General features: G+C 65.2%; 43 protein-coding genes (1 of these 43 running past the window's edge). 19 read left to right on the top strand and 24 right to left on the bottom strand.

Annotated features, from left to right (window positions below; translation table 11 throughout):
• Nucleotides 1–161 precede the first annotated feature (161 nt).
• The 9 genes from U1H99_RS27430 to U1H99_RS27390 all read left to right on the top strand — a co-directional run bounded on the left by U1H99_RS27430 (nucleotide 162) and on the right by U1H99_RS27390 (nucleotide 8830).
• On the top strand, nucleotides 162–1079 hold the full coding sequence (locus U1H99_RS27430) for an alpha/beta fold hydrolase (RefSeq protein ID WP_323144804.1): 918 nt from the start codon (nucleotides 162–164) through the stop codon (nucleotides 1077–1079).
• Between the two features lie 30 nt (nucleotides 1080–1109).
• Nucleotides 1110–2306, top strand: coding sequence for a substrate-binding domain-containing protein (locus U1H99_RS27425; protein WP_323144803.1), 1197 nt, complete (start codon nucleotides 1110–1112; stop codon nucleotides 2304–2306).
• Nucleotide 2307: 1 nt separating this feature from the next.
• On the top strand, nucleotides 2308–3090 hold the full coding sequence (locus U1H99_RS27420) for an ABC transporter ATP-binding protein (protein WP_323144802.1): 783 nt from the start codon (nucleotides 2308–2310) through the stop codon (nucleotides 3088–3090).
• A 1-nt stretch (nucleotide 3091) separates the two neighbouring features.
• Complete coding sequence (locus tag U1H99_RS27415; protein ID WP_375341660.1) at nucleotides 3092–3832, top strand: ABC transporter ATP-binding protein; 741 nt, start codon at nucleotides 3092–3094, stop codon at nucleotides 3830–3832.
• A 1-nt stretch (nucleotide 3833) separates the two neighbouring features.
• On the top strand, nucleotides 3834–4886 hold the full coding sequence (locus tag U1H99_RS27410; RefSeq protein ID WP_375341657.1) for a branched-chain amino acid ABC transporter permease: 1053 nt from the start codon (nucleotides 3834–3836) through the stop codon (nucleotides 4884–4886).
• Nucleotide 4887: 1 nt separating this feature from the next.
• Nucleotides 4888–5967 carry a branched-chain amino acid ABC transporter permease gene (locus U1H99_RS27405; RefSeq protein WP_323144800.1) on the top strand — a complete coding sequence of 360 codons (1080 nt, stop codon included), beginning with the start codon at nucleotides 4888–4890 and terminating at the stop codon, nucleotides 5965–5967.
• Nucleotides 5968–6206: 239 nt separating this feature from the next.
• Entirely contained in the window at nucleotides 6207–6869 is a 663-nt protein-coding gene (locus U1H99_RS27400) for a choice-of-anchor J family PEP-CTERM protein (protein ID WP_323144799.1), read from the top strand.
• Between the two features lie 13 nt (nucleotides 6870–6882).
• Nucleotides 6883–7329 carry a post-PEP-CTERM-1 domain-containing protein gene (locus U1H99_RS27395; RefSeq protein ID WP_323144798.1) on the top strand — a complete coding sequence of 149 codons (447 nt, stop codon included), beginning with the start codon at nucleotides 6883–6885 and terminating at the stop codon, nucleotides 7327–7329.
• Nucleotides 7316–8830, top strand: a complete 1515-nt coding sequence (locus U1H99_RS27390; RefSeq protein ID WP_323144797.1) for a PA domain-containing protein — start codon at nucleotides 7316–7318, stop codon at nucleotides 8828–8830. Before U1H99_RS27395 ends, U1H99_RS27390 begins: the two co-directional genes overlap by 14 nt.
• Nucleotides 8831–8951: 121 nt before the next feature.
• Here the strand turns inward: U1H99_RS27390 and ppa are convergent, their stop codons facing one another.
• The 6 genes from ppa to U1H99_RS27360 form a co-directional block, all read right to left on the bottom strand.
• Nucleotides 8952–9488: an inorganic diphosphatase gene (ppa, locus tag U1H99_RS27385; RefSeq protein WP_323144796.1), complete on the bottom strand. Its 537-nt coding sequence runs from the start codon at nucleotides 9486–9488 to the stop codon at nucleotides 8952–8954.
• Nucleotides 9489–9628: 140 nt separating this feature from the next.
• Nucleotides 9629–10825 (bottom strand): heme biosynthesis protein HemY, encoded by a 1197-nt coding sequence (locus U1H99_RS27380; protein ID WP_323144795.1) that lies wholly within the window; start codon nucleotides 10823–10825, stop codon nucleotides 9629–9631.
• A 9-nt stretch (nucleotides 10826–10834) separates the two neighbouring features.
• The gene (locus U1H99_RS27375; protein WP_375341659.1) at nucleotides 10835–12031 is read right to left on the bottom strand and encodes a uroporphyrinogen-III C-methyltransferase; all 1197 of its coding nucleotides are present in this window, start codon (nucleotides 12029–12031) and stop codon (nucleotides 10835–10837) included.
• A gap of 2 nt (nucleotides 12032–12033) precedes the next feature.
• On the bottom strand, nucleotides 12034–12936 hold the full coding sequence (locus tag U1H99_RS27370; RefSeq protein WP_323144793.1) for a uroporphyrinogen-III synthase: 903 nt from the start codon (nucleotides 12934–12936) through the stop codon (nucleotides 12034–12036).
• Complete coding sequence (gene hemC / locus U1H99_RS27365) at nucleotides 12878–13861, bottom strand: hydroxymethylbilane synthase (protein WP_323144792.1); 984 nt, start codon at nucleotides 13859–13861, stop codon at nucleotides 12878–12880. Before hemC ends, U1H99_RS27370 begins: the two co-directional genes overlap by 59 nt.
• Nucleotides 13806–14021: a hypothetical protein gene (locus tag U1H99_RS27360; RefSeq protein WP_323144818.1), complete on the bottom strand. Its 216-nt coding sequence runs from the start codon at nucleotides 14019–14021 to the stop codon at nucleotides 13806–13808. Before U1H99_RS27360 ends, hemC begins: the two co-directional genes overlap by 56 nt.
• Here U1H99_RS27360 and ppc point away from each other — a divergent pair.
• Nucleotides 14014–16857, top strand: a complete 2844-nt coding sequence (ppc, locus tag U1H99_RS27355) for a phosphoenolpyruvate carboxylase (protein WP_323144791.1) — start codon at nucleotides 14014–14016, stop codon at nucleotides 16855–16857. The genes U1H99_RS27360 and ppc overlap by 8 nt on opposite strands.
• 48 nt (nucleotides 16858–16905) lie before the next feature.
• Here ppc and U1H99_RS27350 read toward each other — a convergent pair whose 3' ends face one another.
• The 5 genes from U1H99_RS27350 to rpoD all read right to left on the bottom strand — a co-directional run bounded on the left by U1H99_RS27350 (nucleotide 16906) and on the right by rpoD (nucleotide 24808).
• Nucleotides 16906–17712 carry a transporter gene (locus U1H99_RS27350; RefSeq protein ID WP_323144790.1) on the bottom strand — a complete coding sequence of 269 codons (807 nt, stop codon included), beginning with the start codon at nucleotides 17710–17712 and terminating at the stop codon, nucleotides 16906–16908.
• A 111-nt stretch (nucleotides 17713–17823) separates the two neighbouring features.
• On the bottom strand, nucleotides 17824–19197 hold the full coding sequence (locus U1H99_RS27345) for a c-type cytochrome (RefSeq protein ID WP_375341658.1): 1374 nt from the start codon (nucleotides 19195–19197) through the stop codon (nucleotides 17824–17826).
• A gap of 38 nt (nucleotides 19198–19235) precedes the next feature.
• Nucleotides 19236–21011, bottom strand: a complete 1776-nt coding sequence (locus tag U1H99_RS27340; protein ID WP_323144788.1) for a GMC family oxidoreductase — start codon at nucleotides 21009–21011, stop codon at nucleotides 19236–19238.
• Between the two features lie 19 nt (nucleotides 21012–21030).
• Nucleotides 21031–21759: a gluconate 2-dehydrogenase subunit 3 family protein gene (locus U1H99_RS27335; RefSeq protein WP_323144787.1), complete on the bottom strand. Its 729-nt coding sequence runs from the start codon at nucleotides 21757–21759 to the stop codon at nucleotides 21031–21033.
• Nucleotides 21760–21985: 226 nt separating this feature from the next.
• Nucleotides 21986–24808, bottom strand: coding sequence for an RNA polymerase sigma factor RpoD (gene rpoD / locus U1H99_RS27330; protein WP_323144786.1), 2823 nt, complete (start codon nucleotides 24806–24808; stop codon nucleotides 21986–21988).
• A 608-nt stretch (nucleotides 24809–25416) separates the two neighbouring features.
• Between rpoD and U1H99_RS27325 the strand changes: the two genes are divergently transcribed.
• Both U1H99_RS27325 and U1H99_RS27320 read left to right on the top strand, forming a co-directional pair.
• On the top strand, nucleotides 25417–25989 hold the full coding sequence (locus tag U1H99_RS27325; protein WP_375341656.1) for a ProQ/FINO family protein: 573 nt from the start codon (nucleotides 25417–25419) through the stop codon (nucleotides 25987–25989).
• 22 nt (nucleotides 25990–26011) lie between these two features.
• The gene (locus tag U1H99_RS27320; RefSeq protein WP_323144784.1) at nucleotides 26012–26665 is read left to right on the top strand and encodes a 3'-5' exonuclease; all 654 of its coding nucleotides are present in this window, start codon (nucleotides 26012–26014) and stop codon (nucleotides 26663–26665) included.
• Between the two features lie 69 nt (nucleotides 26666–26734).
• Here U1H99_RS27320 and U1H99_RS27315 read toward each other — a convergent pair whose 3' ends face one another.
• The 7 genes from U1H99_RS27315 to U1H99_RS27285 form a co-directional block, all read right to left on the bottom strand.
• On the bottom strand, nucleotides 26735–27286 hold the full coding sequence (locus tag U1H99_RS27315) for a DUF7674 family protein (protein ID WP_323144783.1): 552 nt from the start codon (nucleotides 27284–27286) through the stop codon (nucleotides 26735–26737).
• The gene (locus tag U1H99_RS27310; RefSeq protein WP_323144782.1) at nucleotides 27261–27617 is read right to left on the bottom strand and encodes a hypothetical protein; all 357 of its coding nucleotides are present in this window, start codon (nucleotides 27615–27617) and stop codon (nucleotides 27261–27263) included. Before U1H99_RS27310 ends, U1H99_RS27315 begins: the two co-directional genes overlap by 26 nt.
• A gap of 160 nt (nucleotides 27618–27777) precedes the next feature.
• Nucleotides 27778–28575 (bottom strand): ATP-grasp domain-containing protein, encoded by a 798-nt coding sequence (locus tag U1H99_RS27305; RefSeq protein WP_323144781.1) that lies wholly within the window; start codon nucleotides 28573–28575, stop codon nucleotides 27778–27780.
• An 80-nt stretch (nucleotides 28576–28655) separates the two neighbouring features.
• On the bottom strand, nucleotides 28656–29114 hold the full coding sequence (locus U1H99_RS27300) for a hypothetical protein (protein ID WP_323144780.1): 459 nt from the start codon (nucleotides 29112–29114) through the stop codon (nucleotides 28656–28658).
• 111 nt (nucleotides 29115–29225) lie between these two features.
• Nucleotides 29226–29462: a hypothetical protein gene (locus U1H99_RS27295; RefSeq protein WP_323144779.1), complete on the bottom strand. Its 237-nt coding sequence runs from the start codon at nucleotides 29460–29462 to the stop codon at nucleotides 29226–29228.
• A gap of 153 nt (nucleotides 29463–29615) precedes the next feature.
• Nucleotides 29616–29984: a VOC family protein gene (locus U1H99_RS27290; protein ID WP_323144778.1), complete on the bottom strand. Its 369-nt coding sequence runs from the start codon at nucleotides 29982–29984 to the stop codon at nucleotides 29616–29618.
• A gap of 292 nt (nucleotides 29985–30276) precedes the next feature.
• The gene (locus tag U1H99_RS27285; RefSeq protein WP_323144777.1) at nucleotides 30277–30750 is read right to left on the bottom strand and encodes a hypothetical protein; all 474 of its coding nucleotides are present in this window, start codon (nucleotides 30748–30750) and stop codon (nucleotides 30277–30279) included.
• Between the two features lie 230 nt (nucleotides 30751–30980).
• Here U1H99_RS27285 and U1H99_RS27280 point away from each other — a divergent pair, with 230 nt between their 5' ends.
• From U1H99_RS27280 to U1H99_RS27265, 4 genes are all read left to right on the top strand, one after another.
• Nucleotides 30981–31121 carry a hypothetical protein gene (locus U1H99_RS27280; protein ID WP_323144776.1) on the top strand — a complete coding sequence of 47 codons (141 nt, stop codon included), beginning with the start codon at nucleotides 30981–30983 and terminating at the stop codon, nucleotides 31119–31121.
• A 181-nt stretch (nucleotides 31122–31302) separates the two neighbouring features.
• On the top strand, nucleotides 31303–31659 hold the full coding sequence (locus tag U1H99_RS27275) for a c-type cytochrome (protein ID WP_323144775.1): 357 nt from the start codon (nucleotides 31303–31305) through the stop codon (nucleotides 31657–31659).
• Between the two features lie 54 nt (nucleotides 31660–31713).
• Nucleotides 31714–32511, top strand: a complete 798-nt coding sequence (locus tag U1H99_RS27270; protein ID WP_323144774.1) for a c-type cytochrome — start codon at nucleotides 31714–31716, stop codon at nucleotides 32509–32511.
• A complete protein-coding gene (locus U1H99_RS27265) occupies nucleotides 32508–33785 on the top strand; it encodes a c-type cytochrome (RefSeq protein ID WP_323144773.1) in 1278 nt (425 codons plus the stop codon). The genes U1H99_RS27270 and U1H99_RS27265 overlap by 4 nt, the downstream gene beginning before the upstream one ends.
• A 78-nt stretch (nucleotides 33786–33863) precedes the next feature.
• On the opposite strand, the gene asnB is transcribed toward U1H99_RS27265, so the two are convergent.
• The 3 genes from asnB to U1H99_RS27250 form a co-directional block, all read right to left on the bottom strand.
• Nucleotides 33864–35783 (bottom strand): asparagine synthase (glutamine-hydrolyzing), encoded by a 1920-nt coding sequence (gene asnB / locus U1H99_RS27260; protein ID WP_323144772.1) that lies wholly within the window; start codon nucleotides 35781–35783, stop codon nucleotides 33864–33866.
• Between the two features lie 174 nt (nucleotides 35784–35957).
• Entirely contained in the window at nucleotides 35958–37079 is a 1122-nt protein-coding gene (locus U1H99_RS27255) for a type IV pilus twitching motility protein PilT (RefSeq protein WP_323144816.1), read from the bottom strand.
• A 179-nt stretch (nucleotides 37080–37258) separates the two neighbouring features.
• Complete coding sequence (locus U1H99_RS27250) at nucleotides 37259–37966, bottom strand: DNA-binding protein (protein WP_323144771.1); 708 nt, start codon at nucleotides 37964–37966, stop codon at nucleotides 37259–37261.
• A 182-nt stretch (nucleotides 37967–38148) separates the two neighbouring features.
• Between U1H99_RS27250 and U1H99_RS27245 the strand changes: the two genes are divergently transcribed.
• Complete coding sequence (locus U1H99_RS27245) at nucleotides 38149–38925, top strand: head GIN domain-containing protein (protein WP_323144770.1); 777 nt, start codon at nucleotides 38149–38151, stop codon at nucleotides 38923–38925.
• Nucleotides 38926–38970: 45 nt separating this feature from the next.
• Here the strand turns inward: U1H99_RS27245 and U1H99_RS27240 are convergent, their stop codons facing one another.
• From U1H99_RS27240 to purU, 3 genes are all read right to left on the bottom strand, one after another.
• Entirely contained in the window at nucleotides 38971–39426 is a 456-nt protein-coding gene (locus U1H99_RS27240; RefSeq protein ID WP_323144769.1) for a copper chaperone PCu(A)C, read from the bottom strand.
• Nucleotides 39427–39620: 194 nt separating this feature from the next.
• Nucleotides 39621–40163: a YaeQ family protein gene (locus U1H99_RS27235; protein WP_323144768.1), complete on the bottom strand. Its 543-nt coding sequence runs from the start codon at nucleotides 40161–40163 to the stop codon at nucleotides 39621–39623.
• Between the two features lie 31 nt (nucleotides 40164–40194).
• The gene (gene purU / locus U1H99_RS27230; RefSeq protein WP_323144767.1) at nucleotides 40195–41064 is read right to left on the bottom strand and encodes a formyltetrahydrofolate deformylase; all 870 of its coding nucleotides are present in this window, start codon (nucleotides 41062–41064) and stop codon (nucleotides 40195–40197) included.
• 214 nt (nucleotides 41065–41278) lie between these two features.
• Here purU and U1H99_RS27225 point away from each other — a divergent pair, with 214 nt between their 5' ends.
• Nucleotides 41279–41617 (top strand): KGG domain-containing protein, encoded by a 339-nt coding sequence (locus U1H99_RS27225; protein WP_323144766.1) that lies wholly within the window; start codon nucleotides 41279–41281, stop codon nucleotides 41615–41617.
• 175 nt (nucleotides 41618–41792) lie between these two features.
• Nucleotides 41793–41959, top strand: the start of a protein-coding gene (locus U1H99_RS27220) for a YgjP-like metallopeptidase domain-containing protein (RefSeq protein WP_323144765.1). 352 nt of this gene lie beyond the right edge of the window; the window shows 167 of its 519 coding nt (coding positions 1–167); its start codon is at nucleotides 41793–41795; its stop codon lies off the right edge, out of view.

Raw genomic sequence — 41959 nt, 5'->3', positions numbered from 1 at the left:
CCCCGCGCACGGTGCCGGCGACGGTCGAGTACCGCTTCTCAAGCCCCGGCCTTGAAGCGGCGTCCCGCCGGGTGCCGTGGGGCACGGGGCGGGACCCTGTGTGCCCGAGATTTGAACCGGTGGCCTTGCACGCAGGGCCGCCATCGAAGGATTGTTTGAGCGTGCCTAATTTCATACCGATCCGTTACACCAGTGCCGACGGCCTGGCGCTGTATGCCCGTGACTACCCGGCGGGCGGAGGCACCGCGCCCGTGGCAGCGATGGGGCAGATGCAGGCGCAGCCTGTCGCGGCCCGCCTCCCCGTCATTTGCATCCACGGCCTGACGCGCAATTCGGCCGACTTCGACGAATTCGCCCCGGCCATCGCGGCGCTGGGCCGGCGCGTGCTGGCGCTCGACGTGCGCGGCCGCGGCCACTCCGAGCGCGACCCCGATCCGTCGAACTACACCCCGCAGGTGTATGCGGACGACGTGGTCAAGCTGATGGCCGACCTCGGCATCGCGCGTGCCGTCTTCGTCGGCACCTCGATGGGCGGCCTGATCACGATCGCGCTGGCGGCGCGCCACATCGGCCTGATCGCGGCGGCGGTCCTGAACGACGTCGGCCCGGTCCTGTCGGAACGCGGTCTGGCGCGCATCGCCGGCTACACCGGCAAGGCCGTCGCGCCGGCCTCGTGGCACGATGCGGCCTGCTACGTCAGGGACATCAACGCCTGCGCCTTCCCCGACTACCAGGAACAGGAATGGGACAAGTGGGCGCGGCGCGCCTTCGAACCCGATGCCAGCGGCCGGCTGGCGCCGCGCTACGATCCGAACATTGCCATTGCGCTGCAAACCGGTAGACTCAGAACCACCTCGCTGGCCTCGCGCATGGCGTTCCGGCGCCTGGCGCGCGAGCGCCCGGTGCTGCTGGTGCGCGGCGCCCTGTCCGACCTCCTGGAAACCAGGCAGGCCGACTGGATGCGGCATGCGGCGCCGTTGATGCAGTATGTCGAGGTGCCGAACGTCGGACATGCGCCGATGCTGACCGAAGCGCCGGCGCTGCAGGCGATCGAACGCTTCCTGGCCAGCGTGCCATGAGCAAAAAAAATCAGAAACAAGGAGACCAGCATGACCCGTATTAAATCGATGCCGGCAGCCTTCCTGGCTGCCTTCGCCGCCGCCCTGTCCGCCGGTAGCGCCTGCGCCGCGCCGGACCTGAAGGTCGCCCTCATCGCCGGCAAGACCGGCGCCCTCGAAGCCTATGCCAAGGAAACCGAGACCGGCTTCATGATGGGCCTGGAGTACCTTACCGGCGGCAAAATGGAAATCAACGGCCGCAAGATCAAGGTGATCGTCAAGGACGACCAGGGCAAGCCCGACCTCGGGCGCACGCTGCTGGCGGAAGCCTATGGCGACGACAAGGTCGACATCGCGGTCGGCACCACCTCGTCCGGCTCGGCGCTGGCGATGCTGCCGGTGGCCAAGGAATACAAGAAGGTGTTGATCGTCGAACCGGCCGTGGCCGACGAGATCACCGGCAGCAAGTGGAACAAGTACATCTTCCGCACCGCGCGCAGCTCGATGCAGGATGCCCTGGCGGCCGCCTCCACCTTCAAGCAAGGCAGCGTCGGCTTCCTGACCCAGGACTATGCATTCGGGCGCGACGCCGTCAAGGCCGCCAAGGAAGCGCTGGCCGCCACCGGCAGCAAGGCCGTCGTCGTGCACGAGGAATACGCGCCGGCCGCCTCCACCGACTTCACGGCGCCGACCCAGCGCATCTTCGACGCCCTGAAGGACAAGCCGCAGCCGCGCGTGCTGCAGATCGTGTGGGCCGGCCCGAATCCGCTGACCAAGGTCGCCAACATGAAGCCGGAGCGCTATGGCATCGCGGTCGCTCCCGGCGGCAACATCCTGCCCGTCATGAAGACCTGGAAGGCCTACGCCGGCACCGAAGGTACCATCTTCTATTACTACGGCTTCCCGAAAAACAAGATGAACGACTGGCTGGTCGCCGAGCACATCAAGCGCTACAAGATGCCGCCCGACATGTTCACCGCCGGCGGCATGGCGGCGGCCGGCGCCGTGGTCGCGGCGCTGCAGAAAGTCCCGAACGCCAACGGCGACCAGATGGCGGCGGCGATGGAAGGCATGAGCTTCGAGACCCCGAAAGGCACTATGAGCTTCCGCAAGGAAGATCACCAGGCGTTGCAGACGATGTACCACTTCCGCATCAAGAAAGACCAGAAGAACGAGTGGGACTTGCTGGAACTGGTGCGCGAGATTCCGGTTGCCGACATGCCGCTGCCGGTCAAGAACAAGCGCTGACATGGACACGCCGTCGAGCAAGCCAGGGCAGCCTTCGCTGTCCACGCGCGACCTGAGCATCCGCTTCGGCGGCCACGTCGCGGTGAATGCGGTATCGGCCGATTTTTATCCCGGTACGCTGACCGTGATCGTGGGTCCGAACGGGGCCGGCAAGACCACCTATTTCAACCTGGTGTCGGGCCAGCTGCAGGCCACGTCAGGCCGCGTGTTCCTGCGCGGCCAGGACATCACCGGCTCCGGACCGGCGCGCCGCACCCGCCTGGGCATCGGCCGGGCGTTCCAGCTGACCAACCTGTTCCCGCACTTGACGGTGCTGGAAAACGTGCGGCTGGCGGTGCAGAGCCGGGCCGGCATCGGCCTGTCGATGCTGTCGCTGTGGTCCGGGCACCGCGACGTGATCGCGCGCGCCGAACACTACCTCGAGCGGGTGGCGATGGCGGGCAAGCGCAACGCCTGGGTCGGCACGCTGTCGCACGGCGACCAGCGCAAGCTCGAAGTCGCGATCCTGCTGGCGCTGGAACCCGAGATCATGATGTTCGACGAACCGACCGCCGGCATGAGCGTGGACGAGGTGCCGGTGGTGCTCGACCTGATCCACCAGGTGAAAGCCGAGCGCCGGCGCACCGTGCTGCTGGTCGAGCACAAGATGGACGTGGTGCGCGCGCTGGCCGACCGCATCGTCGTGCTGCACAACGGCACCCTGGTGGCGGACGGCGAACCGGCCACCGTGATGCAGTCGCAGATCGTACAGGAGGCCTATCTTGGCACACCCGAACCTGCGTGACGTGAACGCGGCGCCGGCCGCCGACTCGATCCTGACCCTGTCCGGCGTCCACACCCACATCGGCCAGTACCATATCCTGCAGGGCGTGGACCTGGTGGTGCCGCGCGGCGGCCTGGCGGTGCTGCTGGGCCGCAACGGCGCCGGCAAGACCACCACGCTGCGCACCATCATGGGCCTGTGGAAGGCCAGCCGCGGATCGATCATGTTCGACGGCCGCGACATCAGCAAGATGACGACGCCCGACATCGCGCGCGCCGGCATCGCCTATGTCCCGGAAAGCATGGCGGTGTTCTCGGAACTGACGGTACGTGAGAACCTCTACCTGGCGGCGCGCACGGGCCCGCTGGACGCGGCGCGGGTCGACTGGATCTGCGCCTTCTTCCCGGCCCTGAAGCGCTTCTGGAACACCCCGGCCGGCAATCTGTCGGGCGGGCAGAAGCAAATGGTCGCGATCGCGCGCGCGATCGTGGAACCGCGCCAGCTGCTGCTGGTCGACGAGCCGACCAAGGGCCTGGCGCCGGCCATCGTCCAGAGCCTGATGGCGGCCTTCCGCGAGCTGAAGGATACCCGCACCACGATCCTGCTGGTCGAGCAGAACTTCAACTTCGTCAGGAGCCTGGGCGACAGCGTGAGCGTGATGGACGACGGCCGCGTCGTGCATGCCGGCCTGATGCACGACCTGGCCGGCGACGAGGCACTCCAGCAGCGGCTGCTGGGCCTGTCGCTCGACTCCCACCAATGACATGAAACCGACTACCGTGACCGCTCCACTCCCGCTCCCCCAGGCCGCCCCGGCCCTGCAGGCCGAGACGCCCCTGCCGGCGGCCCGGCGCGACATCGCGCCGCTGCTGCTGGTGCCGCTGCTGATGCTGGCCGTCCTGCCCTTCGTCAGCTTCCCGACCTGGATCACGCTGACCGTGGCCGGGCTGGCAATGGGCATGATGATCTTTATCATGGCCAGCGGCCTGACCCTGGTGTTCGGCCTGATGAACGTGCTGAACTTCGGCCATGGCGCCTTCGTCTCGGTCGGCGCCTTCAGCGCCACGCTGGTGCTGCTGCCGATGCGCAACTGGCTGGAAGCCGATTCGCTGGCAGCCAACCTCGGCGCGCTCGGCCTGGCCGTGCTGCTGGCGATGGGCGTCACATTTCTACTCGGTTTGGTCTTCGAGCGCGTGCTGATCATGCCGGTGTATGGCCAGCACCTGAAGCAGATCCTGATCACGATGGGCGGCATGATCGTCTCGGAACAATTGATTAACGTGATCTGGGGCGCTGAGCAATTGCCGCTCCCCCTGCCGGCAGCCCTGCACGGCGCCCTGTTCCTGGGCGATGCCGCCATCGAGAAATACCGGCTGGTGGCGGTCGTGGTCGGGGTGGTGGTGTTCGCAGCGATGTTCCTCACGCTCAACCGGACCCGCATCGGCCTCCTGATCCGCGCCGGCGTCGAGAACGGCGACATGGTCGAGGCGCTCGGCTACCGGATCCGCCGCCTGTTCGTCGCCGTGTTCGCGGCGGGGTCGGCGCTGGCCGGCCTGGGCGGCGTGATGTGGGGACTGTACAAGGAAACCCTGTCGGCCTCGATGGGCGCCGACATCACCGTGATGATCTTTATCGTCATCATCATCGGCGGACTGGGGTCCGTCGGCGGCTGCTTCATCGGCGCGCTGCTGATGGCGCTGGCCGGCAACTACGCCGGCTTCCTGGCACCCAAGGTCGCGCTGGTGTCGAACATCATCCTGATGATCGCCATCCTGCTGTGGCGCCCGGCCGGCCTGTATTCCAAATCGCGGAGCTGAGATGCTGGTCAAATTCCTTTCCAACGACCTGCCGCGCAGCCGCCTGCTGGCCGCCGTGCTGGTCGCCATCGTGCTCGGGCTGCTGCTGGCGCCCTTCCTGTTCAGCGGCGCGCGTCCGCTCAACACCGCGGCCACCATCTGCATCTACATCGTGCTGGTGGCATCCTACGACCTGCTGCTGGGCTATACCGGCATCGTCTCGTTCGCCCACACCATGTTCTACGGGATCGGTGCCTACGGCATCGGCATTGCCCTGGCGCGCGTCGACGAGCCGACCTGGGGCGTGGCCTTGGGCGGGCTGGCGCTGGCGCTGCTGCTGACGGTGGCGCTGGCGCTGGTGATCGGCCTGTTCGCGCTGCGCGTGCGGGCGATCTTCTACGCCATGATCACGCTGGCGGTGGCGTCCTCGTTCGCGGTGCTGGCTTCGCAGTTGTCCGATTTCACCGGCGGCGAGGATGGCCGCACCTTCGGCGTGCCGGAACTGCTCACGCCCGGCTTCACGCTATTTGAAAACGATGTGCTCGGCCGCGCCATCGACGGCAAGGTCATCACTTACTACATCGTGTTCTTCGGCTGCGTGCTGCTGTTCCTGTTCTTGCTGCGGCTGGTCAATTCGCCGTTCGGGCGGGTGCTGCAGGCGATCCGCGAGAACGAATTCCGCGCCGAAGCGCTCGGCTACCGCACCGTGGTCTACCGGGTCTGGGCCAACGTGCTGGCGGCGCTGGTGGCGGCGCTGGCTGGCGCCCTGATGGCCCTGTGGCTGCGCTACGTCGGCCCCAAGACCTCGCTTGGTTTCGAGGTGATGACCGACATCCTGCTGATCGTCGTGATCGGCGGCATGGGCACCATGTACGGCGCGGTGGTCGGCGCCACGCTGTTCATCCTGGCGCAGAACTACCTCAAGACGCTGATGGGACAAGCCTCGGATGCGCTCGCCGGCACGCCGCTGCTGGCGGCGGCGCTGCATCCGGACCGCTGGATGCTGTGGCTGGGGGTGCTGTTCATCCTGTCGATCTATTTCTTCCCGATCGGGATCGTCGGCAAGCTGCGCCTGCGCCGCTTCCTTGCGCCCCAGCGCTGATCCTTCCAGCAGGCACCTTCCTGTCTCCTTCACGTGCAGCGTCCGAGCGGGCGCTGCCACGATCCGTCCCACGCCCCCGCAAGTCCCGCCAGACGATACGTCGTTTGTCCAGCCCAGCCATTAGCTAAAGATCAAGGTTTGTTGTCGTTCAACTCATAAGATTAGCCCATCAATGGTCTCGTCGATGAGCCAGCGCGAGCAGTCCACCATCCTACTGGCTTCCTTGAAAGGGCTTTCCAATGAAACATGCGAAAACCTTGTGTGCGGCAGTGGCACTGTCGCTGGCGGCAATCGGCTCCGCGGCAGCGCAGACGTCGCGCGTACAGGTCCTGAACGAAGGCTTCGAGAACATCGGCGGCCTGACCGGATGGACGCAGGTAAACAATAGCGCCCCGGTTGGCAACGCCTGGTTCCAGGGCAATGCTGGTATCTTCCCGGCGCAGGCGGGCGCGGCCGATTCCTATGCCGGCGTCAACTTCCTCAGCGCCGCCGGCGGCAGCGGCAACATCGACAACTGGCTGATCACCCCCTCCCTCACCCTGTCCGGCCTCACCGACATCAGTTTTTATACGCGCCACGCCGCGGATCCTGGCTTCAGCGAGCTGCTGGAAGTACGCTTTGCCTACGGCGACAGCAGCAATCCGGCGGACTTCAATACGCTGATCACCACCATCGGCAACACCGGCGGCTACCCGACCGAGTGGGCGCTGTTCGACACCAGCCTCGCGCTCGAGGGCCCGGGCCGCTTTGCCTTCCGCTACGCCGGGCCCGCCGAGCTCTCGGGCTATGTCGGCCTGGATTCGGTCAGCGTGGTGACGGCGGTGCCGGAACCGGCGACCTGGATGCTGCTGGCCATGGGCCTCGGCGGCCTGGGCCTGGCGCGCCGCCGGCTGCAATCGTAGAAGGGGAACCGTCATGTCCAAGCAAAGAATCCTGAACGCCAGCGCCATGGCCACCTTGTGCGCGCTCGCTGCGTTCTCGCTGCAGGCCAAGGCACAGCAGCAGGCGCAGCCGGCAAGCCCGCACAGCCAGGAAGGCATGGTCGTCGTGCGCGATGCCCAGACCGGCAAGATGCGCGCCCCCACGCCGGACGAGCTGAAGGCACTGCAAGGCCGCACCCCAGCACCGGCCGCCCTGGCTGCCGGCAGGCCGCAACAGCACCAGGCCCTGGCCCCGCGCCGCGACGGCACGCGCGGCGTACGTCTCGGCGACCGCACCATGGTTTACGACGTGGTCACGCGCGGTGCCGACGGCAAGCTGTCCAGCGAATGCGTGCACGGCGCCGCCGCTGCCGAAGCTGCCCTGGGCGGTGCCGTCCCTGCCACCGACGCCCACGAGGAGCATGTCCATGAAACCCGCTGATCCATCCTGCGCCGCACCGGCCGGCGAACCCGGCAAATCCGGCGCACCGTCGCGCCTGCAGCGCCTTGCCAACACCGCGGCCGGCGTCGGCGTGGCGCTGGCGCTGGCCTGCGGCGCCCTCGCCGTCGGCGCCTCGAGCGCGCATGCCGCCGCCACCATCGTGATCATCAACCTGAACGAGCCGGGCGTGGGCTTCAACGACACCACCCGGGCCACGCCGGTCGGCGGCAACACCGGCACCACGCTGGGCCAGCAGCGCCTGATCGCCTTCCAGCGCGCGGCCGACCTGTGGGGCGCCACCCTCATCAGCAGCGTGCCGATCCGCATCGGCGCGTCCTTCGAACCGCTGTCCTGCACCGCCAGCAGCGCGGTGCTGGGCTCGGCCGGCGCCACCGAGATCTTTTCCGATTTCACGAACGCGCCGCGCGCCAACACCTGGTATCCGAGCGCACTGGGCAGCAAGCTGGCCGGCACCGACATCGCCACGCCGGGCCAGCCGCATATCCGGGCGCGCTTCAACTCGCGGCTCGGGCTGTTTCCCGATTGCCTGCCCGGCGGCGGCTTCTACCTCGGGCTGGACCGCAATGTCGGCGACGGCATCGACCTGGTGACGGTACTGCTGCACGAGTTCGCGCACGGCCTCGGCTTCCAGTCCTTCACCGACGAGGAAACCGGCGAGCAGATCGAGAACCTGCCGTCGATCTGGGATTACTACCTGCTGGACAACCGCCTGAACCGCACCTGGGTCGAACTGACCGCGGCCCAGCGCGCCGCCTCGGCCGTGACCTGGCGCGGCCTGTCCTGGAACGGTCCGGTCGTGACCCGTAACGTGCCGCAGGTGCTCGATCCGTCCTCGAACCTCGCGGTCTCGGGCAGCGCCGCCGGCAATGCGGCCGGCGATTACCAGGTCGGCGACGCCTCGTTCGGGCCGCCGCTGGCGAACCCGCCGGTGCGCGGCCAGCTGATGCCTGTGGTCGACCAGGCCAACGGCACCGGCCTGGCGTGTACGCCGCTGAGCGCGGCCAATGCGCTGGCGGTGCGCGGCAACGTCGCGCTGGTCGACCGCGGCAGCTGCGACTTCGTCACCAAGGCTGCCACCGTGCAGGCCGCCGGTGCGATCGGGATGGTGGTGGCCGACAACCAGCCGGGCGACGTGGCCGGGATGAGCGGCAGCGATCCGTCGATCGCGATCCCGTCGGTGCGGGTCACGCAGCCGGACGGCGCGACCCTCAAGGCGGCGCTGCAGCGGCGCTCGCGCACCGCGTCCGGTGTGGTGGCCAGCCTCGGCCTGAACACGACCCGCCTGGCCGGCACCGACGCCCGCGGCCGTATCCTGCTGTACACGCCGAGCATCTACTCGCCGGGCTCGTCGGTATCGCACTACACCACCGAAGCCAAGCCGAATCAGCTGATGGAACCCTTCATCAACGACGACCTGACCCACGAGGTGACGCCGCCGCGCGACCTGACTTATCCGCTGCTGCAGGATATAGGCTGGTAACGAGCGGCTGGTGATCGCAGGTAATCAAAGAAAGGTAATACAGGGCCAACAAAGCAAAAGGGCCGGTCCCCACAAGGAGCCGGCCCTTCCAGGCGCGCGTTACGGCTGCGCGCAGTGCAAATTACTGCTTCGACTTGTTGAAAGCGGCGACGCCGTTCAGGATTTCCTGCTTGGCGGCTTCCGGGCCTTCCCAGCCTTCGACCTTGACCCACTTGCCTTTTTCCAGGTCCTTGTAGTGTTCGAAGAAGTGCTGGATCTGGCGCAGGGTCAGTTCCGGAACGTCGTCGACCTTCTGCAGGTTGCTGTACAGCGGCAGCAGTTTTTCGACCGGCACGGCCAGGATCTTCGAATCGCCGCCGGCTTCGTCGGTCATCTTCAGCACGCCCAGCACGCGGCAGCGCACCACCACGCCCGGGATCAGGGCGAACGGGGTGATGACCAGCACGTCGCACGGGTCGCCGTCGTCGGCGACGGTGTCCGGGATGTAGCCGTAGTTGCACGGGTAGTGCATGGCGGTGCCCATGAAGCGGTCGACGAAGATCGCGCCCGATTCCTTGTCCACTTCATACTTGACCGGATCGGCATTCATCGGGATTTCGATGACGACGTTGAAATCGTTCGGCACATCGCGGCCGGCGTTGACGTTATTCAGGCTCATGCTAGTCCTTGTTTACTGGGAGTCGGTTGCTGGGAAAACAATAAAGGGGGCATTATAGCGAATCGCACCAGGCTTGTGCGCCGCACAAGCCCGCCAGCCGCGCCGGCCGCGGCAGGACGGTACTTTTGCCGGACGGCAGCTCACACCAGGTCTGCCAGTGCGCACAGGCGGTAATGGCGGTTCGCCTCCTCCTGCTGTCCCAGCGCCTCGTGCAGCTGGGCCAGCTTCAGATGGGTCTCGCGCACCAGCGCGGTGTCGACCGCATCCGACAGCGCGCCTTCCAGGTAGCGCTGGGCCTTGCCCCACAGTTTCTGGCGCAGGCACAGCGAGCCGAGGGTCAGCGCCAGCTCGGCGTCGTTCGGGTGGGCGCGCAGCCAGGCTTCGCATTTTTCGATCTGGGCCAGCAGCGTGGGCGAGCCTTCCGGGCCGGCGGCGTCGCGGTAGGCACGCACCACGCGCTCGTCCCAGCCGGCCTTGAGGGCGTCCTCGACGATCAGGCGCGCCTCGTCGTGCAGGCCGCGCGCATTGAAGGCGGCGGCCGCGCGCGCCGCGATCGCCGGCTGCAGGCGATCGGCGGCGGGTACGCCGGCCCACAGGCGGCGGATCGATTCGGCATCCATGCCGCCTTCGGACAGCAGCGACTCGTAGGCCATCTCGCGCAGGCGGCTTGAGAGGGCCGGATGCAAGGCGTTGCGCTTGTCGAGGGTACGCACCAGGCGCAGCACTTCGGGCCAGTTGCGCGCCTGCTGGTTGGCCTTCATCGCCCACTGCAGCGCGTGGATGTGGCGCTGGCCGCTGGCGTTCAGTTCCGCTACCGCTTCCAGCGCGGCTTCCGGCTTGTGCTCGTCGACCAGCAGCTCGGTGACCGTCATCAGGCGCGCGGTCTTGAGATTGGTGTAGTGCGCGATGCCGGCCAGCCAGGCGTCGCGCCGCGCCGGTTCGCGCATGCGGTGGGCGGCGCGGGCGCCGATCAGGGCCGCCAGGCCGGCATTCTCGGGCAGCTCGGCTGCCTGCATCGCGGCCTTCTCGGCATGGCCGAAGCGGCCTTCGAACAGGGCTTTCAGGGCGTCGCGCAGGCCGCGGTTGGCTTCACGCTCGCGCTTGCGGAAACGGTAGGCCGCCACCTGCTTCGGCATGCCGAGGGTGGCGCGTACCGCCCGCACCAGGCCGTAGACCAGCAGGAACAGCAGCACCGCCAGCACCACGAACAGGTTGAGCGACAAATCGATCCGGTGCGGCGGGTAGAAGAACACCACGTTGCCGGGGTTGAAGCGCGCGGTCACGGCGATGCCGATCGCCGCGGCCATCAGGGCGACTAACCAGAGGAGTAAGCGCATCGTCGGGACTCAGGACTTGGATTTGTAATTGCGCACGGCGTTCAGGCTCTCCGACAGGTCCGGCACGTCGATCGACACGTTGTTGGCCTGCACCTGGCGCAGCATCGACTGCGCGGCGATGGTCGAGCGGGCGCGCGCGTCGAAGTACTTGACCAGCATCTCCTGGGCAGTGCCGATGTCGTCGCGGAAGGTGCCCTCGTTGCGCGACAGCAGTGCCAGGCGCGCGTTCAGCAGGCGCAGCTTGAGGTTTTCGCGCACGAAATACGATTCGCTCGGCGACAGCATCAGCGCTTCCGGCGTGGCCACGGTGCGCACCCGGATCAGCTGGCGGATGTCGTCCCACATCTCCTGGCTCCAGTTGCGCCAGGTCTCGGTCACGCGCTGGCCCAGGCCCAGTTCCTGCGGCACCGGCGCGGCCGCGCCGGCGGGCTTGCCGGCGCCGGCGGCGCCATGGGCCGCCGCCACCCGGCGCGGCGCCTGCGGCTCGGCCGGCTTTTCGTCGGCCAGCAGCGGCAGGTTGTCGATCTGGCCGATCACGTTATCCAGGCGTAGCGCGATGCCGGCCTGGTCGACCGAGGGCAGCGCCTTGAGCTTCTCGATGTCGCGCGCGATGGCGCGGCGGATGGTGATGAATTGCGGCTTGTCCGAGCGCGACAGCGAGCGGTCGGCATTCTGCAGCGCGATCAGCGCGCCCTGCACGTTGCCGGCCAGCTGCAGCTGCTGGCTGGCGGTGGACAGCACCTGCTCGATCTCGGACAGCGCCCATTCGTCGCGGTTCTTCGAGATGTCCTGGTACATCTGTTGCAGCGCCGCTTGCTGGCTCTGGGATTCGCTCTGGCGGCTTTCCAGCACGCCCACCTTGACCTGCAGTTCCTTGGCGGTTTCCTGGGTGTCGCGCACCAGCTGCGCGGTCTCGGCGTTCGAGGCGTTGTCCTTCTGCAGCGTGCGCGCGACCTCTTCGCGCAGCTTGTTGAAACGGGAATGGGTCGACCAGGTCTGCAGCGCCAGCAGCACCGCCAGCGCCACGATGGCCAGGTTCTGCGGCTTGTTCAGCAGACCGCCCAGGCCGGACGGCGCCTCGGGCACGCGCGGTTCGACGGCCGGGCCGGCCGACGATGCCGCGGCAGGGGCCGGCGCTGGATACGTCTCCGGCGCCAACGGGGCGCCCATGTTCGGTTTCTCTGGATTATTCGGCAATTCGTTCATGCTCATGATTGTAACGCGGCAAGCAAACGCTCGTCGCCCGAGCCGGTGAGCGTCACCGCGCCGAAACCCAGTGCCCGTGCGGTTTCCGCGATTCTGGCGTGGGGCACGATCAGGTGCTGGCGTTGCAATCTTGCCACACTTTCCGGATCGCCAAAGGCCGAGACCATGGCGACCAAGCCGCGCAGCGCTTCCGAACTGGTCACGATCCAGTCGTTCGGCGTGGCCAGCAGTTCCGCCAGCGCTGCCGTTAGCGCCGCGTCCAGGCGCGGCAGCGCGCGCCGGTAGGCGGTCAAGGTCTCGACCGTGCAGCCGGCCGCGCGCAAGGCGTCGGGCAGCAGTTCGCGGCCACCGTCGCCGCGCACCACCAGCACGCGGCGGCCGGCCAGCACCGCCAGGTCGAGCGCCTGCAGCAGGTGTTCGGAATCGCTGCGCGCCGGATCGCGCGGGCAGTGGATCGCTACCCGGCCGTCGTCGACGCCATGCCGCACCAGGGCCGCGCGGCTGCCCTCGCCCACCACCGCGATCGCCACGCCGTCGGGCCAGCGCGCAATGTGGGCAAAGGCGGCGTCGACCGCGTTGGGCGAGACGAAGGCCACCAGCGCGTACGCATCAAGGCAGGCCAGGCGCTGCGCCAGTCCCTGCTGGTCGTCGACGGGTTCGATATCGAGCAGCGGCAGGATGACCGGCCGGCGCCCGAGCGCCCCCACGGCGGCGGCCAGCCCCTCGGCCTGGCGCCGCGGCCGGGTGATCACGACCGCCCGGCCCGCCGATGGCGGCGTGGCGGACAAAGTGGACAAAGCCGGCGCGGCCGGCACGCCGGCATCGCCCCCGGCGCCGGTCGCCACCTCAGGCATCGCCGGCAGCTGCCGCGTCGAGGCGGCACTCGGCCAGGATACTGGCGGCATCCTGCTGCTCGAGCAGGCGCGCCACCTGTTCGCCCAGCGCTTCCGGCAGCGCCGCCGGACCGGACGCCTCGGCAAAGGCGTTGCGGCGCCCGTCCGGCGTGGCCACCATGGCGCGCAGGTGCAATTCCGTGCCGTCGATGGTCGCGTGCGCCGCCAGCGGGATCTGGCAGCTGGCGCCGAACATCTTCGAGACCTTGCGCTCGGCCATGACCGCATGCAGGGTCGCCTCGTGGTTCAGCGGCGACAGCAACGCGGCCAGGTCGACGCCGTCGCTGCGTTCGGCGGCGACGATCTCGATCGCCATTGCACCCTGGCCGGCGGCCGGCAGGCTGTCTTCGGGCGAGAGATAGGCGCGGATGCGGCGCTCCAGGCCGAGGCGCTTGAGGCCGGCGGCGGCCAGGATGATGGCGGCGTACTCGCCACGGTCGAGCTTGCCCAGGCGGGTGTCGAGGTTGCCGCGCAGCGGCTTGATCACCAGTTGCGGGTAGCGCGCCGCGATCAGGGATTGGCGACGCAGGCTGCTGGTGCCGACGATGCTGCCGGCCGGCAGCGTGGCCAGGCTGTCGTAGTCGTTGCAAACGAAGGCGTCGCGCGGGTCTTCGCGCTCGAGCACGGTGGACAGCAGGAAGCCGTCCGGCAAGTCCATCGGCACGTCCTTGAGCGAGTGTACGGCCAGGTCGGCACGGCCTTCGGCCAGCGCGACTTCGAGTTCCTTGACGAACAAGCCCTTGCCACCGACCTTGGACAGGGTCTTGTCCAGGATCTGGTCGCCGCGGGTGGTCATGCCGAGGATGTCGATCTGACACTGCGGATATAATGCCGCGAGGCGGTCGCGCACGTGCGTGGCCTGCCACATGGCCAGGCGGCTTTCACGCGATGCGATAATGAGTTTCGCTGGTAATTTTGCCGAAGCGCGCTGCGTCATCGTAGAGTTCAAAACGGATTCTTTCACTGTCGTTGTGGCCGGACCGGCCAGCGCCGGCGGGCGCCTGCTTGAGATCACAAATTTTAGCATGCGACCCTTGTACTTTAAGTTGCCCATCCGCTGTTCCGAACAATCTAAAACTGTGCTCGATAATGGACAAACCTGCTGCACTTGATCTGGAAGCAACCCAACACACCGCGGCCCAGGCTGGCGCCGACAAGGACGAACCGCTGAAGGAGGACATCCGCTTGCTCGGCCGCCTGCTCGGCGACGTCGTGCGCGCCCAGGAAGGCGAGGAAGTCTTCAACGTGGTCGAGACCGTGCGCCAGACCGCCGTGCGCTTCCGCCGCTGGGACGACCCGCAGGCCGGCGCCGAACTCACCACGCTGCTGCACAAGCTGTCGCGCGAGCAGGCCAACTCGGTGGTGCGCGCGTTTTCCTATTTCTCGCACCTGGCCAACATCGCCGAAGACCAGCACCACATCCGCCGCCGCCGCGCCCACATGCTGCGCGGCGCCCAGCCGCATGCGTCGACGGTGGCGTTCGCGCTGGAGCGCATCAAGGATGCCGGCGTCGGCCGCGAGACCGTCGAGACCTTCATGCGCGACGCGCTGATCTCGCCGGTGCTGACCGCCCACCCGACCGAAGTCCAGCGCAAGAGCATCCTCGACGCCGAGCACGACATCGCGCGCCTGCTGGCCGAACGTGACCTGCCGCAGACGCCGAAGGAAGCCAAGCGCAACCTGCAGCTGCTGCAGGCGCGCATCGCCACGCTGTGGCAGACGCGCATGCTGCGCTACGAAAAGCTGACCGTGGCCGACGAGATCGAGAATGCCCTGTCCTACTACCGCATGACCTTCCTGCGCGAACTGCCGGCCCTGTACGACGACATCGGCGACGAGCTGGCCGAGCATTTCGGCAGCGACCCGGCCACCCTGCACGATGCGGCCTTCATGCAGATGGGCAGCTGGATCGGCGGCGACCGCGACGGCAATCCGAACGTCAACGCCGCCACCATGCAGCGCGCACTGGTGCGCCAGGCCACCACCGCCTTCGATTTCTATCTCGACGAAGTGCATGCGCTGGGCGCCGAACTGTCGCCCTCGACCCTCCTCGTCCCGGCCAGCCAGCACCTGCAGGCCTTGGCCGACGCCTCGCCCGACCATTCGCCGCACCGCAAGGACGAGCCCTACCGGCGCGCCCTGATCGGCATCTACGCGCGCCTGGCCTCCACCGCGCGCGAACTGGGCGCCTCCAACATCCTGCGCAAGGAAGTCGGCCACGCCGAGCCCTACCGCGATCCGCAGGAATTCCACGCCGAGCTGCAGGTCGTGGCCGAGTCGCTGGAAACGCACTTCGGCGCGATCCTGGTCAAGCCGCGCCTGCAGGGCCTGATGCGCGCGGCGCTGATCTTCGGTTTCCATCTGGCCTCGCTCGACATGCGCCAGAGTTCGGACGTGCACGAGCGCGTGCTGGCCGAGCTGTTCGCGCGCGCGGGCGTGCAGGCCGACTATGCCGCGCTCGACGAAGCGGCCAAGGTGAAACTGCTGCTCGACGAGCTGGCCCAGCCGCGCCTGCTGTACACGCCCTACGAGACCTACTCCGACGAAGCCGAGTCCGAACTGGGCGTGCTGCGCGCCGCGCGCGAGATCCGCCAGCGCTACGGCGCGCGCGCGATCCGCAACTACATCATCTCGCACACCGAGACCGTGTCCGACCTGCTCGAAGTGCTGCTGCTGCAGAAGGAAACCGGCCTGCTGCACCCGCGCGAAGGCCGCCACGACGTGATGGTGATCCCGCTGTTCGAGACCATTCCCGACCTGCAGCGCGCCGCCGGCATCATGGCCGAGTGGATGGCACTGCCGCTGGTGGCCACGCTGATCGAAGGCCAGGGCCGCCTGCAGGAAGTCATGCTGGGCTATTCGGATTCGAACAAGGATGGCGGCATCCTGACCTCGACCTGGGAGCTGTACCAGGCCGAACTGAAACTGGTGCAGGTGTTCGCCGACGCCAAGGTCAAGCTGCGCCTGTTCCACGGCCGCGGCGGCACCGTCGGCCGCGGCGGCGGCCCGACCTACGACGCGATCCTGGCGCAGCCGCCGGGTACCGTCAACGGCCAGATCCGCCTGACCGAACAGGGCGAGATCATCTCCTCGAAATTCTCGAACCCGGAAATCGGGCGCCGCAACCTCGAGCTGCTGGTCGCGGCCACGCTGGAAGCCAGCCTGATGCCGCATGGCGAGGACGCAGCGCAGGTCGAGCAGTTCCAGCGCTTCGAAGGCGTGATGGCCGAGTTGTCGCAGCGCGCCTATAAAGCCTACCGCAACCTGGTGTACGAGACCCCGGGCTTCACCGACTACTTCTTCGCCGCCACCCCGATCGCCGAGATCGCCGAACTGAACCTCGGTTCGCGCCCGGCCTCGCGCAAGTCGACCCGCCGCATCGAAGACCTGCGCGCGATTCCGTGGGGCTTCTCGTGGGGCCAATGCCGCCTGCTGCTGCCGGGCTGGTTCGGTTTCGGCGCCGCGGTCTCGGGCTGGCTCGGCGACGATGGCGGCGAAGGCACGCGCGAGGAACGCCTGGCCCTGCTGCGCGCCATGGCGAAGGAGTGGCCGTTCTTCGCCGCCCTGCTTTCCAACATGGACATGGTGCTGGCCAAGACCGACCTCGCGATCGCCTCGCGCTATGCGGAACTGGTGCCGGACGTCGCACTGCGCGAGCGCATCTTCGCGCGCATCTCGGACGAGTACAACCAGACCCTGCGCTGCCTGGAAGACGTCACAGGCAACGACGAACGCCTGGTCGGCAACCCGCTGCTGGCCCGCTCGATCCAGAACCGCTTCGCCTACCTCGATCCGCTGAACCACCTGCAGGTGGAACTGATTCAGCGCCACCGCGCGGCGGCCGGCGATCCGGACAAGATCGATGAGCGGGTCCATCGCGGCATCCACCTGTCGATCAACGGCGTGGCGGCGGGCTTGCGCAATACCGGTTGATGCAGCAAACAGGCGGGGCGTGCAAGGCGCCCCGCCTGCCGGGCAGGATTACATGCGCAGCGACAGGCCGAAGGCGAGGCCGAGGTCCGGCGTGCGGTGGTTCAGGCCATGGGTGACGGCAAAGTCGACTTGGCAGTTGCGGTTCACGATATAACTCATGCCGGTATCGAACAGCATCTGGGTGCCGCCATGCGACGCGTGGGTGATCTGCGGCGCCGCCAGTTCGACGAAGCCGTGCGCATGGTCGCCGAAATCCTTGCCCAGGTTGAGCGCGAACACGCCGTAGCCGTAGCGGCTGGCGTTGTCGTCCGAATCGCTGCCGACACCCGGCATCAGGCCCAGCGCATAATCGCCCGGCAACTCCCATTCGGCCGACAGGCGCAGCGTCGGCCGCACCCCATGCCCCTTGAAGTCGTGGCTGCCGCTCGGCAGCGCGGCATGCAGCAGCCAGCCCAGCGAGGGATGGCTGCCCTGCTGGTCGGCCACATGCCACTTCAGGCCGAGTTCGGTGTCGGCCCAGCCGGCCGCAATCGCATGCGCGCCGCTTGCCGGATCGGCGTCGTGTTCGATCGTGCGGCCATCGGTCTCGATGCGCAGCTCGAGCGTGTCGCCGAGGCCGACGCGCAGCAGGCTCGGCGTGGTCAAGGTACGGCTGTGCAGCGCCTCGTCGCGCTGGCGCTCCCAGGCGACGCTGGTTTCGAGCTGGACGCGGCCCTTGCCGACCACCTTGCTCGATTCGGCGACGCCGGGGCGGTCGGTGACGATCGTGTCGTCATCGGCGGCATGGGCGGCACCCGACAGGCTCAGGCTGGACAGCACAGCCAGGGAAAACAGGGAAAGGCGCGAAACTGGCATCTGGGTAGGGAGTGGAGTGGAAAGCGCCAGTATCCACCAGTCCGCGCCGCGATGCCAATTCGCTTCGCATGCAAGAAAAAAGGCGAGACCTCTCGGCCTCGCCTTTTTTATTTAGTGGGTGTCGCCCTTATCGGCCGACAGTCCACCATCCTTCTGCAGCTCCTTGCGCACCTTGGCCACTTCCGACGCCGTGGCGGCCGGCGCGTGGTTTCCCCAGCTCTGGCGCACGAAGGTCACCAGCTGCGCGGTCTCGTCATCCGACAGGCGCCATGCGAAGCCCGGCATCGCCAGGTCCGACGGACGCTCCTTGGTCGACGGCAGGCGGCTGCCGGCCAGCACCAGGCGGATCAGCGAAGCCGGGTCGTCGGCCAGCACCGTCGGGTTGCCCGGCAGTGCCGGGAAGGTGATGGCGTTCGACTTGCCGTCGGTACGGTGGCAGGCCGCGCAGTTGTCCAGGTAGAGCTGGGCGCCGCGGGTGTCGTCATGGCCGGCGCGCAGGGCTTTCGCCGTGTCGTCGCTGGCCGTGAAGGTCGCCTTGGCAGTGCCGCTGGCCGGCAGCGACTTCAGGTAGGCCGCGATCGCGTGCAGGTCGGTGTCGCTCATGTGCTGCATGCTGTGCGCGACCACGTCGTTCATCGGACCGCCGACCACCGCGGTGGTCTTGTTGCGGCCGGTCTTCAGCGTGTCGACGATGTCCTGCTCGGACCACGACCCGAGGCCGTCGACCTTGTCGCCGCGCAGGTTGGCGGCCAGCCAGCCGTCGATCAGCGGACCGCCGGCCAGGTAGGCCTTGCTCGACTCGTCCAGGCCCTGTTCCTGCATCGTTGCCGCACGCGGGGTGTGGCAGCTGCCGCAGTGGCCGGCGCCCTGCACCAGGTAGGCACCGCGCGCCAGCTGCTCGCTCTGGTACTTGGTCAGGTTCAGCGGGGCCATGTCGGCCGGCGCGAAGGTCTTGCGCCAGATCGCCATCGGCCAGCGGATCGACAGTGGCCAGGTGATGTCGTTGGCGTGGTTGTCGGCCTTGACCGGCTCGACGCCGTGCATGAAGTAGGCGTACAGGGCGCGCACGTCCTGGTCGCTCATCTTCGCGTACGACGGGTACGGCATGGCCGGGTACAGCGAGGTGCCGTCCTGGCGGATGCCGTGGCGTACGGCGCGGTCGAACTCGTTCAGGCTGTAGGCACCGATGCCGGTGGTCTTGTCCGGCGTGATGTTGGTCGAGTACATGTTGCCGATCGGCGAAGCGATCGCGCGGCCGCCGGCGAACTGCTTGCCGCTTGGCGCCGTGTGGCAGGCGATACAGTCGGAGGCCACCGCCACGTAGCGGCCGGCCTCGATCAGGGCCGGATCGTTCAGGCCGGCCGGTGCTGCGGCCTCGGGAATCGCGCGCGTCTGGCTCGGCGCCGTCGCATACGCGAAGGCACCGGCAACCGCGATCACGCCTACCGCGACCACGGCGAGCAGGGCTTTCTTCTTGGAGCTCATTGTCATTCTTGTCGTGTCCTTGTGCGCTTAGTGCGCGCTTACGCCTGCACCAGCGGGCCCGGGTTTTTCAGGTACTGCTCGCGGATCGCCTTGGCGCACCAGTAGGCCAGGCCGCCGACCAGGCCGGTCGGGTTGTAGCCGTTGTTCTGCGGGAAGGCGTTGGCGCCCGGCGCGAACACGTTGGAGACGTCCCACGATTGCAGGTACTTGTTCAGGGCCGAGGTCTTCGGATCCTTGCCCATGATGGCGCCGCCACAGGTGTGGGTCGACTGGTACTGGGTGATGTTGTAGTGCGTGCCGTCCTTCTTGGCATCGCCCTTCATCGCCATCGGGTTCAGGACCTTGCTCATCTCCTGGGCCTTGTCCACCAGGAATTGCGAGGCCTTGATCTCGTTGTCGTGCCAGTCGAAGGTCATGCGCAGCATCGGACGGCCGAAACCGTCCTTGTAGTTCGGGTCCAGGCTCAGGTAGGCGTCGTCGTAGGACATGCAGGAACCCTGCACTTCGTAGTAGAACGAATGGCGGAAGGCTTCCTTGACACCCTTCTTCCAGCCGCTGCCCCAGTTCGGCACGCCCGGCGCGGTCGAGATGCCGCGCACCGGACCGGAACCCGGCTGGCGCGCCCACACGATGCCGCCGCCGATGAAGCCGGACTTGGTCGGGTCGTTCTGCTTGCCGTTCAGGTCGTCGAAGGTGGCGCCGGCGCCGCCGATGCCGATGAAGGGGTTGGCCTGTACGCTCTCGTCGAAGAACAGCTGGACGCGGTTCAGGTTCTGGTACGAGTAGTTGCGGCCGATGGTGCCGGTCTTGGTCACCGGATCGTACGGGGTGCCGATTTCCGACAGCAGCATCAGGTGCACGTTCATGTACGAGAATGCGCACAGCAGGACGATGTCCGCCGGCTGCTCGGTTTCGCGGCCCTGGGCGTCCAGGTAGGTGACGCCGGTCGCCTTTTTCTTGTCGGCGTCCAGGTTCACCTTCATGACCTGGGCGTGGGTGCGCATCTCGAAGTTCTTGCGTCCACGGACCACCGGCCAGATGTTGGCGTTCGGGCTGGCCTTGGAATAGTTCAGGCAGCCGTAGTCCGAGCAGAAGCCGCAGGCATTGCACGGGCCCATCTGGCAGCCGTAGGGGTTGATGTAGGGAGCGGAAGCGTTCGAAGCCGGGATTGGATAGGCGTGGTAGCCCATTTCCTTGGCGGCCTTGTAGAACAGTTCGGAGCCAAGGTAGTTCGGGTTCGGACCCAGCGGGTAGTCGCGCGTGCGCGCGCCTTCGAAGGGGTTGCCGCCTTCGATGATCTGGCCCTTGATGTTGCCGGCCTTGCCCGAGGTGCCGCACACGTATTCGAAGTGGTCGAGCGAAGCTTCCAGTTCCTCGTAGGTGACCGGGAAATCCTGGATCGTCATGTTGGCCGGGATGAACTTCTTGCCGAAGCGCTGTTCCAGGCTGCTGCGTGCGGTGAAGTCTTCCGGCAGCGGGCGGAAGTGCGCGCCCGACCAGTGGCTGCCGGCGCCGCCGACGCCGGTACCCGGCTTGAACGAGCCCATCTGGCGGTACGGGACCGCGGTGTCGTTGACGCCGTGGCGGATGGTCAGGGTTTCCTGCGACAGCGATTGCAGGTACTTGCGGTGCACCGAACCTTCGAGTTCGTCGACCACGCGCGGGTAGGCGAAGTCGGGCACGGTGTCGCGGTCCGGGCCGCGTTCCAGGCAGACCACGGTCAAGCCCTGGTCGGTGAGTTCCTTGGCCATGATCGCGCCGGTCCAGCCGGCGCCGACGATCACGGCATCCACTTTAGTTTTTACGATTGCCATTTTCTTTGATTCCTTGCCTTTAGCCTCGACGTCCGCTCAGGTCCACCGGCCCCATCGGATACGGTTTGTCGCGCACCTCGACCCAGTCGAGGTAGTCGGCGCGCATGCCTGGGTAACCGATCATCTTCCACGCACCCATGCCCTTGTTGCCGCCATGGATAGGGTCGGCGAAGTAGCCGTTACGCACCTCGGCCAGCAGGTTGGCGAAGAAGATCTTGGACGAGATGTCGTCGAACTTCAGCTTGCCGCCCTCGGCGTCCTTGAGCAGCGCTTCCTGCTGCTTGTGGTCGAGGTCGGCGAACTTCTTGCCGCCGAAATTGTTGACGGCGTGCTTGTCGAAGGCACGGATGCCGACGCGCAGGATGTCCTTCAGCGGCAGCTTGCCCTGGTAACCGAATTCCGGTGCCGCCTCGAAGTACGGACCCTGCAGGTACCAGATGCTGCCCGCCGCGTACGGGGTCTGCATGTGGCGGTCGAGGAACTCGAGCACGCCCAGTTCGATCGCGCCCGGACCATGCTCGTCGTGCGGGATCAAGCGGTCGACGGCGGCGCCGAGGAAGCGCCATTCGTCGGGCGTGAAATATTTCGGGGTATATGCGTCGGGCTTGCCTTCAGGAGCCACGGTGGCCGCGGCACCCGCCGTCGTCAAACCGCCATGGATTGCACCGGCGGCACCTGCTGCCATCGGCACGAATACCAGACTCTTGATCAGGCGTCGGCGCGACGAGGATTTTTGATCGTCAGACATGTGATGCTCTATGACAAGGAAAGTGCGAAATTCTATCTGCGAATAGGAGGCAACAAAAGAAGATACATGCTAGAAACAATTCTCCTTTGCAATTGCACGACAATTACGTAGAAACACGTATTGCGCGATTCTCTCCAAAGATCACGGGTGCAATGAAATGGCCAAAAAAAAATCCCCGGACGGACCGGGGATTTTTTACGTGGTGCGAAGCCTTGCTGCGCAGCGCTTACTGATTCTGCAGGAAGGTCTTCAGCTTGTCCGAACGCGACGGCTGGCGCAGCTTGCTCATCGCCTTGGCTTCGATCTGGCGGATACGCTCGCGGGTCACGTCGAACTGCTTGCCGACTTCTTCCAGCGTGTGGTCGTTCGACATTTCGACGCCGTAGCGCATGCGCAGCACCTTGGCTTCGCGCGGGGTCAGCGAGTCCAGCACTTCCTTGATCACGCCGCGCATCGAGGCGTGCATCGCGGCTTCCAGCGGCGCCAGGGTCGCGTTGTCCTCGATGAAGTCGCCCAGCTGCGAATCGCCGTCCTCGCCCATCGGAGTTTCCATCGAAATCGGCTCTTTCGCGATCTTCATGATCTCGCGCACCTTCGATTCCGGCATCTCCATCTTTGCTGCCAGCGTCGCCATGTCCGGCTCGGTGCCGGTTTCCTGCATGATCTGGCGCGAGATGCGGTTCATCTTGTTGATCGTCTCGATCATGTGCACCGGCACGCGGATGGTGCGGGCCATGTCGGCGATCGAACGCGTGATCGCCTGGCGGATCCACCAGGTCGCATAGGTCGAGAACTTGTAACCACGGCGGTACTCGAACTTGTCCACGGCCTTCAGCAGGCCGATGTTGCCTTCCTGGATCAGGTCGAGGAATTGCAGGCCGCGGTTGATGTACTTCTTGGCGATCGAGATCACCAGGCGCAGGTTGGCGACCGTCATTTCGCGCTTCGCCGTGCGCGCACGCTTTTCGCCGGCAGCCATCTGCTTGTTGATCTTGCGCAGGTCGGCCAGCGGCAGCGCGACGCGTGCCTGCAGGTCGATCATGCGGCGCTGCAGTTCCATGATCGCCGGCGCGTTACGCGACAGCACGGCGCTGTACGGATACGCGCAGTCGACTTCGCGCTGCACCCACTCGAGGTCGGTCTCATTGCCCGGGAACACCTTGATGAAGTGGGCGCGCGGCATGCCGCAGCGGTTCACGCAGATGTCCAGCACGGCGCGTTCGATCGAACGCACTTCGTCCATCTGGCCGCGCAGCGTGTCGCACAGCTTTTCCACGATCTTCGCGGTGAAGCGGATGCCGAGCAGTTCGGTCGTGATCACGTCCTGGGCCGCCAGGTACTGCAGCGAACCGTAGCCGTGGGTCTTGAACGCATGGCCCATCTTGTCGAAGTGCTTTTCGATGGTCGAGAACTTGTCCAGCGCGCTCTTGCGCAGCGCAGCCAGCTGTTCGGCCGAATAGCCGGCGGCGGCGCTGCCGCCCGACTCGCCCTCTTCCTCTTCTTCTTCCTCGACCTCGTCTTCTTCCTCGTCATCGGACGACGAGGCCGCAGCGGCCGGCGCGGCCGGGGCCGAAGAACCTTCGTTCAGGTCGACGAAACCGTCGACCACGTCGTCGATCTTCAGCTCGTCGCTGGCGATCTTGTGCGACAGCGCGATGATTTCCGAAATCGTCACCGGGCAGGCCGAGATCGCCTGCACCATGTCCTTCAGGCCTTCCTCGATACGCTTGGCGATCGCGATCTCGCCCTCGCGCGTCAGCAGCGACACCGCGCCCATCTCACGCATGTACATGCGGACCGGGTCGGTGGTGCGGCCGAAGTCGGAATCGACGGTCGACAACGCGGTCGCAGCGGCGGCCTCGACTTCGTCTTCGCTGGTCGGCGTGACGACGGCGTCCGACAGCAGCATCATTTCGGCTTCCGGGGCGCGCTCATAGACGGCGATGCCCATGTCGTTGAAGGTCGCGATGATGCCTTCGATCGCTTCCGGATCGATGATGTTTTCCGGCAGGTGGTCGTTGATCTCCGCATGGGTCAGGTAGCCGCGCTCCTTGCCCATGTTGATCAGGTTCTTCAGCTGGGTGCGGCGCTTTTCCAGCTCTTCGCCGGAGAAACCCTGCTCGGCACCGAGGATGCCCGAGATACCCTTGGCCTTGCGCTCGCGCAGCTTGGAGGCTGCCTTCAGTTCGGCGCGCTCGACCGCGTTCAGCGCCGCGATCTCGTCGTTCTCCGGCGTGAACTCGCTCGGCTTGCGGCCGCGGCGGCCCGGTACCTTCACGCCCGGCAGCGTGTAGCCGGAAGTGTCGATCGCGGCCAGGGCGGCGGCATCGGTGGTGGTGCTGACGGTGCCGGTCGGGGCGCTCGATGCGGCGGCGGTGCCCGGCTCGACGCGGCGCGCGGTGCGGGTACGGATCACGCGCGCGGCCGGCGCCTCGGCGGCGGCCGGTGCGGCTTCCACGACCGGTGCGACCGGCTCAGGTACCGACGCCGATGCCGGCTCGGCCGGCTTCAGGGCAGCCAGCTTCGACACGCGCTTGCGCACGATCACCGGCGGCGCGGCGGGTGCCGTCGGCGTCGGGATCGGGTCGGAGGCGTCGGCGGCCACGGCCGCGTGCGGGGTCACGATCTGGGTGACTTCCGGGGCGGCGGCTGCGGCGGCCGGGGCCGGGATCGATGCGGCCGGGGCCGGCGCGGCGACCGGGTCGGCCACGGTGTCGACTTCGTCGGCAGGCAGGCTGGATTCGGTTGCGGCCAGCACCGGCGCGACCGCGTCGGCCGCTTCGGCACCTGCCGCCGCGGCCTGGTCGAATTGTTCCGGCTCGAGTTGCGCCGCTTGCGCTGCCTCGTTCGCCTGCTCGGCCTGGGCCGCCTTCAGCGACGCCAGGCGCGAACGCGTTTTAACCACCGTCACCTTGGCCGCCGGCGCGCCGGCCGCCACTTCCGTTTCGAGGAAGTAGGAGGTCGCGGTTTTCGGCACGGACAGCTGGGCCGTGCTTTTCGCCGGCGCTTTCTTCGCTGTCAGTGTCAAGGTCTTGGCGGTGTTTTTCATAAAACTTTCTCCAGTCGAGGCGAAGTGCGCGCCTGCGAAGTCAATAATCCACCGGGCCCGCAACGCGGGCCTTGGGAAGGGATAACGGGATGGCCCTACCTAAGGGCGATTAGGCCGAAAATCAAGCACCCCGCGGCATCGCACCGGCCGGTCCGCCTTCGGCGCGCAAAAGGGCGGCGCCGGACAGGGCCGGTGGGCTGGGGCGGAACGTGGTGATGTCGAGATCGCGGTCTAGCATGTCAGAACGAAAAAAAGCCCGTCAGGCGACGGGCTTGAAATCTATTTTCCAGAGGAGAATAGAGGAGACAGGCACATTATGCATGCGAGAAAGTTTACTTGCCAATTAATATATCCGATAAGGGATATAAGAATTTCGCATACTTCCCCTGCCCGCTCTTCGCCCCCCCGGCCAGTCTGCGTCGGCGCAAGTCCGACGCAAGCAAAGGGGCGGATCATACACGATTTCCCGGCCCCGTGCCCGTTCGCTGGATGAGAAATGGTGGTCATTTCCGCTAAAAAACCTTCTATGACACGGCTGAGCGGCACAACGGAGCGCCGGCCATGCTATCCTTCCGCTTCTTGTTCTTACCATGAAGTCAATGAATACGATGAGTCCTGTCGCCGAGTCCAACGAGGCCACCGAAAACGCAGCAACCGGTACGTCCCCTACCCCGACGTCCGATACCGGTGCCACTGATACCGGCACTTCCGCACCGCAGCTCGACGCCGGGTCCGCCCCGCAGCCGGGCGCCGAGGCACCGGCCGCCGACGCACCGGCCGCCGAAGCGCAAACCCCGCGCGCCCTGCTGAAGCAGTTGCAGCAACAGTTCAAGGCCTTCCGCGAGTGCCTGCCGCTCGCGATCGGCATCGACAAGCAGGTGCTGGCCAAGATGCCCGGCCTGAACCGCAAGACCATGCGCGCCGCGCTCGGCATCCATACCGGCTCGATGCGCTACCTGCGCGCGATGGAAAAGGCCACCGTGCGTTACGACCTCGACGGCAATCCGGGCGCCGAAGTCACCGACACCCACCGCCAGCACGCCAAGGAACTGCTGCAGGAACGCTTCAAGAAAGAAGCCGAGCGCAAGAAGGCCGAACGCGAACTGGCCGTCAAGGAAGAAGCCGACCGCAAGCGCCAGGAAAAGCTGGAACAGCTGGCGTCGAAATTCTCGCGCCGCTAAACCAGTCAGGACAATCGCGCCCATGAGCGAAGCCCTGGACGACGCGCTGCCACCCTACCAAGGCCTGCAGCTCGCTGACGTGCGCCTGGTGCGCACGCGCGCCGATGCCGACGCCGCCCTGGCGGCGCTGGCGGCGTCCGACACGGTCGGCTTCGATACCGAATCGAAGCCGACCTTCCAGAAAGGCGAGGTCTCGACCGGCCCGCACCTGGTGCAGTTGGCGACCGACGAGCACGCCTGGCTGTTCCAGATTGCCGGCGTGCGTGCGCCGGCGAACGGCGAGCCGGAGCCGTCCTGCGCGCACATCGTGCCGGTATTGCGCGCCATACTGGAATCGGAAACGATCCTGAAAGTTGGCTTCGGCCTCGGCGACGACCTGCGCCGCCTGCGCGCCAAGCTCGGCATCGACACCCGCAACGTGCTCGACCTCTCCACTGCCCTGCGCCGCGGCGAGCGCAATGCCTGGGGCGCGAAGACCGCGGTCGAGCGCTTCTTCGGCCAGCGCCTGCAGAAGTCGCGCAAGATCACCACCACCAACTGGTCGCTGCCGCGCCTGAGCGACAAGCAGATCCTGTACGCGGCGGACGATGCCCACGTGGCGCTGCGCATCTACCGTCACTGGCGGGCGCAGCCGGCGGCGCCGGCAGTTGTCCGGGCCACGCTGCCGAAAGACTGACAGGGCGCAGGCGACATCGTTGACGTAGTTGCGCACGCTATAGAGGTCGTTTATGTCCGCTTCGAACCATTAGTCCTGACCGCTGGTGGGGTCGCCCCATATCTCGGCAAAAAGTTGCTGGATTTCTGCCGCAATATATTTCCAGGCCCACTGTTTGTCAAAGGCGCTGGCATCCCACATCAGGTTTTCGGCGTACGAGACATCGACAATGGTACGCAATGCACCGGGTTCGGCACGATAGGCGGCAGCGATAAAGTCCGTTTGTGCCTGGACCGCTTCAGCATCCCTGCGCTTGACGGCTTCGGTGGTCCTGTCAGCGAACGCTTCGACCCAGTTGAGCGCTGTATTGTCATCGTTGGGTTCCCATCCCCTTTCCCTAAGCCAATGATCAGTCAGGGCTGCTTCTTCTGGAAATCGCGAGCGAAGTGCCGCGACAAACAAACTATTGGAATTTTTTGGAGTCATCAATCTGGCGATAGGTGAACTGTATTCGCACTGTCCGTGACGCTTGACGAACGCCTGCTCCTGGCCGCTTGCCGGCAATTGTATTGCCCTTATCCGTATGAAGATCGACGGTTGGGGACGGGAGATCGGCTCATTGTCGTGCCCGCTGAGAAGCATAGCGCTGCACAAACCACCTCGCCTGTTCCAGCGTGTCAGGATACATGGCGGTGAGCATGCCGCCTGCGCAAGGATCGAAAACAGGGTAAAAACGAAATCCATGTTCGATGAGGAATCGAACCTTTGCCCATTGCGCCAGATTCTTGCATTTCGGCGCCGAGAACTTCCGACTCAACATGACCATCGGCCCTGCACATTGCGGACAGTGACGCTCACGTAAAGCCGCAGGAAACTTGAACGACTTGCGGCAGGAAAGACAGACGAATGGGAAGCGATAGGTCTGTACGACCTTTGGCTTCGCAAAATACGCATGATGGCGAAATTTCTTCATGCAGCAGATGTTCCTCGACAGGTTCGGAACAGACCTCGGTTTGCTTCACTCTATGATCCTGCCCCCTGCAAGCTGAAACTTTGAAACGGCGCTATTGAAATACTCGTTAAGATATGGCAGTTGTCCGATCGATTCATCCTTGCCAAGCTTAGCCGAAGCGTCAGCCTATAAAATACTGTTTTTGTTGAAATTCTGAAACTGCATTGACGACGCGTCTGATGTCGGCGCAATAGAACCGGCTTGCGTTGAAGCAATTGCATTCTATAACGCTTAGGCGCCCATTCGCTTTGCCAATGTCCAAAACATATACCTGTGCTGGGGACCAACCGCGGGCCAGCGCTTGAGCAAAGTCCACAACTGGCTTAGGTACACTTGGATCGCCAACCGGACGGTACATGCTCGCACTAACTACTTCATTGCCGACAATGAAGAAACGCCACTCAGCGTCGACTTCGATGGCAGGCCCGACAACCACCTCCGTGGCACGTGTGATCTGCGGATTTCGGCTGCACAGTTGCTCAAAATAAGATGCGAGCGAACGCGCGCTGAGGGACTGCCCGGTGAACCCTTTGTAGTCGTCAACTGGTTTTATGAACAGATGCTCATCGCGTGTTCCGCGGGTGCCCACAAGCTCATCCCACGAAACGACTATAGCCTGATGGTTAATGTAATCGCTCCCATAGTGAGCAGCATATGCCTCATGGCAAAAACTCTCAGGCGAAAAAAATACACCTGATGACCAAATTGTGCCTAACGCGCCAAGAAGCGCCGATGATCGCGCGTGGAAAACAATTGGTCCCTTGGCATGTTCGACCGCGATGCTTGGCTCACATCGGCTTCCCGGTGGATGAGCAAACCCGATGAACTCCAGCCCCTCAGCGTTGCAAGCTTCGCGAAGCTGATCCTTCGTTGGTGAGTCGCCAAGTACGTTTGTTTGGACTAACCATTTCGTTTTCATAAATCTTCAGCGAAGTATTATAAGAAATTGCGCCGATTGCGGACATAAGGCCAAGTCCGCTTCCGACTCGAAGCCGACGCTCAACTGCTTGGATGGGCGAGGTTGTCCAAAGCCCGAACTCCTTCTATCCGTGGTTCTGTCAGCCAGAGCGAATCGACTAGCGAAAACACTTGATTTGCTAACGTGGTACCGATCACATCCGCTCGCTCAAGTGCTCGGTCACAAAGGCTGCGGTCATCCGCACGCCGTCCTTTGCCGTCAGCCAGCATGAACGCTTCACCACCTGAACGAGGCTGGTATAACAAGGAAACCAACACACGGTCAGCTGGGGAAGTTCCATCTCCCCATGGCCCAATGACCATGTCGAAATTCGGCATATGGCCTGGCTCGTCAACTGTCCACTGCACAAAATAGACAGCCTTCGCTCCATAAGAGTCCGTTAAATCCCCCCAGATAGTCTTCGATTGCTTACCGCAGCAATCGCAGTTCCCTGTCGACTCGTTCCAGAAATTCGCCCGCACGATGTCCTCGTCACGCATGATCTTTCCTTGTCGTTGCGGTTTGCATGAACGTCTGATTCTGGCCGTTAGCAGCCTTACGGTAGCGTCCACTTTCGCCCCAAAGCGGATGCACACTGGCGTCAAGGTCGCTCATTTTTTCAGAATCCAAAAAATGACAGCGATTGCGAAGGCCAGATAAGTGAAGAATAGCGATGCTTGTCGAAGCTGCCACCCTATGCCAGTGAAGTCAGTTTTTGGATGCGAATAGAAGAGTTTGAAAAAGCGTCTCTTCCCGGGGAGCAGAAGAAAACTGGCCACGCCTCCAGTTACGGCCACAAGAACACAGCAAGAAAAAAGCGCACGAGCCAACAAGACGCTGTCGATCATAAATCTTCTTTCTATTTGCTTGATGAAATTATCTAGTACGATCGACGCCATCGGAATGCCAGGATGAACCTCTACTTCTGGCCGAACTCGGCCATCCAGTGTACGGCAGCGCCCGACCCATTGCGGTCATTCGCGATACGGCTATTAGGCAGTTCAGTTGATGACCGCTTCAATCCGATACCCCTCGGGATCAAAGACGAAGGCTGCATAGTAGCTATCGCCATATTCTGGCCGAGGCCCTGGTGCGCCATTGCACCGTCCACCGTGGCGCAGCGCAGCGGCATGGAATTCGTGCACTTGATTAGGCTCCGTGGCGGTGAAGGCCAAGTGAAAGCCTTCTCCAGGAATCATCACGTGCTTTGCAAGTTTCAGGCACAGTTTATCGCCACCACCTTCATACCCGTAGCCCACAGCCTCGTCGTCAGCAAAGACTTGGGCATACCCCAATGGTTTTAAAACCGCGTCGTAGAAAGCAGAGGCTCGGTCGAGATCAGAAACGGCTATAGACAGGTGATGCAGCATATTTTCCTTGTTTGATAAGTCTGCTTCTGGCCGATTGCGGTCGTCCGGCTGAGTTCACTTGCGAGCCGAACTGGAGATGTGATAAGGCACTTCCTGACCTAAAATTCCGCCTTTTTCGCGCGATAGGCCAGCGCGGCAACCATAAAAGCGATCCCAGCCATTCCAGTCACAAGGCCGGACTGGCCGTTCAACACAGCATAACAGGTTGACTGAGCGGGAAAGTCACGAACGGTCACGATAAGCAGCAACCGCGCTATTGCGTACGTTGCGCTCGAACGCACACAGTCTTGCGTCACCAAAAGAATGGGCGAGGTTGCAATTCCCCAGACATTATCTTCGCTGCTTTCCGTACTGCACGTTGACACCGCCAATGTCCCTCTGCGCCGCATAAGTTCTTCAGCATGTCGTACACGTCTTCCGCATCGTCAGGAGCGATCCTTGCGCCGGCCTGCAGAAGGAGAAAAAGCGCTTCGCCTCGAGAAGCGACAGGCTCCACGTGTTTGGCGAGGTTCAGGGCTTCGCGAAGACGTTTGCTGGCTTCGGATTGGTACTCTCGTTCAGCAAGCGCAACAATTTCCCATGCGCAGACTGCACACTGTTGATACTTGTCGCGACCTTCAGCCGCAGCTCTCGCTGCTTCCGCCGAGATTCTGATGACATCAATGTCTGCAAATCGTGCAACCCAAGTCAACGCCTGTGCGCGAAACCATGGGTCGTCAATCTGACGAGCTTGCTTAAGTGCTTCAGCCGGGCGCGACTTTGCCAAGCCCACCGCTCGATCCCGCTGCGTTGTAGCGCTCATTGCTGTTCCACTCCTCTGTTTGTCTTGGCGTGTTGCGTTCACTAGTTGAATCCAAGACCGTGCCCACCGGGCGTGAGGACAACAATGACGAACAAATATTTCTTACTATCATCTTAATGTGCGTTGACGCACCGATTCGTAATGCCTAAAGGAAATAAGATCGCGACTTTTGTTGTGAACCACATCGGGCGATTATGAAACGGCTGCAGGCATTATGGAAATTCATCATCGGCGATTCCCGGTCCGCCGAGATTCTCATTCAGGAAACGATGGAACAGAGGCTCGAACTTGAGCGTCTGCTGGCGCGCCGCCGCCGCGCGTCGCGCGCCCGCTAAGCGGATAGTTCCAACTGGCTTATTCCAGAGGCGTCGCCGAACGGATCCGTGTACGCCTCTGTTACCTCCAGGACAACAACAGCGTTTTATCGGCCGCTCCAAACTAGCTAACGGACTTTCCACCCCGTTTTATACTGGCGGGATGAAAGCGCCGCACTTCCTTGTCTACCCTCTGCTTCCCTTGTTCGTACTCCTGACCGCAGTGCAAGGCTGCTCGCGCGCCGACAAGCCAGTCGACGGTGCCGCCGTGTTCCGCCAATGCGCCTCCTGCCATCAGGTCGGTGCCAATGCCCGCGGCGGCTTCGGCCCGCAGTTGAACGGCCTGTTCGGACGCCGTGCCGGGTCCACCGCCGACTTCGCCTATTCGCCCGCCATGAAGGCATCCGGCATCGTCTGGGACGAGCAGACGCTGGCCCACTTCCTGGCCAATCCGGACCAGGCGATGCCCGGCACCAGGATGCGCTTCTGGGGCATCGGCAATGACCACGAGATGCAGGCGCTGCTGGCCTACCTGCGCAGTTTCCAGGACGCGCATTGACCACATTGCAACAAAACAAAGTATGATGCGAACTCCGCCATTCCGGGAGTCGCCATGCGGGCTGCGTTTCGATGTGCGCCGATCGTCCTGCTGTATTGCCTGAGCCCAAGCCTATTACCGGCCGCGACGGCTGCGGGTCAGCCGACGTCCGCATCTGCCCACGCACCTGCTCCCGTATCAGCTCCGGTACCGGATACGCTGGCCCAGCGCCTCGTGGCCTGCACCTCGTGCCACGGCGACCCCGGCAAGCCGCCGCCGCGTGACGAACCCCGTTATTTCCCGCGCATCGCCGGTAAGCCCGCCGGCTACCTGTATCACCAGTTGCTCAACTTCCGCGAAGGCCGGCGCCAGTATCCGCTGATGACCTGGATGGTCACGCCGCTGTCCGACGATTACCTGCGCGAGATCGCCGACTACTTCGCGGCGCAGCACCTGGCGGCCGCACCGCTCGACCGCGCCGGCTTGCCGACGGCCGAACTGGCGCGCGGCCACCACCTGGTGAAGCAGGGCGACACCGCGCTGAAGGTGCCGGCCTGCATCGCCTGCCACGGCCATCGCCTGACCGGCACTCTGCCCGCCATTCCCGGCCTGCTCGGGCTGCCGCGCGACTACATCAACGCCCAGTTCGGGGCCTGGCGCAACGGCAGCCGCCGTGCCCACGCGCCCGACTGCATGGGGACGATCGCAACGCGCCTGTCGCTGGCCGACGTCGCCGCGGTCTCGGCCTGGCTGGCGAGCGAACCGCAGCCGGCGGACCCGGCCCCGCAAGCGGCCGGTCCGCAGCCCTTGCCGCTGGCCTGCGGCAGCGCGCAGCAGGCTGCGTCCACCCAGGCGCGCGAGCAGGCGCGATGAGGCGCATCTTCGCACGGCTGGGCATCGTGCTGCTGGCGCTGCTGCTGGCCCTGGCCGCCTGGGCCGTGGCTGCCTGGCCGCGCGCCGAATTCATTCCGGCGCGCTCGCCCCAGGCCTGGGCACCTACGCCTGACAACATCGCCCGCGGCGCCTACCTGGCGCGCGCCGGCGACTGCATCGGCTGCCATACCGCGCGCGGCGGCGCGGCCTATGCCGGTGGCCGCGCGCTCGACACCCCGTTCGGCCGCCTGTACGGCCCCAACCTGACACCGGATCAAGCCACCGGCCTCGGTGCCTGGAGCGCCGACGATTTCTGGAACGCGCTGCACAATGGCATCGGCCGCGACGGGCGCCTGCTGTATCCTGCCTTTCCCTACACCCACACCACCCGGGTCACGCGCGATGATGCGGATGCCCTGTTCGCCTGGCTGCGCAGCCTGCCCCCGGTGCGCCAGCCGAACCGGCCGCACGCGCTGCGTTTTCCGTACGATAGCCAGCTGGCCCTGGCTGGCTGGCGCCTGCTGTACTTCCGCCCCGGCGTCCAGCCTGTCGACCAGGCCCGGCCGGCGGCGTGGAACCGCGGGGCCTACCTGGTCGAAGGCCTGGGCCATTGCAGCGCCTGCCACAGCACGCGCAACCTGCTGGGCGGCAGCGGCGGTGGCCTGTCCGGCGGACTGATCCCGGTCAGCGGCTGGTACGCGCCATCGCTGACGTCGGGCAGCGAAGCGGGACTGGGGGAGTGGGAAGTGCCGCACATCGTGCAGCTGCTGCGCACCGGGGTCTCGCCCCAGGGTGCCGTGTTCGGGCCGATGGCCGAAGTGGTCCAGCAAAGCCTGCAGCACCTGTCCGAACCCGACCTGCGCGCCATTGCGGTGTACCTGAAATCGCTACCCGCGGACCGCGAAGAGGCGGCCCCGGCCGCGCCGCCGAACGAAGCGGCGATGAAGCTCGGCGGCCAGTTGTACGAGACACACTGCGCCGACTGCCACGGCGCCAACGGCCGCGGCAACGGCAATATCTATCCACCGCTGGCCGGCAACCGCGCGCTGACGATGGCGGAGCCGGTCAACGCGATCCGCATCGTGCTCAGCGGCGGCTTTCCGCCGTCGACCGCGGGCAACCCACGGCCCTACGGCATGCCGCCCTTCAGCCTGGTGCTGAACGATACCGAAGCCGCCGCGGTGATCAGTTACGTCCGCGCCAGCTGGGGCAATGCCGCGCCCGAAGTGACGGCGGCGCAGGTCAACCGCTATCGCGCGGTGCCGCTGGACTGACGGTGCCAGCCGGCGCGAGCGAGGGTGCCGGCGCCGGCGCGGACAGCAACCGGCAGCGGCACCAACTGCATGGCCGCGTCAATCGAACCGGCCGCTGCGCACCTGCACCGCCGAGGGCGCGGTCGGGGTACGGTGCGCAAACGCTCCGCTCTGCGCCGGCCTGGCGGCGCGGACTTCGTCCGGGATCCTGGACGCATGCACCGAATACACGGCTTCCCATTTGGCGATGCTGTAGAGCTTCCAGAAGGTCACCTTGTCGATCTTGTCGAAGTTGAGTGCTTCCTTGCACATGCCGGCCACGATGGCGGAGCCGCCGATGGTCGCTCGCATGCTGGCGCTGGCCGCCTTGATCCAGGCGTCCGCCGGCGCTTCGAAACCCAGCTTGACCTTGCGCCACAGGATATTCTTCGGCACCAGGCCTTCCATCGCGACCCGCAGCACGTGCTTGGTCCAGCCGTCCTTGATCTTGAAATGGTTGTTCATGCCGAAGGCGGCTTCGACCAGCTTGTAGTCGAGGAAAGGCAGGCGCGCCTCGATCGAGTGGCGCATCGAATTGCGGTCTTCGTAGCGCAGCAGGTGCGGCAGCTGGAAGCTTTCGATTTCCAGCTTCTGCATGGCGCGGATGTCGCGGTAGCCCTTGCTCAGCTTGCGGATGTTCGGGAACTGCAGCAGGTATTCGGGCTTGATGTAGGCGAACTTGCGGCGCAGGCGCCAGATGCGCAGGCGCGAGATCGAAAAATACATGAAGTTGCCGAGCAGTTCGGATAGCGACAGCTTGGAGTGATTGCGCATCACGAACAGTTCGCCGATGGCGTCGCGCCAGGGCAGCGAATGCAGGTAGGCCGCGTAGTAGCGTTCGTAGCCGAGCAGGGTCTCGTCGCCGCCCTGCCCGTCCAGCATCACCTTGCAGCCGATTTCCTTTGCCTTCTTGAACACGAAATACTGCATGAAGATCGACGGCGCGGCAAACGGCTCTTCCTGGCAGTACACGACCTCGTCGATGGCCCGAATGAATTCGTCGGCACTGGGCTCGATGACGAACAGGTCGATCCCGCCGGCCTTGGCGACTTCGCGCGCGTAGGCGCTTTCGTCAATCTCGTCGATGCCGCTGTTGGCGTGGATCGCCTGGAAGCGGTCGGGGCTGGCTTCGTGGTACAGCGCGGCCGACAGGCTGGCGATGCTGGAGCTGTCCAGCCCGCCGCTGAGGCAGGTGCCGACCTTGACGTCCGAGCGCAGCCGGTAGCCGATCGAGCGCTTCAGTTCTGCACGGAAGCGTGCGATGGCCGAGGGTTCGTCGAGCGCTTCGACCTCGGGTGGCGCGGCCAGCGTGTAATAGCGCGACAGCTCGGCGCTGTGGTTCGCCAGCGAATACACCAGGTTATGGCCGGCCGGCAGCGCGACCACGCCTTCGAAGAAGGTTTCGTGCGTGTGGTCGGAATAGCCTTCGATCAGGAAGTCGCGTACCGCGCCCATGTTGGCCACGGCAGGGCCGCCGCGGCCGGCCAGCACCTGCTTGATTTCGGAACCGAAGATGAATTTCTGCGGCGTATCCGCGTAATAGAAGGGCTTCACGCCGAAGCGATCGCGGCTGCAGAACAGGACCTGCTTTTCACGGTCGTACAGGCAGAAGCCCCACATGCCGTTGAAGCGCTCGACACAGGCCGGCCCCCATTTGTCGTAGGCGCAAAGGATGACTTCGGTGTCGGTCTTCGACACGAAGCGGTAGCCGTCCTGCAGCAATTCTTCGCGGATCTCGAGGTAATTGTAGATCTCGCCGTTGAAGGTGATGACGTACCTGTCCTGGTAGTGCATCGGCTGGTGCCCGTCCGGCGACAGGTCGAGGATCGACAGGCGCCGGTGCCCGAGTGCGAAGTGCCCGCCAAGGAAAAAACCTTCGTCGTCCGGGCCGCGGTGGGCGATCAGATCGTTGATGCCCTTGATCGCGCCGGGACTCACGGCCGAGGCGTTCTTGTTGACAATCCCACTGATTCCGCACATTGCACGCATCTCCTTTTCTTGAAGGCATGCGCGAACGGTGCCGTGTTCTGGCGCACACCCGGCAGATGTTGAGGCACGCGACAAGCGCCGGTATTGCGCCAGCGCGAAGGCATCAAGAAAAGTGGGAAAGCACCGTGAAGAGTACCTTTAAGGGCTACCTGAGGGCTATTTCCCTCACACCATTTCAGCGAATCCAATCCGATCCGTGGTGGCCGCGCGCGCATCGTCGACGCCCACCTTGTGCGCCGCCAGCAGCGCTTCCAGCACGCTGTTCATCGTATGGCAGCCGGGCGCATGGCCGGCGTTCATGTGGGTGCGGATGGCGCCCAGGTCGCCCTGCTCGATCATCGCCGCCACCGCCGGATTCAGGCTCAGGCATTCCGTCGCGAGGTGATACCGGTTGCCCTGCTTCGACGGCAGCAGCGCCTGGCACAGCACGCCGCGCAGCGCATGCGCCAGCGCCTGGCCCTGGGCGTCGGAATTGCCCAGCAGGCGCAGCATCTTTTGCAGGCCGAGCTCGGTCGAGCGCGCGTGCAGCGTGGCCAGCACCAGCGGGCCGGACTCGGCCAGGGCCAGCGCTTCCTGGGCGGTCTGGGCGTCGCGGATCTCGCCGATCACGATCACGTCGGGCCGTTCGCGCAAGGCATCCAGCGCACCGAGGTAATAGCTCTCGACGTCGCCGTCGAGGCCGACCTCGCGCTGGGTGATGATGCACTTGCGCTGCGGGATCAGGGTCTCGACCGGGTCTTCGATGGTGATGATGTGGCCCGAGCGCCGCTTGTTGATCTCGTCGAGCATCGACGCGATCGTGGTCGACTTGCCCTGGCAGGTGTCGCCGATGATCAGGACCAGGCCGCTGGTCAGGCGCGCGAATTCGAGTTCGTCGGCATGCAGGCCGAGCTCATGCAGCCCTAGCGGCTCCTTCGGGAAACGACGGATCACGCAGCCGAGGCGCTTCTTTCCCTGGAAGCTGAAGCAGTTGGCGCGGATACGCGCCGTGTGCAGGTCGATCGAGCGGTCGAAGGCGCGGTCGGCGATGCGCTCGGCCCAGTTCGGCTCGATGACGTCGAAGAATTCTTCCAGTTCTTCGCGGGTGATCGGCGAATCGGTCACCGCCACCAGCCCCTTCGGCTGGCGCAGCATCAAGGGACTGTTCTGGTGGATGATGACGTCGGAAAATACCAGCTTCGAATTCAGCAGATGCAGGATCTGCTCGACCAGGGTGCCGAACACCGGATGGTCTTCGTTTTCGACGTACGACAGGGTGGGAATCTGCGAGGACTGGTGATATTCCATCATGCAAGGGCTGAAACAGGCGATGCATTAATTATAAAACCAGCGCCAACACAAAGTTCCACTTGGAAAGATATTTTTTCGATACCGCTGTGGCAAATTGACAACCGAACGTCGTTCCCGAAGGCAGGGACGACGGCCATCGAATGCTAGCTACAGGTAAGCTTGATGCCGCGGCAAGCTCAGCGCCGGTTGCGCAGCACATCCAGCTGCGCCCGCACATCCCTGAGTTCCGCCGCCAGGCTGTCGCGCGCGGTCGCCGCGCCGACCAGTTCCATCTCGGCCGCCAGGCGCGCATCGGACAGCGCCGCAGCGGCCGTCACGTTGCGTTCGATCTGGGCACGCAGGTCGGCCAGCTGGGCGTCCTTGCCTTCGATCGCCAGCTGGTCCTTGGCCTTGCCGACCAGCGCATCCATCGCCACCTGCTTGGCGTTGCTCAGCTCGGCCGTCAGGCGCTCGATCGTTTCGTCGCGGTCGGCCAGCTGGGCCAGCATGTCGTCGCGTTCGGCCGACGCCGCCGCCACCTGGCCGCTGAGTTCGGCGCGCGCGGCTTCCAGTTCGTCGCCGGCGTCGATCAGGGACTGCATGTCGTCGCCGGCGCGGGCCAGCGCTTCGCGGTCGGCGGCGCCGGCCTCGTGCGCGAACTGGCGCGCCCAGTCGGCCAGGCCCGCCAGCAGTGCCGGCGGCAGTTCCGCCGCGGGGGCTGACGGGGCCGGCACATGCGCCGCGCGCCAGTCGGCCAGGTGCTTGTAGACGGCGCCCGCCGTCGCCTGCACGCCGTCGGCGTCGAGTGCCGCGCGCACCGCGTCTAGCGTCACCGCCTCGCCCGCGTCCCGCAGCCCGCTTGCCGCTTTTGCCACCTGGTCGAATGTCACTTCTTCGGCTGCCATGTCTGTTCTCTAATCCATCAAGGGTAAATCGGAAGGCTCGTATCATACTGGACGGCGTACCGTTCGCTCCAGCCGGCGGCACTCTGGTGTGGCAATTGCGCACTTCGTCGCAAAGTCCGCGCATGCACCGGGCCGTTTGCCTAGGATGCAAACGTCCAGCCACTTTTCACGGAGATAACAAGATGAACACGACCCGCCCGAACTGCCGCCTGCTCGCCGCCGCCTGCGTCCTCGCCCTCGGTGCCGCTTTTGCCCTCCCTGCCATCCAGGCCCGCGACTGGGACTGGAGCAAGGGAGAACAGGTGCAGGGTAACGGCAACGTGCAGCGCCAGGCGCGCGAGCTGGGGGCTTTCAGCGGCGTCGCGCTGTCGCTGCCGGGCAAGGTCGAGATCCGCAGCGGCAGCCGCGAAGGCATCACGGTCGAGACCGACGCCAACCTGCTGCCGCTGATCGAGACCGTGGTGGAAGACGGCACGCTGAAAATCCGCGCCAAGGGCCACATGATGCCGAAGACGCGCAACCTGAAGTTCATCGTCCAGGCGCGCGAAATCGAGCGGCTGTCGGTGTCCGGCTCCGGCGACATCGACGCCGACGCGGTGCGCGGCGACCGCATGCAGATCGCCATCGGCGGTTCGGGCGACGTCAATGTGCGCAAGGCGGAAGGCGCCGACCTGCGCGCCAACGTCAGCGGCAGCGGCGACCTGCGGGTCGACGAGGGCAGCGTGCGCAGCCTGTCGCTGTCGATCGCCGGCTCGGGCGACGTCGACCTGGCGCGCGTGCGCAGCGACGACGTCAAGGTGAACATCGCCGGTTCGGGCGACGCCAAGGTGTGGGCGCGCAACGAGCTGAACGTGTCGGTCGCCGGTTCGGGCGACGTCGAGTACTACGGCGACCCGCGCGTGCGCAAGTCGGTCGCGGGCTCGGGCGGCGTGCACCGTGCCGGCGGCGACCCGCGCTGACGCTTGGGCCGCCCGGTGGCGGCCCGGTGGCGGCTCAATGCGCGCTCAGTGGCCGCCTTGTGCGCTGTAGGCCAGCGGCTTGACCGGCACGGTCAGGTTGACGCTGTCGCGCTTGCCGTCGGCGCCCTGCACCGTCAGCGTCATCGGCACCTGCTCGCCTTCCTTCAATTGGCGCTTCAGGTCGAGCAGCATGATGTGGTAGCCGCCGGACGCCAGGTTGACGGCCTGGCCGGCCGGCAGGTCGATGCCGTCGACCGCATGCATGCGCATGGTCTGGCCCTGCATTTCCATCTGGTGGATCTCGACGCGGCCGGCGGCCGGGCTGCTGGCGGCCAGCAGGCGCGCCGCCTTGGCGGCTTTCAGCTGCATGAAGGCGCCGGTGGCCTTCTGGGCCGGGACAGTGGCGCGGATCCATGGGTCACTTACCTGGACCTGGGATTGGGCCAAGGCGGCGGTGGACAGCAGGCCGGCGGTGGCCAGCAGGGCGATGCGTTTGAACATGGCGTTACCTGGTGAGTAGTCGAATAGCGTCGTTCCCGGCACTGCCGGAAACGACTTCCCGCGCAGGCGGGAATCCAAGTTTTGCCCGCATATCGGTAGTGCCAGCAACTTGGCCCCCGCCTTCGCGGGGGCGACGTTCATAAGCTAACAAAAACCTCAGCGTGCACGCGGCGATTATAGCGGCTGGGCTGTAATCAGCGCGGCGCCGTCAGCGTCTCGCGCTCCACCTGCACGGTCTCGGTGCCGTCGGTGATCCACACCTGCCCGTCCTGGATCGTGCACTGCAGCTGCATGTTGCGGCTGCACAGGCGCTCGAGGGCGGCGCTGGTCTCGGGCAGGATGTTGATGATGGTGATCTTTCTGGCGCGCTCGATCTTGCTGGCGAGCTGCTTGAACCAGATGTGGCTGGTAGCGCTGTAGCTGTACACGATCACCTGGTTGGACTGGCCGCTGGCCTTCATCAGGCGGCGTTCGTCGGGCTGGCCGACTTCGATCCAGGTGTCGATGGCGCCGGTCAGGTCCTTCAGCCACAGGGCCGGTTCCTCGACGTCGAACAGGTCCTTGCCGAAGGTGAGCGCCGGGTCGGCGTGCAAGGCAAAGGCGAGCAGGCGGATCATCACGCGCTCGTCGGTTTCCGAAGGATGGCGCGCGATGGTGAGCGCGTGCTCCTGGTAGTAGTTGCGGTCCATGTCCGCAATGTTCAGGTCTGCCTTGTAGATCGTTGCTTTCAGGGCCATCGGGTGCTAGCTGCTTTCTATATATTGGGGTTCAGCTGAACACGACGGTCTTGTCGCCGTTCAGCAGGATGCGGTGTTCCACGAACCACTTGACCGCGCGTGCCAGCACGACGCTCTCGACGTCGCGTCCGATCGCCGTCAGCTCATCCACGCTCATCGCGTGGTCGACCCGCTCGACGTCCTGCTCGATGATCGGGCCCTCGTCCAGGTCGCCGGTGACGAAGTGGGCGGTGGCGCCGATCAGCTTCACGCCGCGCTTGTGGGCCTGGGCATACGGACGCGCTCCCTTGAAGCTGGGCAGGAAGGAATGGTGGATGTTGATTGCCCTTCCCTTCAGTGCCTGACACAGTTCCGGCGACAGGATCTGCATGTAGCGCGCCAGCACGACCAGGTCGATGCGGTGGGTGTCGAGCAGTTCGATCACGCGCGCTTCCTGGGCACGCTTGGCCGATTCGCTGGCACCGGCCTCGAGCGGCAAGTGGTGGAAAGGGATATTGTAACTGGCCGCGAGCTGGTAGAACTCCATGTGGTTGGAAACGATCGCCGGAATCTCCACCGGCAGCAGGCCGCTGCGGTAGCGGAACAGCAGGTCGTTCAGGCAGTGGCCGATCTTCGACACCATCAGCATCACACGCGGCTTGCGTGCGGTGTCGTGCAGCTCGCCCTTGGCATCCAGGTTCGCGCACAGGGCGTCGAAGCCGGCGCGCAGCGCGGCATCGCTCACGCTCGCGTCTTCCAGCGCGAAGTGCACGCGCATGAAGAACAGCTTCGATTCGGCGTCGCCGAACTGGTCGGAATCGATGATGTTACAGCCATGTTCGGCCAAAAAGCCCGAGACCCGCAGCACGATGCCGCGCTGATCGAGGCAGGACAAGGTCAGGATATATTCAGGATACGCCATGAGAAGAGCCCGTTAGGGCAAGCAAAATGTCGGGCTGGACATTGTCGCACGTATTGCCAATAGAGCACTTCCGGATCGTGGCGCTGTCCCTGCCGTTTTTTGGTGCGCCGCCCCCAAGCCGGCGGAACTATCGCATCCCCTGCCTCTCTAAACGCACGAGCGCATCCATGACGCTCGGGTTTGATTGTTCACCGACAGGCACAAGGAGATCGATATGGCGACAAGCAAGGACGGCGGCAAGAGCGCTGCAGGCTCGGGCGGCAGCGAGCAGAAAAGCCAGCCTGCCAAGCGCGGTTTCGCAGCGATGGACCAGAACCAGCAGCGTCAAATCGCCAGCAAGGGTGGCCAAGCCGCCCACCAGAAGGGTACGGCGCACGAGTTCGACTCGGAAGAGGCGCGCCGCGCCGGCCAGAAAGGCGGGGAAGTGGTCAGCCGCAACCGCGCCCACATGGCCGACATCGGCCGCAAGGGCGGGGAAAGCCGGCAATCGGCCAACCGCGCCGCAGCAGCGGCCAAGCCCGGCAACCGCCAGGGCAACAGCAAGGAGGAATAAGGCAAGCATCGACCAGCAGCCCCGTTGTCCTTATCCATCATCCGCATCATCTTGATCATCTGAACCGGGATCGTCCGCGCCGCTCGTCACCGGGCGCGGTCTTCCCATCGCATCCTGGACGCCAACACCTTCGCCACCTTGTGCTAGAGTGCGCTTTTATCCGCATTCTCCGTCCGTGTCCTCCCCCGCCCACCTGAAATACCTCGGCGCCTATCCCGAGCACCTGCTGGTCCAGGTCCGCCGGCTGATCGACGACGACCGCCTGGCCGATCACCTGCGCCAGCGCTACCCGGACGCCCACGCCATCCGCACCGACAAGGCCTTGTACGGCTACGTGCAGGA

The sequence above is a fragment of the Massilia phyllosphaerae genome (assembly GCF_034659755.1).
Classification (GTDB): Bacteria; Pseudomonadota; Gammaproteobacteria; order Burkholderiales; family Burkholderiaceae_D; genus Telluria; species Telluria phyllosphaerae.
This window is presented reverse-complemented; position numbering and strand designations above follow the sequence as displayed.

What these genes read in the sequence shown, in the direction of transcription:
- U1H99_RS27270 (WP_323144774.1), top strand. Translation starts at nt 31,714, where the DNA reads ATGCGGGCTGCGTTTCGATGTGCGCCGATCGTCCTGCTGTATTGCCTG.
- U1H99_RS27250 (WP_323144771.1), bottom strand. Translation starts at nt 37,966, where the DNA reads ATGGCAGCCGAAGAAGTGACATTCGACCAGGTGGCAAAAGCGGCAAGC.
- asnB (WP_323144772.1), bottom strand. Translation starts at nt 35,783, where the DNA reads ATGTGCGGAATCAGTGGGATTGTCAACAAGAACGCCTCGGCCGTGAGT.
- rpoD (WP_323144786.1), bottom strand. Translation starts at nt 24,808, where the DNA reads ATGAAAAACACCGCCAAGACCTTGACACTGACAGCGAAGAAAGCGCCG.
- hemC (WP_323144792.1), bottom strand. Translation starts at nt 13,861, where the DNA reads ATGACGCAGCGCGCTTCGGCAAAATTACCAGCGAAACTCATTATCGCA.
- U1H99_RS27405 (WP_323144800.1), top strand. Translation starts at nt 4,888, where the DNA reads ATGCTGGTCAAATTCCTTTCCAACGACCTGCCGCGCAGCCGCCTGCTG.
- U1H99_RS27325 (WP_375341656.1), top strand. Translation starts at nt 25,417, where the DNA reads ATGAGTCCTGTCGCCGAGTCCAACGAGGCCACCGAAAACGCAGCAACC.
- U1H99_RS27295 (WP_323144779.1), bottom strand. Translation starts at nt 29,462, where the DNA reads ATGATCGACAGCGTCTTGTTGGCTCGTGCGCTTTTTTCTTGCTGTGTT.
- ppa (WP_323144796.1), bottom strand. Translation starts at nt 9,488, where the DNA reads ATGAGCCTGAATAACGTCAACGCCGGCCGCGATGTGCCGAACGATTTC.
- U1H99_RS27395 (WP_323144798.1), top strand. Translation starts at nt 6,883, where the DNA reads ATGTCCAAGCAAAGAATCCTGAACGCCAGCGCCATGGCCACCTTGTGC.
- U1H99_RS27245 (WP_323144770.1), top strand. Translation starts at nt 38,149, where the DNA reads ATGAACACGACCCGCCCGAACTGCCGCCTGCTCGCCGCCGCCTGCGTC.
- U1H99_RS27320 (WP_323144784.1), top strand. Translation starts at nt 26,012, where the DNA reads ATGAGCGAAGCCCTGGACGACGCGCTGCCACCCTACCAAGGCCTGCAG.
- U1H99_RS27380 (WP_323144795.1), bottom strand. Translation starts at nt 10,825, where the DNA reads ATGCGCTTACTCCTCTGGTTAGTCGCCCTGATGGCCGCGGCGATCGGC.
- U1H99_RS27425 (WP_323144803.1), top strand. Translation starts at nt 1,110, where the DNA reads ATGACCCGTATTAAATCGATGCCGGCAGCCTTCCTGGCTGCCTTCGCC.
- U1H99_RS27375 (WP_375341659.1), bottom strand. Translation starts at nt 12,031, where the DNA reads ATGAACGAATTGCCGAATAATCCAGAGAAACCGAACATGGGCGCCCCG.
- U1H99_RS27350 (WP_323144790.1), bottom strand. Translation starts at nt 17,712, where the DNA reads ATGCCAGTTTCGCGCCTTTCCCTGTTTTCCCTGGCTGTGCTGTCCAGC.
- U1H99_RS27280 (WP_323144776.1), top strand. Translation starts at nt 30,981, where the DNA reads ATGAAACGGCTGCAGGCATTATGGAAATTCATCATCGGCGATTCCCGG.
- U1H99_RS27335 (WP_323144787.1), bottom strand. Translation starts at nt 21,759, where the DNA reads ATGTCTGACGATCAAAAATCCTCGTCGCGCCGACGCCTGATCAAGAGT.
- U1H99_RS27420 (WP_323144802.1), top strand. Translation starts at nt 2,308, where the DNA reads ATGGACACGCCGTCGAGCAAGCCAGGGCAGCCTTCGCTGTCCACGCGC.
- U1H99_RS27410 (WP_375341657.1), top strand. Translation starts at nt 3,834, where the DNA reads ATGAAACCGACTACCGTGACCGCTCCACTCCCGCTCCCCCAGGCCGCC.
- U1H99_RS27265 (WP_323144773.1), top strand. Translation starts at nt 32,508, where the DNA reads ATGAGGCGCATCTTCGCACGGCTGGGCATCGTGCTGCTGGCGCTGCTG.
- U1H99_RS27235 (WP_323144768.1), bottom strand. Translation starts at nt 40,163, where the DNA reads ATGGCCCTGAAAGCAACGATCTACAAGGCAGACCTGAACATTGCGGAC.
- ppc (WP_323144791.1), top strand. Translation starts at nt 14,014, where the DNA reads ATGGACAAACCTGCTGCACTTGATCTGGAAGCAACCCAACACACCGCG.
- U1H99_RS27400 (WP_323144799.1), top strand. Translation starts at nt 6,207, where the DNA reads ATGAAACATGCGAAAACCTTGTGTGCGGCAGTGGCACTGTCGCTGGCG.
- U1H99_RS27340 (WP_323144788.1), bottom strand. Translation starts at nt 21,011, where the DNA reads ATGGCAATCGTAAAAACTAAAGTGGATGCCGTGATCGTCGGCGCCGGC.
- U1H99_RS27225 (WP_323144766.1), top strand. Translation starts at nt 41,279, where the DNA reads ATGGCGACAAGCAAGGACGGCGGCAAGAGCGCTGCAGGCTCGGGCGGC.
- U1H99_RS27300 (WP_323144780.1), bottom strand. Translation starts at nt 29,114, where the DNA reads ATGCGTGACGAGGACATCGTGCGGGCGAATTTCTGGAACGAGTCGACA.
- U1H99_RS27370 (WP_323144793.1), bottom strand. Translation starts at nt 12,936, where the DNA reads ATGCCGCCAGTATCCTGGCCGAGTGCCGCCTCGACGCGGCAGCTGCCG.
- U1H99_RS27345 (WP_375341658.1), bottom strand. Translation starts at nt 19,197, where the DNA reads ATGAGCTCCAAGAAGAAAGCCCTGCTCGCCGTGGTCGCGGTAGGCGTG.
- U1H99_RS27305 (WP_323144781.1), bottom strand. Translation starts at nt 28,575, where the DNA reads ATGAAAACGAAATGGTTAGTCCAAACAAACGTACTTGGCGACTCACCA.
- U1H99_RS27390 (WP_323144797.1), top strand. Translation starts at nt 7,316, where the DNA reads ATGAAACCCGCTGATCCATCCTGCGCCGCACCGGCCGGCGAACCCGGC.
- purU (WP_323144767.1), bottom strand. Translation starts at nt 41,064, where the DNA reads ATGGCGTATCCTGAATATATCCTGACCTTGTCCTGCCTCGATCAGCGC.
- U1H99_RS27240 (WP_323144769.1), bottom strand. Translation starts at nt 39,426, where the DNA reads ATGTTCAAACGCATCGCCCTGCTGGCCACCGCCGGCCTGCTGTCCACC.
- U1H99_RS27310 (WP_323144782.1), bottom strand. Translation starts at nt 27,617, where the DNA reads ATGAAGAAATTTCGCCATCATGCGTATTTTGCGAAGCCAAAGGTCGTA.
- U1H99_RS27315 (WP_323144783.1), bottom strand. Translation starts at nt 27,286, where the DNA reads ATGCTTCTCAGCGGGCACGACAATGAGCCGATCTCCCGTCCCCAACCG.
- U1H99_RS27290 (WP_323144778.1), bottom strand. Translation starts at nt 29,984, where the DNA reads ATGCTGCATCACCTGTCTATAGCCGTTTCTGATCTCGACCGAGCCTCT.
- U1H99_RS27255 (WP_323144816.1), bottom strand. Translation starts at nt 37,079, where the DNA reads ATGGAATATCACCAGTCCTCGCAGATTCCCACCCTGTCGTACGTCGAA.